Origin of the sequence: Pelagimonas varians (genome assembly GCF_003208435.1) — a bacterium.
GTDB classification, from domain to species: Bacteria; Pseudomonadota; Alphaproteobacteria; order Rhodobacterales; family Rhodobacteraceae; genus Pelagimonas; species Pelagimonas varians.
This window is the reverse complement of sequence record NZ_QKMF01000007.1, coordinates 55,943-113,613: the sequence shown is the minus strand read 5'-3', so window position 1 is coordinate 113,613 and position 57,671 is coordinate 55,943. Positions and strand designations below refer to the sequence as shown.

Below are 57,671 nucleotides of genomic sequence, written 5' to 3'. Positions count from 1 at the left end.
AGCAAAATGAAATACATCCAGACATGGGCATTGGCGACAAGCTTGGTTTTGGGCTGCACCCATTTGGCGCAGGCCAGCCATGCGAACCCATGGGCGACGGCTGATGATACTGTACTGTCCAAATACCACGACGAGAATCAGGCCCGCAGCGTTGACACTCCCGGAGAAGATGAAATGCGCGGGGGCATGGAACGTGCGGCCAATGGCAAGACCAGCGGCGTCGCCAGCGACAACAGCGGCGGCAAATCAGAAGGCGGCAAAGGCAGAAAAGGCCGGTCGAGATAACTCTCAAATCTTGAATATCGGCAGGGGTTGATTCGCGCCTGCCACTCATCGAATCCGCTGCCGGAACGTGCCGGGTTCGATACCCCCTAAGGAGACATGGCAAAACGGAGCTTTTTGGCGGATCTGGATCAAGGTATCAGATGGTGCCAAAAAATTTCTAAAAATATTTTTTTCCGAGGCTGCAGCGTCAAACCGCTCGGCAAGAAATCGGCCTGCACCCGATTAAGGCGACATTCACCGGAAATGCTTCGTTCACATTTGATAAACAGAATGTCTTATTTTCCAAGGTGATGTACCCGCGGTGCATCTTTGCCCTTGCTCTGTTGTAACCATGCGAATGAGAGATGATCGTCCCTGTTTTTGAAGAGGAAGAACGATGTTTTTCAGCTCGTTTTTCCCGTTTCAAAAGCTCATTTGTGGTCGATGATCGTTCAAACGCGGATACGGATTGATGTAGATCAATAACATTCTGCAAGTCGAATGTTTAGATGCACTCATTGTAGGGGCACCTTACCAATCACAGGGGCATCGAACTGATATCCTGTTGATTGTTTGTGCCTTTCTGGGTTCTAACTGGGGAGAAAACCACATGGCCACTTTGATTGATCCCGCATCCGCACAAGATGTAGACCAACCACTCAACACCAATCCCGACTACTCGGTAACGCATGTTTTCAGCACAAGCGATGTGACGGGGACCTATGACGGGCTGACGCAAGGTGATGTATTGCCGGGTGAGATGCCCGTTGTTGATTTTTCGGCCGATCCATCGATTACCAAAGAAGGCGTCGCTCTTTATCCGGTAAACAGCGAGTTCGGCTTTATCTCCACAGATTTTGTCGGAGCTGTCGAAAAGGAATTTGAAGACGGCATTTACGGTGAAGGTTGGGTTGGTGATCTGACCGGCCCCGCTGGCGAGCAGCTTGGTATTGTCGTGTCCAACGTAGAGACCGATACGTTCAAAACGCCGGCGTTGCTTGGAACATGGTTGTCAGGTCTGGGGGGGAACACTGTCAAAGCCTCGACCGAGCATTACAACGTAATGCAAGAAATTTTGTCAGATCAGGCATTTCCTGATGATCCGGATGCTGTCTACCCGCTGGACAACAACCTGATCGTTATTGGTGGCGATTATGACGGGCAATCGATTTCGGAACTGTTGGCGGGAACTGCCGTTGATGGCGATGGAAACCCGATCACCATCACGGATGGAAACTTGGACGGTGTCGTCGATATTAAAGACATCCTAAATCCAAACGAAAGCTCGATTGAATACGATATTGCGGCCTCATCCGATTATTCGGTGACCGTGAAAGACGATGGCAAACTGCTGTACCGTTGGGGCAATACCATCAAGCGGCCAAACGACATTCGCCTTGAGGGCGAATTGGAACTGCCTGACGAATGGAGCGAAGTTGCGGCAGAAGGGGACCTGCAGCCCTTGTTCAAGATCACTGCGGCAGAGCTTGTGGTGCATCACACGATCACCAACAACCCCAATGACCAAATCCGTCCCGAAGATCTGGAAAACGAAGCTGCGATCGGCACGCTACCGACGTATCAAGTGATTTCTGACTATAACGAAGACGGCCAAGGGGCGCGTGAGGTCTGGGTTACAACCGACGCATATTATTCAGGCAACGGCACGCTCTACGAAGCCGGTACCATTTTGAAAGACGCCTTGCTTGCGGCCAGTTGGGCGGCAAGTGATCTTGCGGCCATGGGGGCTGCGGACGGTGCCGAGGGCTTTACCAATGCATGGTACACAACCATGGATCGCGAACCGTTCGAACCTGTGTTGAATGAAGATGGCACGGAATATGTCGGGTCCGGCCCACGCTGGCGTCTTCAGCCTGACAAATACGGTCAGGACTTGCCCAGCGTTGATATTCCCACCGATCCCAGCTTGGCACCACCGCCAACCAAAGACGAGCTGAAGTACGAAACTGGTGCTGAAACCCAGACCGTAATCAACTTGCTCGATTGGGAAACCGACTATTCGCCGATGTCTGTAAGCTCGGGCTGGCAGAACCAGGCAGGTACGGTGTCTGAAAATGGCGTCAACATGTCCGAAAACTTTGATTTCGCGGTCTATATCAAAGGCGATATCAAACCGGCAACAGTCTACAGCGCCGAACTGGTCATGAGCTACGAAGAGATCGAAATCTTTGACGCAGGTGTGGCCATCACTGGCGGTGAAGATGATGACATCCTTGCGGGGCAGGGCAACAACCGCTTTGTCGGCGGTGCGGGCAGCGACATGTTCATCGTGTCCTACGGTGCCAGAAGCGCCGCGCAAATTGTTGCTGGTTCTGTTATCGCAGACTTCACCGCTGGCGAAGATGTGCTGAGCTTGATTGGAATGGGGGCTGACGTCGTTACTCTGGACACAGCCATGGCAACAACCAACATCACACAAACTGTGATTGGAGGAGACCTGTCCGTATCCGTTGATGGCGTCGAAGTTGCATTGCTTGAAGGCGTGACTGAAGAACTGGGAGCTGAAAGTTTCTATACTTCAACTCAAAGCTCAAAAGTTGCTGAATCTACCACCATCACCGGAACCCCTGGTCCCGACAATATCGTGGGGGATGACGACAACAACATCATTTACGCTTTGGCGGGTGACGATACCGTCGAGGGCGGCCTTGGCGATGATCGTGCCTTCCTTTCCGATGGTGACGATATCTATCGATCCACTGCCGACGATGCGTCGGATGGCGATGACATGATCGCTGGCGAGCTTGGCGATGACATTGTCTACGGCGGCGGCGGCGACGATTCCATCTGGGGTGGTGACGGCAATGACTTGCTGTACGGCTCGGCTGGCAATGACAAGATGGGCGGCGACGCTGGCAACGACACCATTTTCGGCGGAGCTGACAATGACACTGTCTGGGGGGGCACAGGTCTTGACCGGATCTACCTCGAAGACGGCAACGATGTTTTCTACGACGACGTGGAAACTGGCGTAAATGCCAGTGACATGGTCGCAGGCGGTGCCGGCAACGACAGCATCTATGGTGCCGGAGGCGATGACCGCCTTTGGGGTGAGAGCGGCTCTGACTACATCGAAGGCGGTGAAGGCAACGACCTTATCGGCGGCGGTACTTGGGCCGACACCTTGGACGGCGGAACCGGGAATGACACGATCATTGGCGGTGCGGGCAATGACCGGACGCTTGGTGGAACCGGAAATGATCGATACGAGTTCTCTTTTGGCGCTGACGGACGTGATGTTATCTCGGAAGTCGGTGGTAGCGGGACGGACACCCTTGCCATTCTCGACAGTGACTTGTCTGAACTTGGAATACGACGTTCAGGAACGTCCGTGGTGATCGAGGATGTTGAGGGAGTGAACCGCGTTGTTGTCGAGGGTCATTTCTCCGGGATCGCAACCAACCGACTTGACATGATCGATGCAAACGACGGTCTTCGCTACTTCAAGACGGATTTGGTTGGAACAGCGTCGTCCGATCTTGTGGTCGGAACATCTGCGGCGGAGATCATCTCTGGCGGCGGCGGCAACGATATTGTTGTCGGTGGCGGGTCAAAGGACAGCTTGGATGGCGGGGCAGGCGCGGATGTTTTCATCTACTCCCAACTTTCCGACAGTGCCGCAACCGCACCCGGTCGCGACACTATTTATGACTTCAATCAGGCTGAAGGCGACAAAATCGGGCTGGCAGCGCTGGATGCCAATACCGGACTTGCGGGCGACGATAGTTTCACATTTACGGGCTTTGGTCCCACCTCTGGTGCCGGCACATTGTCCTACACCTATGGCGTTCAAAATACGATCATCTGGGCGGATGTCGATGGTGGTGGAGCTGACTTCTCGATCCTCTTGGCGGGAACGCACACCTTGGTCGCGGATGACTTCATACTGTAATTGAAACCAAGACGGGGCGAGAAATCGCCCCGTCTGTTTTTGATCAGGTTGATTTGGACGGGCGCGCCATGCGCTCGTTCATTTTTTTCAACTGCCTTCGCATCATATTCATATAGATCCCAAACGGCAGGTATCGCTTTTGAAGCCAGCTGCGGCGCGCTGTGTCATGGGTCAAAATTAGCGGTTTGTCGGCCGCCAGTCCTGCAAGGATCGCTGTCGCGATCTGGTCTGCGCCCAGCCTCGATCGTTCCACCAATCGTTTTGTCACGCGTTCGGTTTCCGGATCAGTAGACCTCATGTTGCGCGCCAGATCAGTGCGGAAAAAAGCGGGGCAGGCGACGTGGATGGATATTCCTTTTGGTTCCCATTCCAACATCAAGGTTTCGGAAATTGCCAAAACTGCCGATTTGGCGGCATTGTAGGCTGCTGAATTTGGCAGATACAGCATAGCCGCCATCGATGCGATATTGAGCACCCGTGCGCCGGGTTCCATGATAGGTGACAATGCCTGACACCCGCGGACAATCCCGAAGACATTGATATCCATAATCCATTGCCAATCAGAAATGGGCGTTTTGACCAAGGGGCCCATTTGCGCAACACCGGCATTGTTGATCAAAAGATCGACACCGCCCCAAGTGTCGCGCAGCCATTTCGCTGCGGCATGAAAATCCTCTTCGCTTCGCACATCGCATTTGATTGCATAAGCTCCGATCTGCGCTGCGGTGTCTTCGGCCGCTGCAACATCGACGTCGCCGATCAAAACCAGTGCACCCTCATCCGCAAGTTGCCGGGCCAATTCGCGGCCCAGACCTGCTCCGCCGCCGGTGATAAAGACCCGGCGTTTTCCGGTGTGCGAAATACCTTGCATGATTTTTCCTTAGCTTGGCCTCAGGCCTCTTGTTGACGCGCGGCACGCAGCAGTGCTTTTTTTGTGGCCGAAACAGTACCATCCGAAAAAGAACTACGGTTCAGCGCTAGAAAAACATCTTCGATGCCATTCTTGGGGCGGGCATTTTGAACGCCGCCAATTGCCAATAGGCTGCGGGTTTCGGGATTAAGGCCCGCCAGATCGAAAACCACCGTTGCCGGGCCCTCTGGCGCGGATTTGCTGTCTTCCAAAGCGGCCGAATGCACCTTGCCGAACGACAAGGCCTGCTGGGTTTGCGTAACAATGCTTTGTAAGTCAGCCGCTTCGCTGAAAAGCGCGCTATGCGCCTTCAAATCCAGATCAATCCGCCGGCTGCGTAGATTTTGCCACCACAAACTGGCCAGCCAACTGTCGCGCTGTCTGGTCGACAACAAGATATCAAGCTCAATCATGCCTTCAAAAACGCCGGCCACCACCCGCTCGATTTCGGCCATGAGATCTGGCACCGCACCATAAGTTTTGACGCCGCCCCGACCGGGCATCAAACCGGAAAGATCCTCGGCAGAGATGACAATCGGTCGGGGGTCAGATTGGTCCATACCTTCAAAAAACAGATGGCAGTGTTTGCCAAAACTCTTCAAATCCGTCGCCGCCCTGCTTTGGCTGAATTGCCGTGCGTGGGGGATCAATTTACGGACATCGGATCGCAGAAAACAGCGAAGATAGGGGGCCAGAAGTGACGCGTTTTCTTCCAAAGCGAGTTGCACGCTTTTGGTGCCAGTCTTGTGAAACCCGGCATGCACGATGATTTTGGGCGTTCGGGTCATAGTGTCACTGTGCTTGTTGTGGGGGCCATGCATATGGCTGTCGAAGATATTTAGCCTCATCCAGAGCGGTTTGGCCATTCAAGAATTCGCCATGATGTCCTCTAAGGCGCATACCCGAACAGAGCGGTAATTTCCGGTGATACGGTAGCCAAAGACCGAATTTGAGGGAGCAAGAGCCACCATTTTGGCAGTGAAATTCTGGGCTTAGCTTGCGTTCTTTGTGGTTTTCCGGTCTAGTTCCTCAGACGGGATAGATTCCCGGGGGGAAAGTAATGAAGAGCGACCTCACCGTCAGGCTCGCCGACCGTCTGTCGCGGTTGCGCGCCGACAAGGGTTGGACCTTGGACCAGTTGGCTGGCGCAAGTGGCGTTAGCCGTGCCGCACTGTCGCGGTTGGAAAATGCCGAAGTCAGCCCATCTGCCGATGTGCTGGATAAACTGGCAGCCGCCCATTCCATGAGCCTGTCGCGCCTGCTGGCGATGACAGAACAAAGCTTTCCAGTGCATATCAGACGTGATGATCAGGCGATGTGGCGCGACGAGGACAGTGGATTTGCCCGTCGGATTGTCTCGCCGGGGGCGGCGGCCCTTGCCGGAGAGATCGAGGAATGCAGGCTGCCACCGGGCACTGAAATTATCCAAGAAGGTCAAGATCTTGAGGGGCTTGAGGTGCATGTGGTTGTTGTGTCTGGTTACATGCACGCAGAGCTGGGCTCTGCAGTGTATGAGGTCGGACCGGGGGATTCCTTGCGGTTTCGCCAGTCCGGAGCGTTGCGCCTGACCACTGCCAAGGGGCAGGGGTGTAAATTCATTATCTGCCGCTTGTCAGGGTGACCAAAAGGTTCGAGTGGTCAACAGTTTGGAACATTGACCGCCAACCCGCCCAGTGATGTTTCTTTGTATTTCTCATGCATATCCTGGCCGGTCTGGCGCATGGTTTCGATGACAGAATCCAAAGGCACCAAGTGCTGACCATCGCCGCGCATCGCCAAAGATGCGGCTGAAACAGCCTTGATCGCGCCCAGCCCGTTGCGTTCGATGCAAGGCACTTGAACCAGCCCCTTGACCGGATCGCAGGTCATGCCCAGATGGTGTTCAAGGGCGATTTCAGCGGCATTCTCGATTTGCTCTGCGGTGCCTCCCAACACAGCGCATAGCCCGGCCGCCGCCATCGCGCTGGCACTGCCGACTTCTGCCTGACACCCTGCCTCGGCCCCGCTGATCGAAGCGTTATACTTCACCAGCCCGCCAATGGCCGCAGCGGTCAGCAAAAAGTCCGGAATCTTTGAGGCTGTTGCACCGGGTACAAAATCCAGCCAGTAGCGGATAACAGCAGGCACAACACCGGCTGCACCATTGGTCGGCGCGGTGACCACTTGGCCGCCATTTGCGTTCTCTTCGTTGACCGCCATGGCAAACGTGCTCATCCAGTCGTTGATGGTATGAGGAGCGGCCCAGTTTAATCCGCGCTCGGCTTCTAATTGTTCGTGGATGTTTTTCGCCCTCCGCCGGACATTCAACCCTCCGGGCAAGATGCCGTCCTGTGCCAACCCGCGTTCGATACAGCTGTTCATCACATCCCAGATCCGGGCCAAACCGGTGTCCAGACTGTCTTTGCAGCCACGTGATATCTCATTGGCACGCTTCATGTCCGCAATGCTGAGGCCCGACGCCTGCGCCATGGTCAACATTTGTGCGGCGGTGTGAAACGGAAACGGGATGCTGGGCCCCTGATCAACATCTTCGCCCGAAGACAGCTCTGCCTCGGTGAGAACAAAACCGCCGCCTATCGAATAATAGACCTCCTGCAAAATCACATCACCCTGAGCGTCGGTCGCCATCAAAATCATGCCGTTGGCATGGCCCGCTAGGGCAGGGCCAAAGTCGAATTTCAAATCGGTCTTGGGATCAAATTGCAAAGGGCCCAAACCGTGCGGTGAAACTTGCTTGGTTGCATGAATTTCGGACAGGGTCGCTTCGGCTTGGTCATGGTCATACTCTGCGGGCATAAAGCCTGCCAATCCCAGAACCGTGGCACGGTCGGTTGCATGGCCGACGCCGGTAAAGGCCAATGACCCGTGCAACGACGCGCGCAAGCCGTGGGCTTGAAACGGGGCGGCGCGCAATGCGTCCAGAAACAATCCACCCGCCACCATGGGGCCCATGGTGTGTGAAGAAGACGGGCCAACGCCGATTTTGAACATATCAAAGACCGAAAGGAACATGGGAACCTCATGTGAGTGTTGTGTCACATCTATCGAAACCATCTGCTACAAACGCAACAAATGCGACACTTTACGGATGAAATTTCCGTTGGTCGGAAAAAGCGCCAGATCAGCAATTCTGCGGATGTCCATGGCGCATGACAGGGCCCTTCTGGGTTTGCTGCCCTGATCGGAGACGGTTGAGGCTTGGGAAATGCTCGCGCGAATGTGCTCAGGTGTTTCTTGCCACTGACTGACTGTGCCGCGCATGGTGTATCAAACGGAGGATTTGCAATGAAACGACGTACCTTTTTGACAAGCGCGATGGCAGCATTCACTTGCAGTCCGGCCTTTGCTGCGGGCTACGAGGTGACACGTAGTGACGCGCAATGGCGGGCTATGCTCAGCAAGCAAGAATACAATGTAATGCGCCAAGAGGGGACAGAGCGGGCGTTTACGTCGCCTTTGAATGACGAAAAACGCAATGGTGTTTTTGCCTGTCGCGGCTGCGATCTGCCGCTGTATGATGCGAAAGACAAGTTTGACAGCGGTACAGGCTGGCCGTCCTTTGTGCGGGCTATGCCCAATGCGATTGGAACCAAGAAAGACCGGAAACTGTTTTTGAGCCGCACGGAGTGCCACTGCAGCCGCTGCGGATCTCACCTTGGACATATTTTTGATGATGGACCGGCCCCGACAGGTAAGCGCCATTGCATCAATGGTGTCAGTCTCAAGTTCAATGCCGCTTAAACGGTAAACGGGTTCTTGTTCAATAAACAAGAACCCGTTTACCGTGAGTGTGGTGTCGTTTGGGAGGAGAAGGATATGTCCTGTCCTCAGTGTGACACAACCCTTGCGTGTAAGTCTATACTTGATTTCGCATTAAGTAGGGTCAGTCCGCCCATGGCTGGTGAAAAGCCCCATTCCCACGACCATCTGCACATAGAAAAGCCGGCTCTGAGACAGAGCCGGCAAAACTTTTTGGATTTGGCAGGAACAGCTATTTAAAACTGCGGCTGTCTTTGATTTGTTCCCAAGCCCAGACAACTTCTTGCAACTGGTCTTCTTGGCTGCGATCGCCGCCATTGATATCCGGGTGCAGGACTTTGATCAGCTTTTTATAGGCAGCACGGATTTCCGCCTTGGTCATGTTATCCTTGGCTTCCAGGATTTCAATCGCCTTGCGTTCTGTTGGAGGCAACTTGCGACCTGCACCGCCGCCCTTGCCGGGATTGCGCGTGGCATTGTCACCCAGAACCTGATGGGGATCTTCAATACCCAAACGTGCCCAAGCCTTTGCCTCCGGATCACGGAAATCCTTTGTCTTGCGCTCCCAGACTTTGTCAGAGCTTTCTTGCGCATTCATCTCGGCTTCGGTCTTGCCGTCGAAAAAGCTCCATTTGGCGTTATATTCACGCACATGGTCCTTACAGAACCAGAAAAAGTCATCCAAAACATCCGGCGCTTTGGGCGCGCGGAATTTGCCTGGCTCTTCGCAACCTTCATGTTCGCAAGCACGAGTAGACGTAACTTGTTCACCTGTCATGCCCTTACGCCCGCGCGGGTTCTTCTTCTTCGCGGACTTAATCGACATGTCGAAACCAAAAGGATCATTCCTGCTCATCGTGCACCTCTTCTCGACTCGGACGCCAGAGTTTAGACTAATCTCAGCAACATTACAGGGGGCGAATCGGGAAAATGTCGAAGTCGGCGGAAATTCACAAAAGGTTGAGCGATGCGCTAGCTCCTACAACCATAGATGTGCGCAATGACAGCAGCCGCCACAGCGGTCACTCGGGCGATGATGGCAGTGGCGAAAGCCATTTCCATGTCATGCTGCGCAGTCCGGCCTTTGAGGGCAAAACGCGCATTGCGCGTCACAGGATGGTACATCAAGCCATGGGTGCTGAACTGGTGACCTCGATCCACGCGTTGTCGCTGGATCTTGATGTCTAAGAAAAAGAGCGAGCCATAAATTGGCTCGCCCTCTACTTGATACAAAAACACATAATCCCAAATCGGGGTACTTGGTTAAAATTACTGGTCTTAACGTCCCCGCTGAATACCGGGTCAGCACCGGGATACAGGCTCCCGTTAACAGTTTTTTAACACTTTCCGGCTTTTTCCGTCAGTCAGGGATTCCTTACCTAAAGGAAACCTAGAATAAGTGGCACGGGAATTCGGGCCGTTTTTGCCGGTTATAATCGCAACAACCGGCGTTTCATCCGTTCGGCCATTCGCCGCAATCGTATCAAGCGGGGGTGAGGCAACAAAGGTAGAGCCTCTGGCGGCGCGAGCCGAAGCCCCAATTCTGCCTGAACCTTGTCCCGCATGGCCGAATATGCGCGAATGTCATTTGGTCTAAGGGCCGCGGCGCGGTATTTCTCACCGGGCAAGGCCATCAAGCGGGCGACCTGCTGTGGATCACGGTCGGCGTGACCGGTTGGAAAGTCCCGATTGTAAACCATGAGAGCCGAAACGGCCGGGCCGGATACAGCAGTGTTTGCGATCTGCTCGGTGCAGCCGATTTCGGTCAGCGTTGGTAGGTTGAAATGCCCGAGGAAAGTATCCGCCACCCCTTCGCGGATCAAATCTTCGAATCGCAAGAAGGTGCTGTTTTCTCGTCCGAAAACCTGCGCCACCTTGAGAGGAAAGTCACCCACACGCTTCAAGCCGGTCGCAAAGGAGGTTCCACGGGAGGACAGTCCTGCCTTAACCATTTGTTGCGTGTTGGACCCAAGCCAACTGTGCAGCTCGCGATAGACATACACTGCGTGAACCTGCCCATGCGGCGAAAGGAAGTCGCGCAGGGCGGTCATTTGTTCGGGCGGCAGCATGGCAAGATATTCGTTGGATAAGATGATTGTCTTGCCGCGATTGCGGTCCAAAGCTGCTGCAAGTTCGTTCATGGCTTTGCGATCCCGATCGCGGATTTGATCCACCGTTAAACCGGAAAGCCGGTTCCATGGAAAAATCATGGGATCCGTCAGGAACGCAGAATAGAGATGCGGGTAGGAATTGCCGGGGCCCAAAAAGACCACGTCCCGTGACCGCAAAGCCTGCCGTGCAGCGGCGAAGCTCTGCTGTAGGGTCGTGGTCCCTGTCTTATGGGTGCCCAAATGAAGCAAGATAGTGGTGTCTTGCACCACGTCTCAGTCCTTCAGTTTTTGTGCCACAATCTGGTTTACGGCTTTTGGATTGGCTTTACCGCCCGTCGCCTTCATGACTTGCCCTACAAACCAGCCTGCCAGCTTTGGATTTGCCTTGGCTTTTTCGACCTGCGCAGGGTTGGCTGCGATGATTTCATCCACAGCGGCTTCGATCGCGCCGGTATCGGTGACCTGCTTCATACCGCGCGCTTCGACGATGGCATCAGGGTCGCCACCTTCGGTATAGACGATTTCGAACAGGTCTTTAGCGATCTTGCCAGAAATGGTGTCGGATTTGATCAATTTGATGATGCCCGCCAGCTGAGCGGGCGATACCGGGCTATCTTCAATCGAATGGTCTTCTTTCTTGAGACGGCCAAACAATTCGTTGATCACCCAGTTGGCGGCCAGTTTGCCGTCGCCGGCCGTGCTTGCGACCTTTTCAAAGAAATCAGCGCTGATCACTTCGGCCGTCAGAACCGAGGCGTCATATTCTGACAATCCGTAGTCGCCCACAAACCGCGCCTTCTTCTCATCAGGCAGCTCTGGCAGGGTCTTGGCAATGTCATCGACCCATTCTTGTTCGATTTCCAACGGCAGCAGATCAGGGCATGGGAAATAGCGGTAGTCATGCGCTTCTTCTTTTGAGCGCATGGACCGTGTTTCGCCCTTGTCGGGATCATACAGGCGGGTTTCCTGATGCACTTCGCCGCCGGCTTCGACAATGGCGATCTGGCGGCGGGCTTCTACGTCAATGGCTTGCTGGATAAAGCGCATGGAGTTCATGTTCTTGATCTCGCAGCGCGTCCCGAGATGCGAGAAATCCTGCGTTTCCATGTATTTTTCATACTGGCCAGCCCGGCAGATCGAGACGTTCACATCTGCGCGCAGGTTGCCGTTTTGCATGTTGCCATCGCAGGTGCCCAAATAGCGCAGAATCTGGCGGATCTTGGCGATATAGGCCGCCGCTTCTTCGGGGCCGCGAATGTCAGGGCACGATACGATTTCCATGAGCGCGACGCCGGTCCGGTTCAGGTCCACAAAGGACATGTTCGGATCCATGTCGTGGATCGATTTACCAGCGTCTTGTTCAATGTGGATACGTTCAATACGGACGCGGCGGGCAATGCCGGGCTCCATGTCGACGATCACTTCGCCTTCGCCCACGATGGGGTGGTAAAGCTGGGAAATCTGGTAACCCTGAGGCAAATCAGGGTAGAAATAGTTCTTGCGGTCAAAGGCAGATTTCAGGTGAATTTCCGCCTTCAGGCCAAGGCCCGTACGGACCGCTTGTTCGACGCAAAATTCGTTGATGACGGGCAACATGCCGGGCATCGCTGCGTCCACAAAGGCCACGTTGGAATTTGGCTCTGCGCCGAATTTCGTCGATGCACCCGAGAACAGTTTTGCCTTGCTGGCAACCTGTGCATGCACCTCCATACCGATGACCAGTTCCCAGTCATACTTGGCCCCGGCGATTGTTTTGGGCGTTGGGGTGTCAAATGTCAGGTCCAGCATGGCGTTCCTCGGCTCTCATGGAATGGGCCACCAAATACGCCAGAGGCGGGCAGGGGGCAAGAGGCCAAGGTGGCCTTTCCCCTCCTCCGTCATGGCTAATCACCTTTTCGCAGCTGTAATCCGTCCGGGGTAAAGACCAAACGCCGTCCCGCATCCAAAGCGGGGGCAAAATGCTGTGCAATTGTACCGATGGCGCGGGTGCGGCCCAGTTCGGTAAGATAGGCGGTGTCCCCTTGTTCGATCTCCGGCTTGCCTGGGACAGGGGCTGCGGCCCAAATCAGCGGATGCAATTCACGCATGTGATCTTGCAAGATCCAGTTGAAACACTCCATCAATCGGGCGCGGGCGCTTCCGGCTTCGCAGGGCGCGGCAATGGTGAGGCCGGTAAACGCTGCCAGCCGGTTGGCCATGTCTTGGGACGGGTAACGGCCCAGAATGTCATGCAGCCCTTCGACAAATAATTCAGGATCAATACGGCGCAGCGCAGCGGGGTCGGACTGCAAGGCACCGATATAGACCCATGTATAGGCCCCTGTTCCCCATACATCGTTCAATTGCGAAACTTTGCGGCGGGCTTGGTCATCAAGGGTTTCCAACATCCCAAAGCGGCGCGGCAGCAAATCACGGCCCAAAGCCATCAGATGTGTCGGGTTTTGTGGATCAAGGTCGATCAAATCCTCATAATCATCGGAAACGCGCTGCGCCGGATGGGGGTCCCCGTCCAAAACTGCGCATCGGACCTGTGCCCATAACGGTGAGCTGAGTTCAAACGGGTCAAACTGGTCTGCCAGCGCCGTGGCCGCGCGCAACTGGCTGTCAAAAGCTTCGCGGCGCTGCGGCGCAAGGTCGCGTGCCTGTGAGGCTCCGCGCCATAATTGCGCGACATCTACGTGGGCCATCGCCATGATATATCCCATCGCGGGGCTATCGGGCATGTCTTCCAGATTGGCTGCGAAGGCAGACAAGGATGCATTCACGTTTTTGGGTTGGCCTTTGGCGATGGCAATGCGGGCGGCATGGGTCATGTCCGACCGCGCGCCTTTTGCCAAAATCTGCGCAACGGAGGCCAAACCAGGGGTCAATTCCCGCGCGGCTTCGGCCTTGTTCATCTCCTCGGTCAGCTCTTCCCAACAGTCCTGACGGGCAAGGAATTGCCCGCGACAAAAGGCTTTTTCGCGCGCCTGTGCATCCGGTGCCCGATCGCAGATCGGGATTTCCACCCGTGGCCGCAAGGGGGCAACCTCGGACGGGTCTTGTGGTGCGGCTTTCTTGCTATCCTCCGTTTTGGCCGGAGCAGCAAAGCCCTGACCGGCCCGGAAGGCGGCAAATCTATCGGTGAAATTACGCATGGTTGGCAGCATGTCGATCCTCGTGATAGCCTTCAATTTGCCAGTGATTTGCGGCCAAATATGGGCGTCAAAACGTTGTTTGGCAGGCTATCCGCCGCTGTTTCATAGGCACTAAGGCCAATTCGCGAACACAGTGTTGCCAAGTCGAGAACAACCACAAGTCTTGCGCGAATCTCTAACTTGCTGCACCTGTCTAGCCCATGTTGCGTGCTGCCATTTTCCTCATGTTTCTCTCGGCGCAAGCCTCTGCCAATTCCGGCCCTGCTCCATTGGGATCTGCCCCGATGAACAGTGCTGAGGCAGATACGCCGACCGAGCAAGCCGTCACTGCCTCTTTGCGCCCTGTGGCGCGGCGGGGTGCTTTGCCACGTGCCCGATGGGGTGCAAAAAATGGACGGTCCAGTTGGACACGCGCCATTTTAACGGGCCTGCGCAGCCATGCGTCAGAGCTGCCCGAAATTGTTCCCAAGGACATTGCTGCTTATTGCCCGGCCTATCCAACCGCCACACTTGCTCAGCGAGAGGCCTTTTGGGTCGGGTTGATATCATCGCTGGCATGGCATGAAAGCACCCATCGGCCGACGGCTGTGGGCGGCAGCGGGCGCTGGTATGGTTTGGTGCAGATTTATCCCCCCACAGCGAAGCATTATAAATGCAAGGCACGCTCGGGCGCGGCACTTAAGGATCCAGAGGACAATCTGTCTTGCGCCTTGCGGATCATGGCGGTGACAGTGCCGCGTGACCAAGTGGTCAGCAAAGGCATGCGCGGTGTTGCAGCTGATTGGGGTCCGTTTCATTCGTCGCGCAAGCGCAATGACATCATGGAGTGGACCCGCAGCCAGCCGTATTGCCACGGTTTGACACGGTCCTTGCGCCCTGTGGCGCGCCCTGACGGGTTGGGGCCAGAGTTTATCGGACCCATGAGCCCGATACACGACCCGAACCTAGAGGCTGTGATTGACCAGCCTGAGGCTATCAGCGAAGGCTGACACCGGCTTTTAACGCCAACTGGGTCGCCGGGTGGTATCCCACATAGAGACAGACGGGGCGGCGCGGCCGCCAAGCTCCAACGTCGCCTTACGCAAAAGGGCGATGCTGTCTTCGGATTTGGCGGGCAGGGCAGCTGCGGAAATCGGCTCTCCGACACTGATTTGAAACGGTTGACCCGCTTTGTTCAATGTCTCGTGAAACAACGTAATGTCGCGAAGGGTCGGGTGGATGCGGTCAAACAGATAGAAGAGCGCCGAATTGCGGGCCCGAATGTTCACCGGAATTACAGGCAAATCAAACTTGCGCGCGATCATCGCGGCCGAGGCCATCCACGGTCTCTCATGCAGGCGCAAACCCCGCCGTTTTGCCAAACGGCCCGAGGGAAAGATCACCCCAAGCCGGCCGTCCGACACCGCTTGGCGGGTATAGGCCATCGTCGCACGGGTTTTGCTGTGGCTGCGCTGCTCCATGCGCCATTCCACAGGGGCTATCATGTCGGCCATTTGCGGCAACACCCGTAAGATATCGTGGTTGGCAAAATAGAACACATCCGGGCGCACTTGGCGCAACACGTGATGCAATATGATGCCGTCGGCAATGCCGGTCGGATGATTGGCGACAATCAAGGCCGGGCCATATCCGGGAAGGTGGCGCAGGCCCGATGTTTCGACCTTGCGCGCCAGCAGTGAGCCCATTTCCACCATGATCTGATCGGCGGGCATGTCGCGCATCGCTTCGGCAATGGCGACAGTGCGGTCATAGCCCAACATCTGGTTCAAAAGGCGTCGAATGTTTTGCGTGCCGGGGCGGTCTTGAAACAGCCAGGGGGCACGGGTTTGGATGAGCGGATCAATACGGTGTTTCATACCTGCCAAAAAACAGGATTCGGTGACAGGGATATGACAGAAGTGCCCTAGCCAATCGTGAAGTGATGCCGCGATGTTGAGACCCCAAGCGCCTGTAGTGCGGTTTCAAGCTCCTGATGCGGCGGCACGCAATCATGGGGTAGGACAATCCGCTTGCCCGGCACCAGAATTTTCACCCGCACCGACCAATCAAGCCGCGTTTCCAAACGCACGGATGTTATCTTGGCCACTGCGATTTCTCCTTCGGAACGGCCTGATTGCCACGTCAAAGTGGTTGGGGTCAGACAAAAGCTGGCCTGTTTGGCTGTCATGAATTCCCAAGCCGCTGGCAGGGTGGCCAGCAGCAAAAGTGCGACGATCCAAGGGGCCGCCGACAAAAACACCCACATGCAGATCAACCCACCCCAAAGAGCGATCAAAATGATTGCGGCCTTGGTGGAACGGCCATTGCTTGAATGGGTCAGAATAACCGGCCCATCTTGGGCGTTCTGATCCGGCTTGGCGGGGTTATCGTCCACCAGTCACGTCCAAGATGGTGCGCGTGACATAGCTGGCGCGCTCTGACAGCAGCCACAGGATGGCCTCGGCCACCTCATCTGTGGTGCCGGGGCGGCCCATGGGCGGCGTATGTCCGATTTTGGCCAAACGATCCGGTGCCTGACCTTTGGCGTGAATGCCGGTTTCAATCAATCCCGGGCGGACGCCGTTGACGCGAATGCCCTCTTTGGCAACCTCATCCGCGAGGCCCAGCGTCATTGTTTCAATCGCCCCCTTTGAAGCAGCATAATCCACATACATATGCGGCGATCCCAGCCGTGCCGAGGCCGAAGAGACATTGACCATCGCGCCGCCTTTGCCCCAGTTGCGCATTAACACCAAGGTTTGTCTGGCCACTTCGATGGCCCCAAAGACATTGACGGAAAACACCTGCGCCACACGATCCGGTGTCAGGTCTTCAAAGCTGGCGGTGGGGGCGGTGATGCCTGCATTATTGACCAACCCGATCCGGCCTGGTTTCAGACCGGCGATTTTGCCGAACATCTTTTCAATGGCTTTGGGCTTGCTGACATCAGCCTGAAGCAAATAGGCCTGTGCCCCCATGCTTTCGACCATGGCTGCGGTTTCTTCGGCTCCGGCTTGATCGCTGCCATAATGTACGACAACGCGGCTCCAGCCGTTAAAGCCCGCCATTCGGGCCGTGGCTGCGCCTATTCCGGCGCTTGCTCCGGTGACAATCAACAAATCACTCATGAGACGTGCCCCTTTTATTGGGTGAAAATAGCGCCTGTGCCCATGTTGCCGCCACATTGGCGCAGCGGCAACACAGCGACACGCTGTTAGCTGGCCAAGATCCGGCTGACCATTTCATTGGTATCAGGGCTTAGGTTTGGCTTGGCCATGATGCGCTGCAATTGGGCCTCGATCAAGGTTTGGCGGTCGGCATCATAGCGCCGCCATGTCTGAAACGCGCTGCACATGCGGGCCGTGGTTTGCGGGTTCTTGTCATCGAGCTTGATCAACCAGTCGGTCAGTAGGGCATAAGCCCGTCCGGACACATGGTGGAACGCGGCATGATGCATCGACAAAGCCCCAAAAACCGCCCTGAACCGGTTCGGGTTTTGCCAATCAAAGGCTTCGTGCTGAACCAGGGCTTCGGCCCGGTCAATGGCGTCTTTGGGGGCTGAGGCGCTGACCTGCAAGCCGAACCACTTGTCCATGACCAGACGGTCGTCTTTCCATTGGCCATAGAACGCAGAAAGGGCCGCGTCGCCAACACCAGCGCGCAACAAATTGCCCAAGGCGACCAATTGCAAAGTCATATTGTCGGCGGTTTCAAATTGCGCTAGCGCCGCCGCGCCGCCATCCAAACGCCGTGTCAGGGCCAGAACCGCGCCGCCGAGAAACCGTTTTCCGGCTTGTTCCGCGTCAGGTTTATACGCTGCGGTGACTTTGGTCTGCTCTGCCAGTTCAGGCAAAAAACCGGCCCAGCGATCAGCCATGGCCTGAGCCAAAGTATCCATTGCGTCCCAAATGGCCTGCGGATCAGGGATCACTCCGTTTTCATGCAGCACTTGCGCCATTTCTGCTGCGCTAGGCGCTTCGAGCATCAATGCACGATACGCCGGATCAAGCGTGTCATCGCGCAGCACTTTTTCCAATCCGTCCAGCCAAGCTGCATCGGGTGCAGCCCCGTCCCGGATCATCGCGAGCAGGCAGTCGCGCGCCAATCCGCGCGATGCTTCCCAACGGTTAAACGGATCGCTGTCATGGGCCAACAAAAAGGCGCGGTCGACATCATGGGTTAACACAACCGGCGCAGAGAAACCGCGCAAGACAGAGGCCACAGGTCGCGCCGCCAAACCGGAAAAATCAAAGCTTTGCTCGGCGTCAGCCAGCTCAAGGATCTGCGTTTCCAGAACCTCATTGCCATTCGGGCCGATCAAGCCAACCGCAACAGGGATCACATAGGGCTTTTTGACGTCCTGCCCGGGGGATGGCGGAGTATGCTGGCGCAGCGTCAGGGTAAAGGTTCCGTCTTCCCAAGCCTCTTCAACGGTCACAAAGGGCGTGCCAGCCTGCGCATACCAGCGCTTGAACTGCGTCAAATCGCGGCCCGTGCTGTCTTCGAAAACCTTAAGCCAGTCTTCAATCGTCGCCGCATCTCCGTCGTGCCGATCAAAATACAGGTCAACCGCCTTGGCATAGGCGTCATCCCCGACCAGCGTCTTAAGCATGCCGATCACCTCGGCCCCTTTTTCATAGATGGTTGCGGTGTAAAAGTTGTTGATTTCCTGAAAGCTTTCGGGCCGTACCGGATGGGCCAGCGGTCCTTGATCCTCGGGGAACTGGCGGGCACGCAGCTGGATCACATCCTCGATCCGTTTGACCGGAGCCGAGCGTACATCAGATGTGAACTGGCCATCGCGGAAGACCGTTAGCCCCTCTTTCAAACACAGCTGAAACCAGTCGCGGCAGGTGATGCGGTTGCCGGTCCAATTGTGGAAATACTCATGTGCGATGATCGCTTCGATGCGCTCGAAATTACTGTCGGTCGAAGTCTCGGGCGAAGCCAGAACGCAAGAGGAGTTAAAGACGTTCAGCCCTTTGTTTTCCATCGCGCCCATGTTGAAATCATCCACCGCGACGATGTTGAATATCTCAAGATCATATTCGCGGCCATAAACCTCTTCGTCCCATTTCATCGAGGCAATCAGCGCCTCCATCCCAAAGGCGCATTTGCCTTCGTCGCCGGGCCGCACCCAGATGTTAAGCGCCACATCCTTGCCTGACATGGTTTTGAACGCACCGGGAAAATTGACCAAATCGCCTGCGACCAATGCAAACAGATAGGCCGGTTTTGGCCATGGATCGTGCCACTCGGCCCAGCCATCGCCATTGCCTTTCAGGTTGCCGTTGGACAGCAATACCGGCATGTCGCCCTCGACCCGAACGGTGAATACGGCCATCACATCCGGGCGGTCAGGATAATAGGTGATTTTGCGAAACCCTTCGGCCTCACATTGAGTGCAATACATGCCGCCGGACATATACAGCCCCTCAAGGGCTGTGTTGGAATCCGGTGCGATTTCCACTTCGGATTCCCACAAAAACGGCCCGCTAGGCACGTCGCAGGTCAGGCCTTGTTCGCTTAACTCAGGCGAAACAGCGTTTCCGTCAATAGAGGCACGGATCAGCTTTAGCTGTTCACCATGTAAGAAAAAGGCTTGCTCGGGCGCATCGGGGTTCGGGGCGAAATGGATGCGCGACACAACACGAGTGGCACCGCCGGACAAATGAAACGTCAGATGCACATCTTCTATCCGCCATCCAAAGGCTGCGTAATCTTTCAGAAAAATTGTCTGGGGGCTTGCGTCTTTCATGACATCCTCACGGGCAAAACATTTCCTCGGACGTTAGGCCCCCAGCCCGGTGACCGCAACCGTAGGGCAGGCGGCAAATCCCTTCTTCTGTCTAAAAGTATCCCGGGGAGTCCGAGGGGCTGGCCCCTCGGTCCCAACAATCAACAAAGGCAAAAGCCGGACTTATTCCGCGGCTCTCAAAGTAATCGGATCTGCGGGCTCTGGATCATCGCCCCATTGGATCTCTGGCAGCTTGGCCCGTTTCGCCTGACGTGCCAGCGCCCAATCGCGCGCCGCGCGGCTGCCACGGCCAGACCCGAGACGCGCCAGAAGCCGAGCAAACCAATTGATGTAGGTCCAGAACCAGACCCGGATCGCCAACATGGATGGGGTAAAGACCAGCGTTAGAACGGTCGACACCCCAAGGCCAAAGACCACCGCCGTGGCAAGGTTGATCCACCATAGCGCGGTGGGGGAATTCACCGAATACCCGCCGCCAAAAAAGTCGAGCGATAGGCCAAACATCATTGGCGCAAGGCCCGCCATCGTGGTGATGGTGGTCAATAGAACCGGCCGGATACGATCCTCGGCGGTGCGAATGATCGCTTCGATCCGTGGCATCACGCGCGAATATTCTTGATAGGTATCGATCAGAACAATGTTGTTGTTCACCACAATTCCGGCCAAGGCGACGATCCCGGTGCCCGTCATAATAACGCTGAAATACTGCCCCATCACGATCATCCCGATCAGCACACCAGTGGTCGACAAGACCACTGCCAGCAAAACCAGAGATGCATTGTAGAAAGAGTTGAACTGCGCCAGCAAGATGATGAACATCAACCCTAAGGCCGCCCCAAAGGCCGACCCAAGGAAGGCCTGACTTTCAGCTTGGTCTTCTTGATCGCCAGTCCATTCGAAGGTGATCCCATTGGGCAGGGGGTTGTTTTCCAGCCAGCTGGTCAGATGCGCAATCCGCTCGTTGGCTGTGATCGGAACGATGGAAGCCCCTTGATCAAGGCGTTTGGCCAGATCATCCACCTGCGATGACAAAATAGAAAAATTTGCACCGGTTGGCCCCGTGACATCAAACGCGCCATCCGGAGTTGAGAGCTTCAAAGTGCCCAGCGTCTCTCCGTTTGATAAAACCTTGTATAAGCCGGGTTCAACATCGGCCTTGATGTCGAAATAGCGTTGCTGGTCAATCCGGTTAATCTCGGCCAGCTTTTCAACCGGTTTGCGGGTGATGAAGTTGGACAGCGGAATCAACCCGTCGACAGTGCGCACCTTGAGGGTATCAAGGGTGCTCAGTACACGGTCCTCTTCGGGCAGACGTACGCGAATCTCGATCTCTTCGTCCGACCCGATGGGGGTATAGGTGTCGAGCAAGATACCGCGTGTCACCAGTTGCACCATTGCACCGACGATGGCGACGTCGCCGCCATAACGGCCAGCTTTTTCAACATCCACATCGATCTGCCAGTCAATGCCGGGCAAAGGGCGGGTGTCTTCGATCAAAGTCAGGCCGGGGGTGGCATCATACTGCGCGCGTGCGGTCTCAGTCGCATTCAGCAAGTTTTGCCAATCGTCGCCCTTGATCCGCAGATGCACAGGCTTGCCCGATGCAGGCCCGCGCGCTTGTGCCAGAATTTCAATCTGGATTCCGGGGATCTGGCTGAGTTTTGCCGTCAGATCCTCGATGATGACATCCCCGTCGAGCCGCGCCAAATCAACGCCGAACTCTTCGGCATAGGCAGGGCGGTCTTCCCACGGATAGGTTTCCAGCTGGACCTGACCGATGGTGTCTTTGGGGGCTATTGCCCCGCCGGTGTTGTTGTCCAACCCGCCATCACCGGCAAACGCAAAGGCGTTCAGGATGCCGGGGTGTTCAAGGACCATGACCTCGGCCCGTTTGACCAAAGCGTCTTTCTCGGCCAGCGACAGGTTTCCGCGGGCCCGAACATAGACAATCGCCTGTTCCGGTTCGCTTTCGACAAAAAATTCAACACCGTTGTTGTTCTCACCAAAGTAGCCAAAAACGCTGATCACAAAAAAGATCACCGCCGCCACCGACACCAAAGGCATAATCGGATTGCCGGTGATGAATTTGATAAACAGGCCGAAGGGCGTTCGGCGGTAGGCACTGTCAATCCGGGTCCGCTTGCGGCGGTATTCAGCGGCATCCATCAATACAGACGCGACAACAGCTGAGACAATCAAAACCACTGCGCCGGGAAGGCGGGCCATGAAGCCGGTGCTTTGGGAGTCAAACAGATAATCCGGGTTCAGCACCATCATCGCGCCAACAAAGACGCCAAACAGACCAACAGGCACCAAAGCCACCCGAACGTACCATGGCAGGCGTGCGCGCAGGGCATTGCCCGCAACGTGGATCTGACGCGAAAAGCGCCCTGACACGCCGCCCATGACAGGCAGGTAAATCAGCGCCACAATAAGCGAGGCCGACAATACAAAAATCAAGGTCACCGGCAACATGCCCATGAATTGCCCCGGAACCCCCGGCCAAAACAACATCGGCAAAAAGGCACAAAGCGTCGTGGCGGTTGATGAGACAACAGGCCAGAACATCCGGTGCGCCGCTTCGACATAAGCGTGCATTGGGCCTGTGCCTTCGGCAATACGCTTGTCGGCATATTCAACCACAACAATCGCGCCGTCCACCAACATGCCCACGGCCAAGATCAATCCGAACATCACGATGTTCGAAATGGTTACGCCCATAATCGCCAGCGTCAAAAAGCACAGCAAGAACGATGTCGGGATCGCAAATCCAACCAAAAGGGCAGGGCGCAAACCCAGCGACGCCAGAACCACAATCATCACCAGCGCAATCGCCGTCAGAACAGAGCCTTCGAGCTGGCTGACCATACTGTCGACCTGACGGCTTTGATCATTCGATGTCCCGACCTCAAGCACTGCCTTCAACTCATCGGGCCAATCCTGGCGGGCCTGTTCCAGAACGGCGCGCACCTCGTTTGAGGTATCGATGATGTTAAAGCCTTTGCGCTTGACCACTTGCAGCGCCACAGTGTTTTCACCGTTATAACGCGCGGTTCCCTCGCGATCTTCGAAGGTCAGGTTGATCGTCGCCAAATCGCCCAGCGTCACAGACCGGTTGCCATTGGTCTTCACCGGAAGATTATAGACATCTTGCGCTTCGTTGAAATTGGACGGAATCTTGACGGCAAAACTGCCCTGATCGGTGCGTACTTCGCCAGCTGCAATCAACTGGTTGTTATTGCGAACAACATTGATCAACTCGACTGCGGTTACATTATAACTTTCAAGGCGCAGCGGGTCGATCACCACTTCCAGCATCTCGTCGCGATCACCGGCGATTCCGGCTTCTAGGACTGCGTCCAGTGCCTCGATCCTGTCTTGCAGGTCTTTGGCGATCTTGTTCATCGTCCGTTCGGGAATCGGGCCTGTGAGGTTGACGATCAGGATCGGAAATTCGGAAAAGTTGATCTCGTTGATGGAATACTGCTCAGCGCCTTCGGGAAATTCGCCCTGAACATTGGACATGCCATCGCGGACATCGGCCATGATCTTGGTTTTGTTCCAGCCAAATTCGAATTCCAATGCCAGACCGGCATAGCCTTCGGAGGCTGTGGCCGACATGGATTTCAACCCGTCAAGGTCAGCCAATTCGGTTTCCATCGGCTTGACCAGCAAGATTTCGGCGTCTGCAGCGCTGATCCCCGGAAATGGCACGGAAACAAACAAGGCCGGAATTTCGATGTCCGGTTCGCCTTCTTTGGGCAGTGAAACATATGCAAAACCGCCGATCACCAATGATAAAACGATAAAGGCGATGACCATTCGGGCCCGTTCAGCGGCCCAATCGATGATCTTGGTCATTGGATCACATCCTCAAAACTGGGGGCCACTGGCACACCATCGGTTACATACTCTTGACCAACAGTGATGATATCCACTGTGTCCGGCAGACCTGCGACCCAAACGCCATCGATCGTGTCGCGCAGCAGGCGGACCGGTAAAAACTTGGCAGTGGTTTCTGCGCTTACCGTACGAATCCCCATCTTACCGTCGTTGTCCAAAGTTAGTGAACTTTGGGGAATCAAATGCGCCAGATCCCCCTCGGCCTCGATGGCAATATCGGCGGTTTGGCCGTCGCGAATACTCATGTCCGGGTTCGGCAGGGTGATTTCGACGCGGAAGGTGCGGGTCAGTTGATCGGCACTGCGCGACACAAAGGAGACAGTGCCAACCACTTCGCGGCCGTCTACCAACCGGGCCCCAGCAGGAGCCCCCAGATTGACGCGGGTCACTTGAGTTTCGGGGACGAACCCGATGATCTTGATCGGATCAAGCTGGATGACGGTGGCACAGGCCGCACCGGGCTGCATCAAAGCCCCCAGCTCGGCTGTGTCGGTTTCCAGAAGGCCAGCAAAGGGCGCATGGATGCCCAGTCGGGTGATGTCCATTTCTGCGCCGGCGATACCCGCTTGGGCTGCTTGGATCAAAGTGCGCGCGGTCTCTTCGCCTGTGCGGGCGGATTGGACACCAGCAAGCGCCCCTTCGAGCTGCGATTCAGCCAAGATGACGGCGGCCTTGGCCCCTTCGACAGCGCTGATGGCGGATTCGACAGCGGCGCGTGATCCTTCGATTTGGCTGGTCGCCGTCTGGATTCCGGCCTTGGCGTTCTGGATCTGGCTTTGAGCGGATTGAATTCCGGCCTTGGCGTTGATGATCTGACTGGTTGCGGCCTGAACACCGGCGCGGGCTGATTCGACTTGGCTTTTTGCGGTTTGGACACCGGCCATGGCACCAGACAGACGGCTGCGGGCGCTTTCGATGCCGCTGTCAGCGGCTTTGAGACCGGCCAGTGCGCTTTGAACACCGGCTTTGGCCGCTTCAAACGCGGCTTCTGAACTGGCCAGACGGGTTTTGGCGGCAAACCCACCCTTTTCGAGCTTCTGGGCTGCGTTCAGGTTGATTTCAGCTTCTTTGACGCGAGATTCCGCTTCGGCCAATCGAGCCTCGGCTTCCGGCACCCGTGTGAGCGCTTCGGCAAGCGAGGCCTTTGCAGCAGGTACAGCGGCTTCGGCTTCCAGCTCTCTGGCTTCGGCTTCGGGGACACGCGCTTGTGCTTCGGCCAGACGGGCTTCTGTTTCGGGAATGCGTGACTGGGCTTCGACAAGGCGGGCTTCGGCCTCTGGCACGCGGGCCATTGCCTCGGCCAAACGGGCTTCGGCGGCGGGAATACCTGCGCGTGCCTCCAGCAAGCTGGCCTCGGCGGCGGGCACGGCTGCTTTGGCTTCGGCGATCCGTGCCTGAGAGGCGGGGACTTGCGCTTGCGCTTCGGCCAAACGCGCGGCCGCTTCGGGCAGGCGCGCTTTGGCTTCGGCCAGACGGGCCAGTGTTTCGCGCAGGCTGATATCGCTGGTGCCGGGATCAATGTCACACATCAGCTGGCCTTCTTCGACCATCACACCTTTGCGCAACGGAGCAGATACGATTTTTCCGCTGGTTTCCGAACGCACTTCGACCTGCCGCATGGCCTCGGTCTCACCGCGCAAGAAAACTGCGCTGTCGATCTCTTGGGCTATGGAGTGCTGGGCGATAACCCGCACTGTACCCGCAGGGAGAACAGAGGAGGCATCCACATCAAGGTCACCGGTGTCGGGATCAATCAACTGACCGGAATCAGTATCGCCAGCATTGGCGTCCACTTCCGCTTTGACACCTGAAAACTCAAGCAAACGGTCCCGTTCAAACACAATGCCATATAACGCCGCTGCAACGACCAAGGCGGTAATCAAAGAGATAAGGCGCATCGGGTACCCACTGTCCATTTATAATTATGCGCAACACGCGCGGATCTTTTGTCGTGGCCACTGCGCCAAAGCGCAGGGCCCATTATTTCTAAACCAACTGGTTCAGTTTTAGGGTCCAGCATAGTCACCTTCAACCTCTCCACTGTCATTTCTTGTCATTAAATACGCCACAAAGGCATTTTTTCGACATGACGGTGCCAAAAATGAGCAGTCTTGATGCCTTGGCAGCGCTCATGTGGCGGGGTAAGAGGGGCAAAAGCCAAATGTGGCCAAGGGGGCAGGCGTGAGCAATTCCGAAAGTTTCATCGAAGAAGTCACAGAAGAGGTCCGCCGCGACCGCTTGTTTAATTTTATGAAGCGTTGGGGCTGGGTGCCCGTACTCGGTGTGGTGCTGATCGTTGGCGGCACAGCGTGGCGCGAGTATCAAAACGCAGCTGAAACATCAGCGGCACAAGCGTTTGGCGATGGTATCCTGACCGCGTTGGAAAACGAAGACAGTGCGGCGCGCGTTACTGCGTTGGACGATTTGGCTGCACCGGGCGCGGATGCGCAGGCTGTTTTGCAGATGTTGATTGCCGCCGAAGAGGGCAGCAATGGGGATGATGCAGCAGCTGTAGAACGTCTGCAAGCGGTCGCAAACAATACCGACGTGCCGCAGATTTACCGCCAGATTGCCAGCTACAAGGCCATGGCCCGCGGCGCTGACGTTCTGCCTGTGGATGAACGCCGCAGCGGATTCGAAGCACTGGCGGTTCCCGGTCAGCCCTTGCGGCTTTTGGCCGAGGAGCAATTGGCATTGATCGAAATAGAAACCGGCGACAAAGACGCGGCTTTGACCCGTCTGCAAGCGCTCGTGGTTGATTCCGAAGTCACGTCAGGCTTGCGCAGGCGCGCAAGTCAGTTGATTGTTGCACTGGGCGGTTCGATCGAACAAAGCTAAGCCAGATGACTGGTAGGAAGGGGCAAAACATGTCGCGCAGGACAAAAATGCTTGGATTCGTTGGTGTTGTTGTTGGGGCTTTGGCCCTGTCAGGGTGCAACACCAAGCAAGAAGTTTTGGCCGGTGAACGTGTAAACGTCCGCGATGTTTTGCAAGAGCAAGGGACTGACGGTGCGGCATTGACCGAAACCGGTTCCCGCGCAATTTCGCTTCCTGCAGCACAGTCAAATACATCTTGGAGCCAAAGCCCGGTATCCCCCCATGTTCGGACCTCCCATGCGGCTTTGGCCAGCACGCTTTCACCGCTTTGGTCCGTTGATATTGGGGCCGGTGACAGCCGCCGCAAACGGTTGAACGCCACTCCAGTTATGGGTGATGGCCGGATTTATGTGATGGATGCCGAACATGTGGTCCGGGCTGTTTCGACCTCGGGCACCGTGCTGTGGAGCCGGGATTTGACGCCACTTCGTGAAAAATCACACGAAGGACAGGGCGGCGGTTTGGCCTTTGCCGAAGGCAAATTGTTCGTAACTTCTGGCTTTGGTGTGATGGTTGCGCTTGATCCAGCGTCGGGGAATGAAATCTGGAACCAGCGTTTGGGCGGCACCGCATCCGGCGCGCCAACAATTCGCGACGGTGTTGCCTATGTTGTGGCAGGTGATCAGGTCGCTTGGGCAATCGAGGCGGATTCCGGCCGGATGCGCTGGCAGATCGAGGGCAACGGTGACGTCAACAATCTGGCTGGTCCCGGCGCGCCTGCAGTGGACGACAAATATGTCGTCTTTTCCTACGGCAATTCTTCTATTCAAGCAGCCTTTCGCAAGGGTGGCTTCCGCGTTTGGAACGCAGATATTTTGGGACGCCGAAACGGGATTTCCCTGACCACCGTGGATGGCATCACCGGTGTTCCGACGATCGTCGGGGACACTGTCTATGCGGCCAACCATTCTGGCCGTATGGTGGCTTTGTCCCTCTATGATGGTGCCCGGGTGTGGACCGCGCAACAAGGCGCGCTTGGTCCGGTTTGGGCGGCGGGTGGATCGCTGTTCTTTGTGTCAGACCAGAACAAACTTGTTCGGCTGGACGCGGCAACCGGCGAAGAAATCTGGCTAAAGGACCTTCCGGGCTGGGTGACACGGCGCAATCCCAACAAAAAGCGGGATCGTAGTTATGCCAATTTGGGGCCAATTCTGGCGGGTGGTCGCTTGATCGTTGCTGGAAGTGATGGCCAGATTCGCAGCTTTGCGCCGGAAGACGGCTCGCTGGTCTCCTCTGTTGAGATCAAAGGCGGTGCAACGACGAGACCGATTGTGGCGGGCAACACGCTGTATGTAGTATCTGGCGACGGGGTGCTGCACGCTTACCGATAGGCACGGCGCCGAAAACTCTTACAAGAGTTTTGAAAATTCCGTCTACGGAATTTGGCGTTGCGTTTGTGTCAAAGCCAATGCCAGATTATCTGGGGTTTCAAGTCGTCTGGAAATAGTCTAAGCGAACCACTTGATCCCGGAGACCCCTGCATGAGTTTTACGCTTGCCATTGTCGGCCGCCCCAATGTGGGTAAGTCGACGCTGTTTAATCGCCTAGTCGGAAAACGCCTCGCGTTGGTCGATGACCAACCGGGTGTAACGCGTGATTTACGTGAAGGGGATGCCAGAGTTGGCGATATCCGCTTTACGGTGATCGACACCGCGGGCCTTGAAAACGCCAATGACGAATCGCTGCCTGCCCGCATGCGCCGCCTGACAGAGCGCGCTGTGGATATGGCCGACGTCTGCCTGTTTCTTGTCGACGCCCGCGCCGGTATTCTGGCCGATGATATTGTGTTTGCGGAAATCTTGCGCAGGCGGGCCGGAAAGGTGATTTTGGCCGCCAACAAGGCAGAGGGTGCCGCTGCCGACGCCGGCGTGATCGAGGCCTACAGCCTTGGCCTTGGTGAACCGATCCGCCTTTCTGCCGAACATGGCGAAGGGTTGAATGATCTGTATTCCTTTTTGTTGCCGATAGAAGAAGAATTCAAAGCCCGCGCTGACGCGAACGCCCCAGATATCGAAGTCGAAGTCGGAGATGATGATCCGGACGCGCCGCGTCCGATCACGGCGGACAGGCCTTTGCAAATTGCCGTTGTTGGCCGTCCGAATGCCGGCAAGTCGACACTGATCAACCAGATCATCGGCGAAGAACGCCTTCTGACCGGCCCCGAAGCCGGGATCACCCGAGATGCCATTTCCGTTCAAAAGGAATGGGATGGGGTGCACATGCGGATCTTTGACACTGCCGGTATGCGCAAGCGCGCCAAAGTGCAAAAGAAGTTGGAAAAACTATCGGTTTCCGATGGCATCCGCGCGATCAAATTTGCCGAAGTTGTCGTGGTCTTGCTAGACGCCGAAATCCCTTTCGAGGTCCAAGACCTGAAAATCGCCGATTTGGCTGAACGTGAAGGCCGCGCCGTGGTTATCGCGGTCAACAAATGGGACATTGAAGACGAAAAGCAAGAAAAGCTGCGCAATATGCGAGAGGCCTTTGAACGTCTCCTGCCGCAGCTGCGCGGCGCGCCTTTGGTTACCGTCTCTGCCCGTACCGGCAAGGGACTTGATCGCCTACAGGCGGCCATTATGAAGGCGCATACCGTTTGGAACCGCCGCGTTTCCACCGGAGAATTGAACCGCTGGCTGTCCGATATGATCGAACGGCACCCGCCGCCCGCACCGCAGGGCAAGCGGATCAAGTTGCGGTATATTACACAGGCCAAAACCCGTCCGCCGGGCTTTGTTGTCATGTGTTCGCACCCTGACAAGCTGCCAACAAGCTATTCGCGCTATTTGGTCAACGGCATGCGCGAAGATTTTGACATGCCAGGCACGCCGATCCGCTTGGTTATGCGCGGCCAAAGCGATCAGAACCCGTTCAAGGGACGGCGTAAAAAGAACGCTGGCGCGCTTAAAAAGCACTTGGGCAGCTTGCCAAAAGCTAAAGACTAGCGCCCCTCATCGGCAGATCAGCTGGATGTAATCAGGTACAATAAAAAAGGCGCGCCCAGAATTGGACGCGCCTTTTTGTATTGTAACGGGCGTGGTTTAGGCCAGCACGCCATCCGCTGTCAGCGTGGTTTTGCCGCGCAAATAGGGAACCAGTGCAGCGGGCAGCGTGACTGAGCCATCCGCCTGCTGACCGTTTTCCAAAACCGCAATCAAACACCGCCCAACCGCAAGACCCGACCCGTTCAGCGTGTGCAAAAACTCGGGCTTGCCACCGTCGGCGGGGCGGAACCGTGCATTCATCCGGCGTGCCTGAAAATCACCTGTGGTCGAAACCGAACTGATCTCGCGGTAGGTGTTCTGACCGGGCAACCAGGCTTCGATGTCAAAGGTGCGGCGTGCGCCAAATCCGGTGTCCCCGGTGCATAATTCAACTGTGCGATATGGAATGTCGAGCCGTTCCAGGATCCCCTGTGCACAGCCCAACATCCGTTGCTGCTCAGCGTCCGATTGCGACGGATGGGTGATCGAAACCATCTCGACTTTTTCAAACTGGTGCTGACGCAACATGCCAGACGTGTCTTTGCCAGCACTGCCCGCTTCGGAGCGGAAACACAGCGTGTGCGCAGCCATGCGGATCGGCAGGGTGCTTTCGTCCAGAATGTCGCCTGCAACGGTATAGGTCAGAGGCACTTCGGAGGTCGGAACCAGCCACCAGCCGTTTGTTGTCTGGTAGCTGTCTTCGCCGAATTTCGGCAGCTTGTCGGTGCCATACATCGCTTCGTCGCGCACCAGCACCGGCGAATTCATCTCGGTCAGACCGTTTTCATCAACATGCGTGTCGATCATGAATTGCGCCAGCGCACGGTGGATGCGGGCAACAGCGCCCTTTAGCATGACAAATCGCGCGCCGGAAATCTTGGCGGCCAGCTCGAAGTCCATGCTTGCGGCAACGCCCGCCAATTCAAAATGCTCTTTGGCCTCAAAATCGAGCGTTGCCGGTGTGCCCCATGTGCGAACTTCGACGTTGTCGTCTTCGTCTGCACCGTCCGGTACATCGTCATAGGGCAGGTTCGGAATCACCGACAGTTCATACTGCAGTTTTTCGTCCAGCTCCTTGGCGCGGGTCTGCATATCGGCCACTTCGGCCTTTTTCTCGGACACAAGCGCACGCAGCCGTTCGAATTCGGCGTCATCGCCCTTGGCTTTGGCGGCACCGACTTCCTTGGCGGCTTTCTTTTGATCGCTTTGCGCGGTTTCGGCAGCCAAGATCGCAGCACGGCGTTCCGCGTCCAGTTTCAGCAGCGGAGATGATGCATTTTCGATCCCACGGCGCGAAAGAGCCGCATCAAAGGCAGCGGGGTTGTCACGGATGGCGCGGATGTCATGCATCGGTCTCTCCTAAAGGCATATTGAGTCGTGACGGGCTTATGCCTCAGAATATGCGACGAGGGTAGGGGGAGCCTGTTATTCGGGAATGTCGATGTCTATTGTCATTGTCCATTTGCGCCACTGGACTTCGAAGTCGCCAAAACTTAGTTCTTCCTGCGGCCAATGGTTTAGCTTTGAAACACCGTTTGGAAGTCGTGTAGTGTCGTCTCCAAATACAGTGTCCAAGTGATCCGCAATATGTTGGAGCTGGCCAAAGTCCGATCCTTTAACGGCTGAACCTTGCAAGTTGGCCATCGTTAGGTCGGCATCTTCGCAAATGACAATACCTCTCAAGTGAACCATTCTTATATCTGCGGCTGCGAAACTAGTTGATTTCATGATTGCCCCTGTGAGGTGGGCTTGTGTCAGATCACATCCTTGGAGCTTTGCTCTGTTGAGCTTTGCCCCTGTAAAATCTGCTTTGGTGAAGGTTGAAAAGTCAAGAACCGCGCTTTGCATTATCGTTCCGGTAAAAAAAGCAAAGGAAGCACTTATTTTGTACAAGACGGCATTTTTCATATCTGCATGGCAAAAGCTGGCGTTTTCTAAGGATGAATGACTTAGCAAGGCACCCTGCATCTGTGCGTGATCGAAATTTGCACTTGGATAGCTGAGGCGCTTGAGATCCATTGCTTGCAAGTTTGCCCTGCGCAAATCGATTTCTAGATTTTGCGAATAAACCCCGTTGATATCTGCCAACCGACCAAGCATTTGAACGGCGTTTTCTATGTCTGAGCGGGCAATCTTCAAGGCCTTTGCCCAGTCTTTGAGCTTTTTGATATCGTCGGTGTCCGGGGTCTTTTGTGCTGGATATTCCTTGGACAACTCCCGCACATAAACACTCAACAAACGTGACACCCGGCCCGCCTCTGCCGGTTCTTCGCGCACCAACCCTTCGAGCCGATCAATGGCAGCGTTGCGCCTGACTATGTCGTCTTCCCAAACCGTTTCCCATTTGTTTTTACCAACTTTCTTTGACACTTGACGCGTGGCGTGTAGATCGGCGGCGGCTTCGGTGATTTTACTGTTGAACAGCGCTGCTTTGGCGGTGGCGGTTTGCTCCATGGTCAGGCGCACTTTGTTCAATGTAATCGGCAATGCAATGACGCCGCCAAGGACCGTGGTCAGCGCGGTGAGTTGCACCAACCGGAAACGCCAATCCCATACACCGTTAGAATCGGTGCGGTTAGGCAGTTCGTGCCACAGCACATCCCAAATCAAACCAAACAAGCCACAAACCAAAATTGCGAACAATCCGAGCCATAGCAGAGCCAGCAGCAAGAAAAGACCGGGGTTCATACCATCCAGACCATAGATTTTCAGCTGCCGTTCAATCGGGGCGGGCCCTGTTCGGTCCATCGCGGACAATGCCCCAAAGACTACAAGGATCGCTATTGCGATGCCACCTAGGCCAAGCAGCCCCCCAAAACAATTGCGCGGAGATCGGGAGCGTCACTGATTCAGTCATCTTATGCCTCTGAATTCGAATGTGGTTCATCTTATTGGGGTGCAGGAAATAGATCTACCCGTTGGTTTTCCGTCGATGCGGATCGGTTGGGTCAGCCACATTCTTTGTACGGCCCGAGATCAGGAAAGTTTTAGACTTTTAATTCCGTATTTTGAGACAGCATTAAACTTATTGGGAAATGAAAGAGGGTGACGGTCAGAACGGGCCGCTTTGATGAAATTCAAAAAGGAGTGACGGTGCTCAAAGAGGCACCCAACAGTCATATGTCCAGCATTCTAACGAACAACGGTGCCATGGTGGCACTGCAAACACTCAAAACGGTCAATGCCAGCATGGCAGAAACCCAGTCCCAAATTTCGACCGGCAAATCCGTGGCCAACGCCAAGGACAATTCGGCGATCTGGGCGATCTCGGCTGTCATGACCTCGGACGTGGCCAGCTTTAAAGGGATTTCCGACAGTCTCAACCTTGCGCAATCCACTGTTGCGGTTGCCCGGCAAGCTTCGGAAACTGTCACCGATCTGTTGACGGATATCAAAGGCAAGATCGTCGCCTCGCAAGAGGAAAACGTTGACCGCGCGAAAATCCAGACAGACATCGTGGCCCTGCGTGAACAAATCGGGGCCGTGGTTGGCGCGGCGCAGTTTAATGGCCTCAACCTGTTGCAAAACAATACCATTGACGCTGAGAGTGTGAACGTATTGGCATCGCTTGACCGCACTGGCACTGGGGTCGCAGCATCCAAGATTTCTGTCGCACGGCAGGACCTTAATTCGAACGAAGCGACCGCGGGCACGATGGGGACGAACATTGGTAGCACCAACGCAATTGCGGATGGAGCAACCACTGACGCCTTTACGCTCACCGGTACGCCAGAGCCGGGGATGTCATATGAGATGACGGCAGGCGGCGGCGTGGCCTTTACATCTGATGTGGCCTACGTGGCGCGGGATGGCGATACATTGCAAGATGTGACCGACGCCTTGATCGCCAAACTGAACTTTCAGGCGACCGTTGACGGGCTTGACGTCACCTTTGAGGAAAACGCCACAACTGCCGGTCAGGTCGATATGACCAACAACTCGGGCGCATCAATCACAGTTGCGGCAGCAGATGTCGCCCAGTCTACGGATAACACTGAAAACGACGGCACGATTGGCGGCAGTCTGGAAATGGTCGATGACTTTGACGTGACCACAGGGGCCGGGGCGGATGCTGCGCTGGTCGCGATTGAATCCATGCTGCAAATTGCAATCGAATCCGCCGCCAACTTTGGTTCTGTTCAGGGCCGGATTGAAACCCAATCCAATTTCATTTCGGGGCTGACCGATGCGCTGAAATCCGGAATCGGATCACTGGTAGATGCCGATATGGAAGAGGCTTCGGCGCGATTGCAGGCCATTCAGGTGCAGCAACAATTGGGGGTTCAGGCGCTTTCGATCGCCAATCAGGCTCCGCAACAGCTGTTGTCGCTCTTCAAATAACCTGAGGCTGAAATCCACAGCCATACACCATGGCGCAAGGCGGGCTTTCGGGTCCGCCTTGGCAATTTGATGCTGTAGTTTTGACCCAGCTTGCGAAAAGACAGCCTTGAGAAGCTGGACTTGGCTTTCAGGCCCGGTTGTCATCTTGCATCCCCCCCATGCAAAGCATAGGTTCCGCCCGACGTTCGCGGGGGCATGCCCCCGCTTCTTGCATAGGAGTATCCCATGGATCAGCAGACCATATCTTCTTTTGTCATGATGGGTTTGATTTTCGCCATCATGTACTTTCTTCTTATTCGCCCTCAGCAGAAGAAGATGAAGGAACACAAAGCCATGGTCGAAGGCCTGCGCCGCGGTGACCAAGTGATCACCCAAGGTGGGCTGATCGGCAAAGTTGTGAAAGTCAAAGACAGCAACGAAGTCGAAGTTGAAATCGCCGACGGTGTCAAAGTACGTGTTGTACAATCGACCATCGCTCAGGTGACATCAAAAACCGAACCTGCCGAAGGCTAATCCAACATGCTACAGATTGATCTCTGGAAGCGGATTGTGATCTGGGGGACGGTTGTTATTGGGCTGGCGCTTGCGCTGCCCAATGCCTTCTACACCAAGGTCGAAACCGCAAATGACGCCGCCGCCGCGATTGAGCTGGGGGTGGACACCACGGAAAACCGTGAAATCGCGGGCACTTGGCCTTCGTTCCTGCCATCCGGTCTGGTCAATCTGGGGCTTGATTTGCGCGGTGGTGCGCATCTTTTGGCCGAGGTTAAGGTCAACGATGTGTACGAAGCACGTATGACCGCGCTTTGGCCGGATGTCCGTGATGCGCTGCGCGGCGAACGTGCCACCATTGGTACCATTCGCTGGAATTCCGAAGCCGTGAAAAACGGCGAACTTCGTGTGCAAATTTCCAAGCCCGAAGGTATGGCGCAAGCGCTGACCATCGTGCGCGGATTGGCGCGACCCGTTGTTTCGCTGACCGGCGCAGGGGCCACGGACCTTCAAGTCAGCGGCGATGGCAACGAGATTGTTGTCACCCTGTCCGAGGCTGAACAACAAGCCACCGATGAACGCACGCTGCGCCAGTCGTTGGAAATCATCCGCCGCCGGATCGACGAGGTTGGCACGCGCGAACCGACAATCCAGCGCCAAGGTGTTGACAGGATTTTGATTCAGGTGCCGGGCATTGGCTCCGCGCAAGAGCTTAAAGATCTGATTGGTACAACCGCACAGCTGACGTTTCAGCCTGTTGTTGGCCGTGCTGGTTCTGCGGATGGTCAAGCCGGTGTCGGCAACGAAATTTTGCCTTCGGTTGACGAAGAGGGTGTTTTCTACATCCTTGAAAAGACCGCGGTGGTGACGGGCGAAGAACTGACCAACGCCCAACCGACTTTTGATCAAGGCGGTCGCCCTGCGGTGAACTTTACCTTCAATCCAACCGGCGCGCGCAAATTTGGCAACTATACTGCCGAAAACATAGGCTCGCCTTTTGCGATTGTTTTGGACGGCGAGGTCATCAGTGCCCCCGTAATCCAAAGCCACATTCCGGGTGGATCAGGTATCATCACGGGCCGCTTCTCGGTCGAAGAAAGCACGAACCTCGCGGTTTTGCTGCGTGCAGGTGCGCTTCCGGCGCAGTTGGAATTCCTTGAAGAACGCACAATCGGGCCGGAACTGGGACAAGACAGCATTGACGCGGGCAAGATCGCCACAAGTGTCGCCTTTGCTGCGGTTTTGATCTTTATGGCGCTTAGTTATGGCCGTTTCGGGATCTATGCCAATATTGCACTGACCATCAACGTTGGTTTGATTTTTGGTGTCCTTAGCCTGATTGGAGCCACGTTGACGCTTCCCGGTATCGCCGGAATCGTTTTGACGGTTGGTATGGCTGTGGACGCAAATGTGCTGGTGTTTGAACGTATCCGAGAGGAACTGAAAACAGCCAAAGGCCCGGCGCGTGCGATCGAACTGGGCTATGAAAAAGCGCTTTCAGCGATTATCGATGCCAATATCACCACCTTTATCACGGCGGTTATCTTGTATGTCATGGGCTCAGGTCCGGTGCGCGGCTTTGCCATCACCCTTGGCCTTGGTATTTTGACATCCGTCTTCACCGCGATTTTCGTCACACGGCTTTTGATTGTCATGTGGTTCGAAAAACGCCGTCCCAAAAAGATTGAGGTGTAACATGCGACTAAGATTAGTTCCTGAAAACACGTCTTGGGATTTCTTCGCCCGTTCAACAGTCTGGCTCGGTATTTCCGGCCTGATGATGGTTGCGGCAATGGTCAGCTTCTTTTGGCAAGGTCTGAATTACGGCATCGATTTTCGCGGCGGTACCACTATCCGTACCGAAAGCAGTCAGGCAATTGACGTGGCCGCCTATCGGGCCGCTCTGGCCGAATTGAACTTTGGCGATGTTGTTATCTCCGAAGTCTTTGACGTGAACTTTGCAGAAGACCAGCATGTTGCCATGGTACGGATTCAAGCCCAAGACGGGCAGGAGTCGGTCAAAGGCGATGTGATCGACGGGGCCCGCACGGCCTTGAAGACGGTTGCCCCTGATATCCGGTTTGTATCCGTCGAATCTGTTGGCCCCAAGGTATCGGGTGAGCTGATCAAAACGGCGGCCACAGCGGTTGCTTTGGCGATCGCCGCTGTTTTGTTCTACATCTGGCTGCGGTTTGAATGGCAGTTTGCTTTGGGCGCGGTTGCGGCCCTTGTGCATGACGTCGTTCTGACAATCGGTGTCTTTTCCGAGCTGCAAATCCGGTTTGATCTGGCGATCATCGCGGCACTGCTGACCATTGTGGGCTATTCATTGAACGACACTGTAGTGGTGTTTGACCGGGTGCGTGAAAACCTGATCAAATTCAAATCCAAGGACCTCAAAGAGGTTTTGAACCTGTCGATCAATGAAACATTGAGCCGGACGTTTATGACATCTGTGACCACTTTGCTGGCATTGATTTCGCTCTATGTGCTTGGCGGTGACGTGATCCGAGGCTTTGTTTTTGCAATGATCTGGGGCGTGATTGTCGGGACTTATAGCTCGATTTTTGTGGCTTCGGCCATTTTGCTGCGCCTTGGCGTCAAGCGGGATTGGTCCAAGCCTACAGACACCACCGGCAACCAGTTCGGCGACGTGGATGCCTGATTTTATATCCAGCCTGGCTTCAACTTCGGGGCTGGGCTGGATTATCTTGGCCGCATTCATGAGCGGCCTGACACGCGGTTTTACCGGCTTTGGAACAGCGCTTGTGTTCTTGCCTGTGGCTGCCCAATATCTTCCCCCCATTGCAGCGATTTTAACGCTTACCTTCATGGATGTCCTCAGCCCGTTGCCCTTGTTGCGCCGGGCTTGGGGGGATGCTGCAAGGGTCGATCTGCGGCGGTTGCTGATTGGAACCGTGTTGCTGTTGCCTGTTGGACTTTGGATATTGGGGCAGGTGCCTCAGGACATTTTCCGGTTCGGTGTAAGCGGTCTGGCAATCGGTATGCTTGTGGTTTTGATCCTTGGGCTGCGCTATCGCGGCGAGGTGCGGGCAGGCATGGTCTACGCGATTGGTGCCGCCGCCGGTTTTTTGGGCGGGACAGCAGGATTGCCCGGTCCTCCAGTGATTTTGTTCTATATGGCCCGACCTTTGCCAACTCAGGTGATCCGCGCCAACACGCTGCTGTATCTGTTTGGTTATGACATTTTGCTGATGATCGGGATCGCCGGATTTGGCCGGATGGAGCTGAAATGGGCTGTGCTGGGCGTTTTTCTGGCGGTTCCGGGGATGCTTGGCAGCTGGATAGGCGGAAGGCTGTTTCGCCCCGGATATGAGCGTATATATAGAGCTGCAGCCTATGCGGTCATCGCCGCTTCTGCGCTGTCAGGCCTACCGATCTGGAGTTGAGGATACACTATGGAAGTCAATGAAATGTCATTCAACGATGCGGTGCCCGTCGATGGCTATGGTCCGGGGTTCTTTCGGGTCGCCAATCAGGTGTTCAATGGCCCGCTTTTGTTGACCTCGACCGGTGTGTTGCCATGGCGCGGGATGGATGATCCGGACGCCTTACTGGCGCTGGTTGGCCAGATCGACGTGTTGTTTGTCGGCACCGGTGCCGAAATTGCCCATATACCCGCCGATTTGCGCAGCACCCTTGAAGAAGCCGGTCTTGGGGTTGAGGCCATGAGTTCGCCTTCTGCCTGCCGTACGTTCAATGTCTTGCTGTCCGAAGGTCGCCGCGTCGCAGTGGCTGCGTTGCCTGTCTAGGACATTGGCAAGGCGCTTGATAAGGGTCAATGCGCTTTGCCGCTTTGCGCATTACGAACCCTTCGGGTAAGGGGAAGCCATGGAACTGCAAGTCAAAAATCTGGCCGTGGCGCGGGGCGGAGTTCCCGTTCTCGAAGGGCTGTCGTTTTCACTGACCGCCGGTCGGGCCTTGGTGCTGCGTGGGCCAAACGGGTCCGGTAAAACCACATTGCTGCGCACCATCGCCGGACTGCAACCGGCGCTTGAGGGCGACATCACCGGCGCGGGTGAACGTATCGCCTATGCGGCCCATGCGGATGGTTTGAAAACGGCGCTAACAGTGACCGAAAACCTAACGTTCTGGGCGCAGGTCTTTGGCAATACCGATATTTCACAGGCTTTGGCCGGATTTGACTTGCTAGGTTTGGCAGAGCGTCCAGCCGGATCTCTGTCGGCGGGACAAAAACGCCGCCTTGGCTTGGCACGGCTTATGGTCACTGGCCGCCCTGTTTGGGTGCTGGACGAGCCAACCGTGTCACTGGACGCAGCGTCTGTGGCCCTGTTCGCCGAAGCTGTACGCGGGCATTTGGCGACGGGCGGGTCGGCTTTGATGGCCACCCATATCGATTTGGGGCTGGACGAGGCGGATGTTTTTGATGTCGCGCCCTACCGCGCCGTTCCAAGGGTTTCAGCCGTCGATGAGGCCTTTCTATGATTGCGCTGTTAACACGGGATTTGCGCCTTGCTGTGCGGGCGGGCGGCGGTTTCGGCCTTGGGTTGGCTTTCTTTTTGATCGTTACGGTTCTGGTTCCGTTGGGCGTTGGCCCCGAAACCGCGTTGCTATCAAAAATTGCCCCCGGCATTTTGTGGATCGGTGCCTTGCTGGCCTGTCTGTTGTCGCTAGACCGGATTTTTGCGTTGGATTTTGAAGATGGCAGCATCGATTTGCTTGCCACAGCCCCCTTGCCGATGGAGGGGATCGTCACCGTCAAAGCCCTTGCGCACTGGTTAACCACTGGTTTGCCGTTGGTTTTAGCCGCGCCCGCTTTGGGTGTGCTGCTCAGTCTTCCGCAGGGTGGTTACTTCTGGGTTGTGGTGTCGCTTGCGGTGGGGACACCGGCGCTGTCGGTGATTGGAACATTTGGGGCGGCGCTGACCGTCGGTTTGAAACGGGGCGGTCTGTTGATGTCGCTGCTGGTGCTACCGCTCTACGTGCCGACTTTGGTCTTCGGGGCCGAGGTTGCGCGGCGCGGCGGCGAAGGGCTGACCGTGCAAACACCGCTTTTGATGCTGGCTGGAATCAGCTTTGGGGCTGTGGCATTGCTGCCCTTTGCCAGCGCCGCTGTTTTGCGTATTAACCTGCGTTAAATCAAGGACCACCCGCAGCCTGATATTGCACAAAGACCTCAACTCTCGCAGGGCAGGGCCCATAGAGAAAAAGTGATCACGGGCCAGCTTGCACCTTTGCGGAATATGAGGTGTAAATTGTGCCGCGCAACAAGGAAACAGCACACCCATGTCGATCTGGGAATACGCCAATCCGGTGAAATTCATCCGTACCACAGACCGTTTGATGCCCTATTTGGCCGTCGGTGCTGTGATTTGTCTGGTCTCTGGCTTGGTCTGGGGCTTCTTCTTCACCCCTGACGATTATCGGCAAGGCTCGACCGTTAAAATCATTTACCTGCACGTGCCGGCGGCACTGATGGCGATCAACGCATGGATCATGATGCTGGTCGCATCTTTGGTCTGGATCGTGCGACGTCACCATGTCTCGGCGCTTGCGGCGCGGGCAGCGGCCCCTGTGGGCGCGGTTATGACTGTGATCGCACTGGCCACCGGTGCGATCTGGGGCCAACCGATGTGGGGCACATGGTGGGTCTGGGATCCGCGGCTGACGTCCTTTTTGATCCTGTTTCTGTTCTATTTGGGCTACATCGCGCTTTGGGAAGCGATCGAGGATGACGACACCGCAGCTGACCTGACCTCGATTTTGTGTCTTGTCGGATCGGTCTTTGCGATTTTGTCACGGTATGCAGTGCTATTTTGGAATCAAGGATTGCACCAAGGTGCGTCTTTGTCGCTCGATAAAGAAGAGCATGTCGCGGACGTCTATTCCAATCCGCTCTATGTGAGCATCGCCGGTTTTGTGTTGTTGTTCATTGCGTTGGTATTCTTGCGCACGCAAACCGAAATCCGGGCCCGCCGCGCGCGCGCCCTTATCGCACGGGAGCGTTTGACATGATGCCTGAGCTGGGAAAATACGCGGATGCGGTGCTGTCGTCTTACGCAGTGTCGATTGCGCTGATCGTGGTCTTGGTCGCGCTGTCGATCCGCCGGTCGCGCAAATTAAAAGTCGAACTGGCTGCCATTGAGGAGCGCGTCAAACATGGCTGAGCAAAAGAAAAGCGGCCTGTCGCCGTTGATGATGCTACCGCCGATCATTTTCATGGGTTTTGCCGTGATGGTCTATTTCGGCATGCAGCGCGGCAATACGCGTGAATTGCCGTCGACCTTTATCGGTCAACCTGCGCCCGAGATCACAAATGTTGCCCTTGACGGCTATGACGGTATCACCCGCGAGATGCTGACATCTGGTGACGTCACCATGGTCAACTTTTGGGCCAGCTGGTGCCCGCCTTGCCGCGTAGAACATCCGAACCTGATGAAGATGCAGGCCGATGGGTTGCGTATTGTTGGTGTGAATTTCAAGGATAAAACTGGACAGGCGCAGCAGTTTTTGAACAGCGGCGGCAATCCGTTTATGGCCGTCGGCTTTGATGCTCCGGGCCGGACTGCAATTGATTGGGGGGTCACTGCGCCGCCCGAAACTTTCATTCTGGACGGGAAGGGGACGGTTTTGTTTCGCTACACTGGACCGCTGATCGGATCAGACTACGAACAGCGCTTTTTGCCGGAACTGAACAGGGCATTGGATCAGGCGGGCAGCTAAAGCCGGGTTCCCAAAGTTCGGCCTCTATAGTTCGCAATAGGCGGCGTGTTCAACATCTGCGCATCCGCCCTTTGCCACCACATCGGCATTGGCATGACCGGCCGTATAGGCCCCCATCAGCGCAAGGATCAGCAGGGCCGCAGCTTGGATCAATGTGATGGTTTTCATGGGGATCGCCTTTTGTTGTCTTCCTAGCAACATGGGGCATGTGGGTGAAAATGGTAGGGGGGAATTCCTGACCCTTTGATGCAAACCTATTGTTATGACGCCGAAATACGCGGTTTCTTGCGTGATCAATCAGTTTTTGTGCAGTTTGTTGCCGATTGAGTCAGCGCCCGCGCCACATCAAGAACAAGCCTGACGCAACAACAACCGCGCAGCCGATCAACGTCTGCCCATCCAATTGTTCGCCAAACAGAGTGACACCCAGACCAAGCCCGAACAAGAGCCGCGTGTAACGGAACGGAGTGACTGTGGCGACTTCTCCGGTGCGCATGGCCTGCATCAAGGCGCTATAGCCCATCACACCGGCCCCGACAGCCAAAGCCATCAAACCGCATTGCCGCAAGTCCATAGCGACAAAATTTGGACCATCCCAAATTGTGAAAGCACCGCCCGCAAAAACAATTGCAGCGAAGCCAAAGACGCCAAGCGCTGCGGTGCTCAGGGATTTTGGTGCGGCGCGGCTGGCCAGATCCCGCCCGGCAAATCCGAGCATGCCCAAGACGGCAAAAATCGACAACGGTGAGAAACTGCTGGGGGTGGGTTTCAGGATCAGCAAAACCCCGAGCAGACCAATCACAACCGCACTCCAACGGCGCCAACCAACATTTTCACCAAAGAAAATCGCGGCCCCGAGAACGACAACAATCGGCGTGGCCTGCATGATGGCTGTGGCGGAACTGAGCGGAGTGAGGGTCAGCGCCAGGACGTAGAACAGGCGAGCGCAAATTTCGAACACCGCGCGGATACGCATGGGTTTTGACAGGACATCGCGCGTAAAGACCGGCTGTGCGCGATAGGCGGCCCATGCGCCGAAAACGGCCATTCCGCCAAAGCCAAAGATCAACAAAACCTGCGCCACGGGCATCGCCTGCGCAGCCCCTTTGATGGACGCATCCTCAAGGGCAAATCCCGCCATAGCAAGGATCATCCACAGGCTGCCGATCAGATTATCGCGCGAATGGGGCATTGGGGGGCACCTGCATGGGGTTTCTTTGCCCCCGTGTATCGGCGACACCAGCAAAGAAAAAGGCCCCGCAGTTACCTGCGAGGCCGCTTTGGTCACATTCGTGATCCCTTATGACTTGGCGAGGTTGCGAAGCACGTAATGCAGCACGCCGCCATGTTCGATATATTCGATTTCAATCGCTGTATCGATCCGGCATTTGATCATGATATTGTGCACGGTCCCGTCCGCCATGGTTATCGTGCAAGGTACCTCTTGCAGGGGCTGGATCGTGTCCAGGCCTGCAATCGACACGGTTTCATGGCCGGTCAGGCCCAGTTTTTTGCGACTGTCCCCATTGGTGAATTCGAACGGGATAACCCCCATGCCGACCAGATTTGAACGGTGAATGCGCTCAAAGCTCTCGGCGATCACAGCCTTGACGCCAAGCAAGCTGGTGCCCTTCGCGGCCCAGTCGCGCGATGATCCGGCCCCGTATTGTTCGCCGCCAAAGATCACCAGCGGTGTACCGGCCTCTTGATAGGCCATCGATGCCTCATAAACCGACGTCTGTTTGCCATCTGGCCCAAGAGTATAGCCGCCCTCTACACCATCCAGCATTTCGTTCTTGATGCGGATGTTGGCAAAGGTGCCCCGCATCATGATCTCGTGGTTGCCGCGGCGGGATCCGTAGGAGTTGAACTCACGCGGTGCTACCTGCCGCTCCATCAAGTATTGTCCTGCGGGGCTGGATTGCGCAAAAGACCCTGCGGGCGAGATGTGGTCCGTGGTGATCATATCGCCGAGCACCATCAGCACCTTGGCGTCATTGATATTGGTAATAACCCCCGGCTCTGATCCCATCCCGCGAAAGTATGGCGGGTTTTGAATGTAGGTGGAAACCGCAGGCCAGTCATAGGTTTCCGCATCGGTGGTTTCCACGGACCGCCATTTTTCGTCGCCCTTAAAGACGTCGGCGTATTTCGACAAAAACGCCTCGCGCGTTACAGTTTGTTCAACCAATTCTGCGATTTCTTGGGTCGAGGGCCAGATGTCTTTCAAGAAGACGTCATTGCCGTCTTTGTCTTGTCCGATCACATCCTTCGCTAGGTTGATGTCCAGCGTTCCGGCGATGGCATAGGCCACAACAAGCGGCGGCGACGCCAGATAGTTGGCGCGCACATCGGGTGAAATACGGCCCTCAAAGTTGCGATTACCGGACAGAACCGATGTCGCAACCAAATCACCCTCGGCGATGGCATCGCTAATTTCTTGCTGGATCGGGCCAGAGTTGCCGATGCAGGTTGTGCAGCCATAGCCAACAAGGTTGAAGCCAAGCGCATCAAGGTCTTTTTGCAGATCGGCGGCCTCAAGATAAGCCGAAACCACCTGCGATCCCGGTGCAAGCGATGTCTTGACCCATGGTTTGCGGTTCAAACCCAGCGCGGCCGCTTTACGCGCCACAAGGCCCGCGCCGATCATCACATAGGGGTTGGAGGTGTTGGTGCACGACGTGATCGAAGCGATAACAACCTTGCCCGATTCCATCGTGTAGTCTTCGCCTTTGACGGCGATCTGCTTGCCCATGGGACGTTTGAATGTGGTTTCCATTTCCTTGGCAAAGGCTTGGTCAGCACCGTCCAGTGCGACATAGTCTTGCGGGCGTTTGGGCCCTGAAATTGCGGGAACAATGGTGCCCATATCAAGCGAAAGGGTGGCGGTGTAGATCGGGCTGTAATCCGCATCACGCCAGAACCCGTTTTCCTTGGCATAGGCTTCGACCAGTTGCACACGGGCCTCATCGCGGCCAGTGTTGCGTAGGTAGCGTAGGGTTTCGCCATCGATTGGAAAGAAGCCGCAGGTCGCGCCATATTCGGGGGCCATGTTGGCAATTGTTGCACGGTCAGCCAGTGGCAGGCTGTCGAGCCCGCTGCCGTAGAATTCGACGAATTTGCCAACCACACCCATTTCGCGCAGCATTTCCACAACTTTCAACACAAGGTCCGTGCCAGTGGTGCCTTCGACCATCGCGCCGGTCAGCTCAAATCCGACAACCTCGGGAATGAGCATCGAGATCGGCTGGCCCAGCATTGCGGCTTCGGCTTCTATCCCGCCGACACCCCAGCCCAAAACGGCCACGCCGTTGACCATGGTGGTGTGGCTGTCGGTGCCGACCAAAGTGTCAGGATAGGCCACTTGGTCACCATTTTGGTCCGTGTCCGTCCAAACCGTTTGGGCCAGATATTCCAAATTCACCTGATGGCAGATGCCGGTTCCGGGGGGCACAACACGGAAATTGTCAAACGCGGACTGGCCCCATTTGAGAAATGTGTAGCGTTCCATATTGCGTTCGTATTCGCGGTCTACGTTCATCTGGAACGCCCGCGGGTTGCCGAATTCGTCAATCATAACCGAATGGTCGATGACCAGATCCACAGGCACCAACGGGTTGATTTTGGCGGCAGAGCCCTTGAGGCTTACAATTCCGTCGCGCATCGCCGCAAGGTCAACAACCGCCGGAACACCGGTAAAATCCTGCATCAGCACCCGTGCCGGGCGATAGGCGATTTCGCGCGGGTTCTTGCCGCCATTGGCCCCCCATTCGGCAAAGGCTTTGATATCATCGACGGAAACGGTCTTGCCGTCCTCAAATCGCAGCATGTTTTCCAACACTACTTTTAGTGCGGCGGGCAGTTTGGAAAAATCGCCAAGGCCGGCTTTTTGGGCGGCGGGGATCGAGTAATAGGAAACGGACTGATCACCAACTGTGATCGTCTTGCGCGCCTTTGCGCTGTCTTGGCCTACGGTGATGGGCATGATGGATACCTCCGATGGGAATACGACAAGTATGGAAACCTGCCTTTGTAGTGCCTCAAGTGGGGAATTCGATCAAGGCGGGTGACCACTTGTATGCCAAGGTATGCCGTCAACTTCGTTTTTGAAGGCCAGCTTGGCAAACTTTTGTTACAGGCGGGTCACGGTTCAGTCGCAAATGAGTGATTGGCATGACCGGCCGCAGTCTTTTAAACCAGTGAGGCAAGATCGGAGACAATAACAGACATGCGCAAGCTCATCCCCCAACTTTCCGCGATGTCGATTGTCGCTTGGACAGCCTTTTCCGGCGCACTTTGGGCCCAAGAAAATCAAGTTGTGGTCGAGCTATATACCTCTCAAGGATGCTCCTCTTGTCCGCCTGCCGACGCATTGCTGCATGAACTGGCGGGGCGCGATGACGTGATTCCTCTGGCCTTGCATGTCGATTATTGGGACTACATTGGCTGGAAAGACAGCTTTGCGCAGGCAAAGTTTACCAAGCGCCAAAAGGGCTATGCCCGTGCCGGAGGGTGGCGAACCATCTACACCCCTCAAATGGTGATCAATGGGGCAGAAGACGTTGTTGGCTCGCGGCCAATGAAAGTGACGGACTTGATCCGCAAACACGCGAAACGCGCGCCGCGTGTGGATCTGGATGTATCGCGTTCTGGCAATACCCTGCGGATCAATGCCAAATCCCTGGCGGGTTCTGAGCCCTGTGATATTCACATCGTGCGCTATGAACCGACCGAAGAGGTCAAGATCACCCGCGGTGAAAACTCGGGCCGCTCTTTGACGTATAGCCATATTGTTAAGGATTGGCAGCGGGTTGAACAGTGGAACGGCCAAGGAACCTACTCAGCGAAGTTCTCGTTGAAAGGGCTGGGCCCCGTTGTTGTCATCCTGCAAGAGCCCAATCACGGTGCCATTGTTGCGGCTGCGCGTTTGCGCTGAAGTCGCTTTTGGCGTTCGGGTTTCCAACGCCGGTGCAACCACAGCCACTGACCCGGGTCCTTGCGGATCTGCTCTTCAAGACGGTGCGTGGCTTCGCGCATCATCTCTATCGGCGTGCTGTGTTCAATCGGTTCTTGAAAAACCGCTTCAAACCCATATCGGTCGGCGTGCCGGATGCCAAAATAGGGTATCATCAGGGCATTGGTGCGCAGCGCAATATCCGCAGTTGATGTCAGAGTTGGAGCAGGTTTCCCAAGAAAATCAATCGGTTCTCCGGCGCTGTCAAAAACGTCAAACAAGAGTATCGCCATACCGCCTTGCTTCACATGTTTGATCAAGCCCATTGTGCCACGGCGGCCTTGCTCAAAGACGGGCTCACAAATGTCGCGCATATTCTTGACGTAATGGGCGTTGAAAAAGGGGTTCGACATGGGGCGGATCAGCCCGCCAACTTGATACCCGCGTGCAACCAATGCGCAACGGGCACATTCCCCGCTGCCGTAGTGACCGGATACAAGTAGCACCGGCCGCCCTTCGGCGCGGGCGCGTTCGATATGAGCCAATCCGGGGCCTGAAATGTTGAATTTCGCGCCGCGGGCCAACATTTCCGGTACGTCGTAGTTTTCGATAAAGGCACGGCCAACATTGTCGAGAACCTCTTCAATGATCCTCGTGCGATCGGCCTCCGGCAGATCTGGCCAGACATAGTCCAGATTGCTGCCAATTCGTTTTTTCCAGCCAGCCAGCGGGCCAACACAACACCGCACCAACCAACTGATTAATTTCAATCGGGTTCTGACCGGGAATATCAATGCAATCCAGATCAGCCCGCGAATCGCAATATCGGCCAGCCGGTCTTCCCATCCGCCATGGCTGCGGGCTTTCTTTTTAGATTTTGCCACAGCAGTCCCCAATCCAAGATCAGGTCTTTTTACGCCCAGCTGCGGCGGTCGGCAAGATGTGAGCTTAGTCGTCGTCGTCCGGGTTCAGCAGTTCAATTTCACCGACATTCACCAGATCGCGGATGGCGCTGACCACTTCGTTCATGGCTTTTTCACCGATCTTGGGTTTGACGGTGCCCTTGGCCTCAGCTTCTTCACGGATGTTGTCGGCCATGCGTTTTGACATGTTATCCAATAAGAAATTGGCTCCATTTTGTTCCTCTTCGGTACCGCCGGTGGCCGCGGCAATTGCGGTCGCCAAAGTGTCCGGCTTCACATCTCGGGTGATTTTCGGCACATCGATCGCATTCAGACGCTCGGGAATATTCGCGAAGGTAAAGATTGCCCTACGAACGGCATCGGCAAAGACCTGATCCTCCTTTTCGAGATCGCCCAAAAGCTCATCGCGGATTGCGGAATTCGAATAATTCAGGATGGAGCCAAGGCGTTCTTCGGGTTTGGCGGTAAAGGCCCGCAGGGGTTCAGCATCCAATTGGGCAGCCAGCGCCAGACCAATGCGGTCAACCGCGTCAGGGGTGACCCCGGTGGTCATCGAAACGGCATAGGAAATACGCCTTGCCTTGTCGCCCGGTAGCTTTGACAAAACCTGTGCGGCCTTGCTGACATCAATCTTTGACATCATCACAGCGGCAATTTCGGTGGCTTCTGACAAAACAAGACGTTCAATGCGGTCAATATCGAGTGCGTTGATGCGTTGCCAAGGATCGCCGGTCTGGCGGACCCCTGCCTCCTTGCGTAACCGCATCGCGGTCCGCGGGCTGATCTTGCCGTCAAGCGCGCTGAGCGCTCCGGCCATGTCGCCGGGAAAGGATAGACCGATCTGCTCCAACTCGTTGGAGAATTCATCAATTACAGTGTTTAGTGTATCGCGGTCCACATAGCGCATATTGCCCATCAGCATGGTCAGTTCGGCCTGCTGATCCTCTGGCAGGTCGGCCAAGGGGATATCGGTTTTTTCGTTCAGCAAGAACTGCACGACAATGGCGGCCTTGGTCTTACGCGATAGTATCGCAGGGCCGACAGATGTCGGGCCGGGCAGGGCAAGGGCGGTCATGGCAGCAGGTCTCCGCTAAGGGTCGGTCTGCATCCAGAACTAAAGCGCCAAGGTTTCCCGTCCGTTAAGCTTGCCGTGAAAATTCATCAGAAAGCCAAAAGAAAAAGCGCCCCCAAGGGGACGCTTTTACAAGTGCATTGAAACGCGAAATTAATCTTCGCCGAAAACGCGGGCAAAAATCGTATCGACATGTTTGGTGTGATATCCAAGGTCGAATTTTTCGTTGATCTCGTCTTCGGAAAGCGCCGCGCGGACTTCTTCATCAGCGAGCAGCTCTTCGCGGAAATCGGTGCGGTGATCCCAGACTTTCATCGCGTTGCGTTGTACCAGACGGTAGGCGTCTTCGCGGGACACTCCGGCTTGGGTCAGGGCCAGCAAAACGCGCTGGGACATCACCAAACCCGGAAATTTATTCATGTTGTCCAACATGTTCTGCGGATACACCAGCAGCTTGTCGATCACGCTTGTCAGGCGCGACAAGGCAAAATCAAGCGTGATGGTGGTGTCGGGGCCGATATTGCGTTCAACCGAGCTGTGCGAGATGTCACGCTCGTGCCATAGGGCGACGTTTTCCATCGCTGGAACCACGGCCATACGCACCAAACGTGCCAAGCCGGTCAGGTTTTCGGTCAGAACCGGATTTTTCTTATGCGGCATCGCCGATGAGCCCTTTTGACCCATCGAGAAGAATTCAGCGGCCTCAAGAACTTCGGTGCGCTGCATGTGGCGAATCTCTGTCGAGATGTTTTCGATCGAAGAACCGATGACGCCCAGTGTCGCAAAGAAAGCGGCGTGGCGGTCGCGCGGAATAACCTGTGTGCTGATCGGTTCGGGCACCAGACCCATTTGATCGCAGACATGCTCTTCGACTGCAGGATCGATATTGGCGAATGTCCCCACCGCACCGGACACGGCACCAGTGGCGATTTCGGCACGCGCATCGCGCATCCGCGACAGGTTGCGGTCCATTTCGGCGTAGAAACGGGCAAAAGTCAGGCCCATTGTTGTGGGTTCGGCATGGATACCGTGGCTGCGGCCAATGCGAATAGTGTCTTTATGTTCGATTGCGCGGCGCTTGAGCGCGGCCAACAGACCTTCGATACCGGTGATCAACAGATCAGAGGCGCCGACCAGTTGAACGTTGAAACAGGTGTCCAAGACGTCAGAAGAGGTCATGCCCTGATGCACAAAACGGGCCTCATCGTTGCCGATGATTTCGGCCAGATGGGTCAGGAACGCGATAACGTCATGCTTGGTAACGGCTTCGATTTCGTCAATCCGTGCGACATCAAAATCAACGTCTTTTGCTTTCCAAACCGCATCGGCGTTGGCCTGCGGGATCACACCCAGTTTGGCTTGCGCGTCACAGGCATGTGCCTCGATCTCGTACCAGATGCGGAATTTGGTTTCGGGGGACCAGATGGCAACCATATCGGGGCGGGAATAACGCGGGATCATCGGCAAACCTTTATGTGAGTTGTGAGCAGAGGGCGAGGGCGTCATAAACCGACGCTGCAAATGTCACAAGGGCAAGCGGCGGTGACCGATTGCCCTGATGACACTTTGCGCGTCTTTTCAGTCTTTCCTGAACCTGTTTGTCCCAATCCATTTGGATATTGGCGGGGGGCCTGCCTCGCGCGAGGTAATTGAAGGGATGGGTCGACAGTTAGAGAGAGGCGGCGAAATGCATTGGTTCCAATATCCAATTGGCTTGGGCCTGAGCTTCGGGGCCCAAAGGCGTTTCTGGCACCTGCGGGTGGTTGGATGCGGTCAACATCCAGATCGACATGAAAAACAGACTGCGGCAAATGAGGGAGAACATTGGGTTTTACCTTCTAAAATGAACACATTTGGATTGCACCGATTCAGTGCATAATTGCTTGGGCTGCCCGGGTTATTGCGTAGCACGGGGGCGTAAATGTGATTTTTTTGGGGTCATTGTGGCAAAACTGTAAACAAATCTTTAAGAGGTTTTTGATGCCTTTGATGAGCGGAGCCCCTTTCATTCTATGACCTCGTGCCAACAAAAAAAATCCTTGCAGGACTTTATCGGTGATTGGCTGATTGAACGGGATATACGGCCTGTTGACGGACCTCAGGCGCATTTCACTGGCCGTGCGACATGGCAGCCCGAGGTGGGGGGCGCGCTTTATACTGAAATCGGTCAGTTGCATATGCCGGGGCAGGGCACGTTTGAGGCTGAGAGAAAATACCGCTGGGACAATGACCTACGGGTGTTTTTTCAAGACGGACGTTTCTTCCATGTCGTGCCTTCACGGGGCGGTGATAGTGCCCATTGGTGTGATCCCGATCAATACGATGCGTCGTATGACTTTGAGAATTGGCCGCTGTGGTCGTGCAGGTGGCGGGTCAAGGGACCGCGCAAGAATTACGAGATGATCAGCCGTTATCGTCCGGCAGTGCAGGCATAAGACGGGCTGCTTTGAACGGTGATGTGCAAGGTTCGGTATACAATTGTATTCTTGTAAGATGTTGAAATGAAACGAATTACATCTTTACAAAGATGTGTGCTCTGCGCATGTTCGCCCGAACCCAGAGGATGTCCCCATGCCCCCGATCCAAGATCATCCATTACGCTACAAACTGGCTAACGAGCTGCATGCCCGACCTTTTCCATCGCTGACGGCCCCATGCCGCGCGATCTATTTGGCGCTGAAACAACCTAGCGAAGCGGCGTCTCGGGACCGCGGGCAAGACCTTGTGCACCTGATGGCCTTGCTGGATCGCTATGGCGCGGCCCACCCGCAGCCGGGGGCCACACATTATTCGGGGCAGATCGGTCAGCATACGCTGAAGTGGGAGCAACACACTGAATTTGTGACCTATACTGTGTTTTTGCCGGGCTTGGGTGACAAGCCGTTTGACCCAACTGATTTTGACGTCTTCCCCAGCGATTGGTTAGAAGAAGCACCGGGCGTGCGGGTGACATCGGCGATGCTTCGGATCATGCAGCGACCCGAAGACGGGGTGGTGGACACCGCCCTGACCGACTGGTTTGTGCCTGAAAGCCTGGCGGTGAGCACTGTGCTTGACGATGACGCCGTTGTTGCAGGGGATTTTCGCATTGATCCATCGGGGCATCAACGCTTTGCCGTGTTTGTGCGGGAGCATGTAGGAGAGCGCCGTGCCGGGCGCATTGCGCAGCGTTTGTGCGAGATCGAGACTTACAAAGCCATGTCGATGCTTGGCTTTACCCGTGTGCACCAAGTTGGCCCGCGTTTGGGCGAGATCGACAGCGAGCTGACCGGCTTGATGGATCTTATGGTGACGCAAAACGGTCAAGAGGAAACAATACTGCGGGCATTGTTGCGGGTCTCGACGGAGTTAGAGAGCCTGTCAGCGCGAATGTCGTTTCGAATGGGGGCCACAGGGGCCTATGAGGCGATTGTGAACCAGAGGGTCGAAGTTCTCCGCGAAGAGCGGTATCAGGGACGGCAGATTTTTGCAGAGTTTATGATGCGGCGCTACGATCCGGCGATGCGGACCGTTAAAAGCGCGCAAATCCGGTTGGACAGTATGGTTCAGCGGGCCACACGGGCAGCAGATTTACTGCGCACGCAAGTAGAAGTGGGGCGTTCTGCGCAAAACCAGCAGCTGCTCCATAGCATGAACCAGCGGGCTGAGTTGCAGTTGCGGTTGCAAGAAACGGTCGAGGGGCTGTCAGTGGTGGCGATCAGTTACTACGCCGTGTCCTTGGTTGGGTACCTTTTGTATCCGCTTGCCGGAACGGTCGGCTTGTCCAAAGGGATGATGACAGCACTGATCGTTTTGCCGGTCGTCGCTGTTGTCTGGTGGTTGATACGGCGGATCAAGCACAAGGTCGAGCAAGGCGGGCTGGATTTATAACGCGCCCCTGAGGGCACTTGCCTAAAGGGCGTGTTTTCCGGAAGCGGGTAGGGGGCTGTCTGCCCCCTCGCCAGCCTTTCGGCTGGCTCACCCCCGTGGATATTTTCGGACAGAAGAAATTTGCGGGATCATTCCGCCGGGCTAAGGGCGCGGGCTGCCGCCGGACGCATTAGGATATTGGTTGTTAGGGCGGATAGGGTGATGACCAACAGCGTTAGCAAAGCTGCAACGGACAAGGTCGGGATGCCCGATAGACCCGCACCGATGGTACAGCCGCCAGCTAGAACGCCGCCGATGCCCATCATCACCGCGCCCGAAATGTAGCGTAGGGTCTCAGGGGCGGATGTGAAGCTTTGCCATTGCAGGCGGCGGGCAGCGGCGGCTGAGACAAAGCTGCCCAGAAGAGTGCCACCAATCAAACCCAGACCGAAGTTGGCGGGGATTGACGAGGCCGCCACGGTCCAGAACAAGGTGTCCGTCCAAGGCGAGGTGAAGGCGAGGCTTTCCATCGCGACCGGATCAAAATCATCATACAGAATAAAGCCGGTGCCGACCCATCCCAAGGGGACCAAGGCCCCGATCAATGCCGCTGCTAGCAACATGGACGGGCGGTTGCCCGAACGTAGGCCAACGGCCAAGGCGGCGATGGCCAGCACGCCGGTCCAAAACAATGCGCCGCCCGGCAGGGACGCTAGGCTGATTGCGTCACCCATTGGTAGGGTGATTGCACCCAAGCTGCTGCGCAATGGGGCCAGCGCGCCTTTGAGGATCGCATGGGCCGAGATGGCAAAGACAAGTAAAACAGTGACAGCCCGCAGGTTGCCGGTGGCGGACAAGATCGTCAGGCGGGACGCACAGCCACGTGTTAGAACCATGCCCGCTCCAAACAAGGTACCGCCCACCAAAATAGCTGCGATCGGCAAGTCAGATGTCAAAAAGCGGTGGTCATCAAAACTGATGAGCTCATAGCCAACGGCAAGTTGGGTGCCAATCACCGCCACGGCCAATGCAGTGAGCCAGACGCCCAGTGCCTGACGACGATCTTCCCCGACCAAACCACGGCGAAAGCAAAATTTCGTACGTTCAGCCAGCGCGCCAAACAGCGCGCCAAGGATCAATGCGAAGTAGACTGCGACTTGGGGCGCGGTCAGGTCTTCAAAGCCTAGCGATTCGAACATGGATGCCTCCGGTTTTGGAACAGTGTTCCGTTTGGAGTGTGAAAACCTGTCTGGCAAGGGTTTTGCATGCACAAATTCGCATGAGTAATGGGACGCTGTTCCAAAACCGGCGTGTGGATAGTTGCTTTGTCCCCGAAGGCGACCAATTGCGGAACTTTGGCTTTGGCCATGGGGTGCTGCGCGTGACGATGTTCTTAGTTTTCTATGTTTGGCAGAACCGGATTCATTGCCGGAAAATGCACAAAAGGCGGCCCGATGGACCGCCTTTTGAAAACTTTTTGCCAAATTTGGATTAACGGCCGCGGATACGGGGGTCCAAAGCGTCGCGAAGCCCATCGCCCAGATAGTTCACCGACAAAACCGTCAATGAAATGGCGATACCGGGTAACAAGACGCGTTCGGGATATTCTTCCATCCGGACCACCGCATCAGCCAACATTTTGCCCCATGTCGGGAAGTCGGACGGGAAGCCGACTCCAAGAAAGCTGAGCGCGCTTTCGGTGATGATCGCCGTAGCAAGGCCCAAAGCGGCAGACACTAGAATGGGGGACAGCACGTTTGGCAGCAAGTGGCGGCCAATGATCTTGCCGGGCAGGGTGCCGATCGACCGCGCCGCCAGCACAAACTCGCGCTCTTTGATGGCGAGCACATCGCCGCGCACAATCCGCGCTGTTGGCATCCATGACGTCACCGAGATGATGGACACAATCAGAATGAACATGCCCCCCTCGGGTCCAAAGGCAGTGGTAAGCGGTTGCCTGAACAAGGTCACCGCCAACAGCAATAGCGGCAGCACCGGCAGAGCCAGAAACAGATCGGTTGTCCGCATCAGCAATCCATCGAGCTTTTTGTAGTAACCGGCGGCAACTCCAATCGCTGTCCCGATCAACAGGCTAAGCACCATCGCCGCCCAACCCACGGCCATGGAGGCGCGGCCGCCAGACAGGATTTGCGCCAGCTGATCGCGGCCCAGTTGGTCAGAGCCAAGAGGTTTTTCCCAGCCAACTTTGGCATCGGCATCCCAAATGGCCGTATAGATCGGGCGCATGTTCTTGTTCCGGATGTCGATCTTTTGCGGCTCAACGCTCCACAGCAGCGGACCGATCAGAACAGCAAGGGTGATAAAAATCAAAAACCCGAGGCCGAACATAGCGCCTTTGTGTTTGGTGAACTGATCCCATACGTCTTTCCAGCGTGACCGTGGTGGTTTGTCCGGACCTTTGTCCTTGAGGGCTTCGATGGGGGCAATGGTCTCAGTCATAGCGAATCCTCGGGTCGAGCAGGCCGTAGAGGATATCTGCAATCAAGTTGAACATCACGATAAGCACCGCAAAGATAAAGGTCAGGGTCATGACACCGGGGAGGTCGTTGGCAAACAGCCATGTCAGCAAAAGCTGGCCAATGCCGTTCACTTTGAACACGTTCTCGGTGATGATTGCGCCGCCAAAGATTGACGGAATCCCCAGCGCAATAACTGTGACCACGGGGATCATTGAATTGCGCAGGACATGGACAAGAACCACAACGCTTTCGCTGAGTCCTTTGGCACGGGCGGTGCGTACATAATCCTGACCGAGGTTATCGAGCATGGAGGCGCGCATGTAGCGGCTGAGCATCGCCGTGATCTGAAGCGCCAGCACCATGACCGGCATAATCATTTGCTGTAATTGCTCTTTTAAGCTTGCCCAGTCGTTGACCACATGTGTGGTGTCATAAATCGACGGGAACCAACCCAACCACACCGAAAACACAACAATCAGCAGCGGTCCAGTAAAGAACGGCGGGATCGAAAAACCGATCATAGTGACAAAAGTTCCGGCCTGATCAAAGACTGAATACTGGCGATAGGCGGAATAGATGCCGATGGGCAGGGCGATCAAGATGCCGACAACGTAAGCCACACCAACAACCCACAGGGTCTGGGGAATGCGCTGGATGACGATATCCATCACCGGTGATCGGGTTTGCCAGCTGATCACGCGTTGTTTGCCTTCGGAAAAACTGGTTCCGAACATGGCGTCGATCGCCACCTGCGGTTCGATCCAAAAGACTTGGACCAGCCATTTCCAATATTGCACCAGTGCAGGTTCACCTACACCCAGCGCTTCACGCATCTTTTGTTTAACTTCAGGTGGGACAGTCAAAGGCACTTGGGCCATTGGGTCGCCCGGTGCCAGCTGAAGCAACATGAAGATGACGAAACTGATGAACAGAAGCGTCGGAATCGAAAGAAGCAGTCGCCTGATTGCATATGTTAGCATGCGGCGCCTCGGTTCATTAGGTTCATGGGGTTTTAAGTCCTTTTGAGAAGGGCCGGATTTACGCGCCCATCACAATAAATAAAAACGGGTGCAGCACATCAATGCTGCACCCGAAGTCGCATTACTTCATGCGGTACCAGTCGGCAACGTTCCAAAGTTCGCTATCCCAAACGTTCAGGATAACACCACCAAGGGTGTTGGAATGTGCGGACAGGCGGCCACGGTGAACCAGCGGGATCATCGCACCTTCTTCGAAGGCCATCAGGCTCAGCTGTTTACCGATGCGCGAACGCTCGGCCATATCGGCGGTTGCCGACAGTTCAGCATGCAGTGCGTCAAACTCTTCGGAGCAGAAGCGCGAGATGTTTTCACCCTGCCACTGTGTTTCCGGACGCGGAGCTTTGTCGCACAGACCGTTACCCAGATACGCCTGAGGATCGGTGCCGTTGAAGGTGTTGGCGTACATTTCTACGTCTGCGTAGAACTTCTGGAAGGTGTCAGGCGAACCTGCGTCACCACCAAAGAAGACAGAGCCGTCAACATTGCGCAGTTCGACTTCCATGCCGATCTGTTCCCACCAGTCTTTGATCAGCGCTTGGAAATCCTGACGGACAGCGTTGGTCGAGGTCTGATAGAGAATGGAGAGAGGCACACCGTCTTTTTCGCGAACGCCGTCGCCGTCGGTGTCAACGATGCCAGCATCGTCGAGCATCTTCTTGGCACCGTCCAGATCCTGAACATCACAGCCTTCTACGTCGACTGCAAATGCGTCAGGGGCCGGAACCCAAGAGCAAGACACACGGCCAGCTTGACCATAGCCAACTTCAACCAGCAGTGGGCGGTCGATGGCCATGGACATGGCTTTGTAGACCGCAGGATCGCTCAGGAACGGGTGAGGACGGATAACCGAACGCTCTTCCGGACCCAGTTCGGCGCTGGGGTTGGTGTTGTTCAGCATGATGCGCTCTAGCAGCGGGCCAAAGCCTGCGACTGGTTTGCCTTTGCCGGCTTTTTCCATTTTGGCAATCACGTCGGGTGCCAACTGAAGGTTCCAACCGTAGTCGAATTCGCCTGTTTCCATCACAGCTGTGCCGGATGCTGCCGCGCTGCCGCCACCTTTGAAGGTTACTTTGGCAAATGCGGGTTTGGCCGGATCGCGGTAGTTGTCATTTGCAGACATGACGATCACGTCGTTCGGCTTAAATTCGTCAACCACAAAGGGGCCGGTGCCGATCGGGTTAAAGTTTTGCTCGGTGCAGGTGGATGCAGCAGCGCCAAGGCAGCTTGAGAACTGGGCCTTTTGCAGGATGGGGCTTTCACCGCCAACAAACGGGCCATAGGGGTTTGGCGTCGCGCTGGCAAACTTGATGATAACCGTGGTGTCGTCAGGTGTTTCGACTGCGGTGACACCTTCGAATTTGGTCAGCTGTGCACAACCGCCTTCGGGATGGGTGCAATACTCATAGGTGAAAGCAACATCTGCCGATGTCAGAGCAGATCCGTCGGACCATTTCAGGCCGGGTGTCAGTTTCCACGTGATCGACATCAGGTCTTCGCTGACGCCGCCATTGGCGACTGTGGGCACTTCGTTGACCAGCCAAGGCACCAGTTCGCCTTTTTCGTTATAGCGGGCTAGCGGCTCGATGATCATCGAAGCTGATTCGACGTCCTTGGTGCCACCGGACAGGAACGGGTTCAGGATCGAAGGGGCCTGCCAATAAATGATTTTGACTTCGCCGTCGCTGCCGCGATCAGCAAAAGCAGCGGGGGCCAGCGCGAAAGACGCCGCGGCCCCAAGCATCAAAGACTTGAGTTTCATGTCACTCTCCATGTTGGTTGGGCAGGGGTCTTTGCCCCCGTCCATTATTGATCTGAGTGGCATCGAGATTGGGACAATCAAAGGCCAACTGGAAGAGCTGCCCCGAGACAATACACAAAACCGAAAACCACACTGCAGGTATCGAAGACTTTCGCACAACAAATTGCAAGGGCTGCGTTCCTTAATTTTCGCGCTGACCCAGAGTTAACTTTCGCGCAAGGGGTTTACACTGCGCAGAGGCTGGCACTAGCCTTGGCGCTGAAAATGGATTTGGAGCGCTAACAATGCTTGATGCGGCCCCGACAGAGAAAAACACTGGTCCTGTAGCCAAAATTGAAAAGCTGCGGGTAGAATTTCAGACAAAAGATGGCCCGGTGATCGGTGTCGAGGACGTCTCGTTCGAAGTTGGCGCTGGTGAAACCGTCTGTGTTGTCGGAGAATCAGGGTCCGGGAAATCGGTCTCT

At 55.8% G+C, this 57,671-nt stretch carries 50 protein-coding genes (1 of these 50 cut by a window edge); 24 read left to right on the top strand and 26 right to left on the bottom strand.

The annotated features are described in order from the left end of the window. Nucleotides 1-6 precede the first annotated feature (6 nt). Together C8N36_RS11375 and C8N36_RS11370 are read left to right on the top strand one after the other, a co-directional pair. Nucleotides 7-285 carry a hypothetical protein gene (locus C8N36_RS11375; RefSeq protein WP_097804586.1) on the top strand — a complete coding sequence of 93 codons (279 nt, stop codon included), beginning with the start codon at nt 7-9 and terminating at the stop codon, nt 283-285. Nucleotides 286-874: 589 nt separating this feature from the next. Continuing rightward, a complete protein-coding gene (locus tag C8N36_RS11370; RefSeq protein ID WP_097804587.1) occupies nt 875-4,177 on the top strand; it encodes a calcium-binding protein in 3,303 nt (1,100 codons plus the stop codon). Between the two features lie 43 nt (nt 4,178-4,220). Here C8N36_RS11370 and C8N36_RS11365 read toward each other — a convergent pair whose 3' ends face one another. Continuing rightward, nucleotides 4,221-5,048 carry an SDR family NAD(P)-dependent oxidoreductase gene (locus tag C8N36_RS11365; protein WP_097804588.1) on the bottom strand — a complete coding sequence of 276 codons (828 nt, stop codon included), beginning with the start codon at nt 5,046-5,048 and terminating at the stop codon, nt 4,221-4,223. Nucleotides 5,049-5,068: 20 nt separating this feature from the next. Continuing rightward, on the bottom strand, nt 5,069-5,953 hold the full coding sequence (locus tag C8N36_RS11360) for a hypothetical protein (protein WP_097804589.1): 885 nt from the start codon (nt 5,951-5,953) through the stop codon (nt 5,069-5,071). 194 nt (nt 5,954-6,147) lie between these two features. Between C8N36_RS11360 and C8N36_RS11355 the strand changes: the two genes are divergently transcribed. Next, the gene (locus C8N36_RS11355) at nt 6,148-6,708 is read left to right on the top strand and encodes an XRE family transcriptional regulator (RefSeq protein ID WP_097804590.1); all 561 of its coding nucleotides are present in this window, start codon (nt 6,148-6,150) and stop codon (nt 6,706-6,708) included. A gap of 17 nt (nt 6,709-6,725) precedes the next feature. On the opposite strand, the gene C8N36_RS11350 is transcribed toward C8N36_RS11355, so the two are convergent. After that, a complete protein-coding gene (locus tag C8N36_RS11350; protein WP_097804591.1) occupies nt 6,726-8,099 on the bottom strand; it encodes an L-serine ammonia-lyase in 1,374 nt (457 codons plus the stop codon). A 273-nt stretch (nt 8,100-8,372) separates the two neighbouring features. Here C8N36_RS11350 and msrB point away from each other — a divergent pair, with 273 nt between their 5' ends. Next, nucleotides 8,373-8,828 (top strand): peptide-methionine (R)-S-oxide reductase MsrB, encoded by a 456-nt coding sequence (gene msrB / locus C8N36_RS11340; RefSeq protein WP_097804593.1) that lies wholly within the window; start codon nt 8,373-8,375, stop codon nt 8,826-8,828. Nucleotides 8,829-9,078: 250 nt separating this feature from the next. On the opposite strand, the gene C8N36_RS11335 is transcribed toward msrB, so the two are convergent. Continuing rightward, a complete protein-coding gene (locus tag C8N36_RS11335; protein ID WP_097804594.1) occupies nt 9,079-9,702 on the bottom strand; it encodes a J domain-containing protein in 624 nt (207 codons plus the stop codon). A 74-nt stretch (nt 9,703-9,776) separates the two neighbouring features. Between C8N36_RS11335 and C8N36_RS11330 the strand changes: the two genes are divergently transcribed. Next, nucleotides 9,777-10,034, top strand: a complete 258-nt coding sequence (locus C8N36_RS11330) for a BolA family protein (RefSeq protein ID WP_097804595.1) — start codon at nt 9,777-9,779, stop codon at nt 10,032-10,034. A gap of 242 nt (nt 10,035-10,276) precedes the next feature. Here C8N36_RS11330 and C8N36_RS11325 read toward each other — a convergent pair whose 3' ends face one another. The 3 genes from C8N36_RS11325 to C8N36_RS11315 all read right to left on the bottom strand — a co-directional run bounded on the left by C8N36_RS11325 (nt 10,277) and on the right by C8N36_RS11315 (nt 14,106). Next, entirely contained in the window at nt 10,277-11,224 is a 948-nt protein-coding gene (locus tag C8N36_RS11325) for a hypothetical protein (RefSeq protein WP_141468054.1), read from the bottom strand. Between the two features lie 6 nt (nt 11,225-11,230). After that, on the bottom strand, nt 11,231-12,745 hold the full coding sequence (gene gatB, locus C8N36_RS11320) for an Asp-tRNA(Asn)/Glu-tRNA(Gln) amidotransferase subunit GatB (RefSeq protein WP_097804597.1): 1,515 nt from the start codon (nt 12,743-12,745) through the stop codon (nt 11,231-11,233). A 95-nt stretch (nt 12,746-12,840) separates the two neighbouring features. Next, nucleotides 12,841-14,106: a hypothetical protein gene (locus C8N36_RS11315; RefSeq protein WP_097804598.1), complete on the bottom strand. Its 1,266-nt coding sequence runs from the start codon at nt 14,104-14,106 to the stop codon at nt 12,841-12,843. A 188-nt stretch (nt 14,107-14,294) separates the two neighbouring features. Here C8N36_RS11315 and C8N36_RS11310 point away from each other — a divergent pair, with 188 nt between their 5' ends. Next, entirely contained in the window at nt 14,295-15,083 is a 789-nt protein-coding gene (locus tag C8N36_RS11310) for a transglycosylase SLT domain-containing protein (RefSeq protein ID WP_245910793.1), read from the top strand. Nucleotides 15,084-15,092: 9 nt separating this feature from the next. On the opposite strand, the gene C8N36_RS11305 is transcribed toward C8N36_RS11310, so the two are convergent. The 6 genes from C8N36_RS11305 to C8N36_RS11280 all read right to left on the bottom strand — a co-directional run bounded on the left by C8N36_RS11305 (nt 15,093) and on the right by C8N36_RS11280 (nt 25,632). Beyond that, the gene (locus tag C8N36_RS11305; RefSeq protein ID WP_097804599.1) at nt 15,093-15,950 is read right to left on the bottom strand and encodes a lysophospholipid acyltransferase family protein; all 858 of its coding nucleotides are present in this window, start codon (nt 15,948-15,950) and stop codon (nt 15,093-15,095) included. 47 nt (nt 15,951-15,997) lie between these two features. After that, nucleotides 15,998-16,468 carry a hypothetical protein gene (locus C8N36_RS11300; RefSeq protein ID WP_097804600.1) on the bottom strand — a complete coding sequence of 157 codons (471 nt, stop codon included), beginning with the start codon at nt 16,466-16,468 and terminating at the stop codon, nt 15,998-16,000. After that, nucleotides 16,458-17,201 (bottom strand): SDR family oxidoreductase, encoded by a 744-nt coding sequence (locus tag C8N36_RS11295; RefSeq protein WP_097804601.1) that lies wholly within the window; start codon nt 17,199-17,201, stop codon nt 16,458-16,460. The genes C8N36_RS11300 and C8N36_RS11295 overlap by 11 nt, the downstream gene beginning before the upstream one ends. An 86-nt stretch (nt 17,202-17,287) precedes the next feature. Beyond that, entirely contained in the window at nt 17,288-19,831 is a 2,544-nt protein-coding gene (gene pepN, locus C8N36_RS11290; RefSeq protein ID WP_097804602.1) for an aminopeptidase N, read from the bottom strand. 162 nt (nt 19,832-19,993) lie between these two features. Continuing rightward, on the bottom strand, nt 19,994-23,692 hold the full coding sequence (locus C8N36_RS11285) for an efflux RND transporter permease subunit (protein WP_097804603.1): 3,699 nt from the start codon (nt 23,690-23,692) through the stop codon (nt 19,994-19,996). After that, nucleotides 23,689-25,632, bottom strand: coding sequence for an efflux RND transporter periplasmic adaptor subunit (locus C8N36_RS11280; RefSeq protein WP_245910792.1), 1,944 nt, complete (start codon nt 25,630-25,632; stop codon nt 23,689-23,691). Before C8N36_RS11280 ends, C8N36_RS11285 begins: the two co-directional genes overlap by 4 nt. Nucleotides 25,633-25,915: 283 nt before the next feature. Between C8N36_RS11280 and C8N36_RS11275 the strand changes: the two genes are divergently transcribed. From C8N36_RS11275 to der, 3 genes are all read left to right on the top strand, one after another. Then, nucleotides 25,916-26,572 (top strand): tetratricopeptide repeat protein, encoded by a 657-nt coding sequence (locus C8N36_RS11275; RefSeq protein ID WP_097804692.1) that lies wholly within the window; start codon nt 25,916-25,918, stop codon nt 26,570-26,572. A gap of 29 nt (nt 26,573-26,601) precedes the next feature. After that, nucleotides 26,602-27,942: a PQQ-like beta-propeller repeat protein gene (locus C8N36_RS11270; RefSeq protein ID WP_245910791.1), complete on the top strand. Its 1,341-nt coding sequence runs from the start codon at nt 26,602-26,604 to the stop codon at nt 27,940-27,942. Nucleotides 27,943-28,092: 150 nt separating this feature from the next. After that, the gene (gene der / locus C8N36_RS11265) at nt 28,093-29,553 is read left to right on the top strand and encodes a ribosome biogenesis GTPase Der (RefSeq protein WP_097804605.1); all 1,461 of its coding nucleotides are present in this window, start codon (nt 28,093-28,095) and stop codon (nt 29,551-29,553) included. Nucleotides 29,554-29,649: 96 nt separating this feature from the next. Here the strand turns inward: der and serS are convergent, their stop codons facing one another. Both serS and C8N36_RS11255 read right to left on the bottom strand, forming a co-directional pair. Next, complete coding sequence (gene serS / locus C8N36_RS11260; RefSeq protein ID WP_097804606.1) at nt 29,650-30,942, bottom strand: serine--tRNA ligase; 1,293 nt, start codon at nt 30,940-30,942, stop codon at nt 29,650-29,652. Between the two features lie 75 nt (nt 30,943-31,017). Next, nucleotides 31,018-32,046 carry a pentapeptide repeat-containing protein gene (locus C8N36_RS11255; protein ID WP_170125857.1) on the bottom strand — a complete coding sequence of 343 codons (1,029 nt, stop codon included), beginning with the start codon at nt 32,044-32,046 and terminating at the stop codon, nt 31,018-31,020. A gap of 666 nt (nt 32,047-32,712) precedes the next feature. On the opposite strand from C8N36_RS11255, the gene C8N36_RS11250 reads away from it, so the two are divergent. From C8N36_RS11250 to C8N36_RS11200, 11 genes are all read left to right on the top strand, one after another. Further along, nucleotides 32,713-33,933 carry a flagellin N-terminal helical domain-containing protein gene (locus C8N36_RS11250; protein ID WP_097804693.1) on the top strand — a complete coding sequence of 407 codons (1,221 nt, stop codon included), beginning with the start codon at nt 32,713-32,715 and terminating at the stop codon, nt 33,931-33,933. Between the two features lie 225 nt (nt 33,934-34,158). Next, nucleotides 34,159-34,446, top strand: coding sequence for a preprotein translocase subunit YajC (gene yajC / locus C8N36_RS11245; protein WP_097804608.1), 288 nt, complete (start codon nt 34,159-34,161; stop codon nt 34,444-34,446). Between the two features lie 6 nt (nt 34,447-34,452). Further along, nucleotides 34,453-36,120 (top strand): protein translocase subunit SecD, encoded by a 1,668-nt coding sequence (gene secD, locus C8N36_RS11240; protein ID WP_097804609.1) that lies wholly within the window; start codon nt 34,453-34,455, stop codon nt 36,118-36,120. Nucleotide 36,121: 1 nt separating this feature from the next. After that, nucleotides 36,122-37,090: a protein translocase subunit SecF gene (gene secF, locus C8N36_RS11235; protein ID WP_097804610.1), complete on the top strand. Its 969-nt coding sequence runs from the start codon at nt 36,122-36,124 to the stop codon at nt 37,088-37,090. Further along, entirely contained in the window at nt 37,083-37,835 is a 753-nt protein-coding gene (locus C8N36_RS11230) for a sulfite exporter TauE/SafE family protein (RefSeq protein WP_097804611.1), read from the top strand. Before secF ends, C8N36_RS11230 begins: the two co-directional genes overlap by 8 nt. Nucleotides 37,836-37,844: 9 nt before the next feature. After that, nucleotides 37,845-38,198 (top strand): Mth938-like domain-containing protein, encoded by a 354-nt coding sequence (locus C8N36_RS11225; RefSeq protein ID WP_097804612.1) that lies wholly within the window; start codon nt 37,845-37,847, stop codon nt 38,196-38,198. Between the two features lie 79 nt (nt 38,199-38,277). Continuing rightward, on the top strand, nt 38,278-38,892 hold the full coding sequence (gene ccmA, locus C8N36_RS11220) for a heme ABC exporter ATP-binding protein CcmA (RefSeq protein ID WP_097804613.1): 615 nt from the start codon (nt 38,278-38,280) through the stop codon (nt 38,890-38,892). Then, nucleotides 38,889-39,545 carry a heme exporter protein CcmB gene (gene ccmB, locus C8N36_RS11215; protein ID WP_097804614.1) on the top strand — a complete coding sequence of 219 codons (657 nt, stop codon included), beginning with the start codon at nt 38,889-38,891 and terminating at the stop codon, nt 39,543-39,545. Before ccmA ends, ccmB begins: the two co-directional genes overlap by 4 nt. A 148-nt stretch (nt 39,546-39,693) precedes the next feature. Further along, the gene (locus tag C8N36_RS11210) at nt 39,694-40,422 is read left to right on the top strand and encodes a heme ABC transporter permease (RefSeq protein WP_097804615.1); all 729 of its coding nucleotides are present in this window, start codon (nt 39,694-39,696) and stop codon (nt 40,420-40,422) included. Beyond that, the gene (ccmD, locus tag C8N36_RS11205) at nt 40,419-40,574 is read left to right on the top strand and encodes a heme exporter protein CcmD (RefSeq protein WP_097804616.1); all 156 of its coding nucleotides are present in this window, start codon (nt 40,419-40,421) and stop codon (nt 40,572-40,574) included. Before C8N36_RS11210 ends, ccmD begins: the two co-directional genes overlap by 4 nt. Further along, nucleotides 40,567-41,130 carry a DsbE family thiol:disulfide interchange protein gene (locus C8N36_RS11200; RefSeq protein ID WP_245910790.1) on the top strand — a complete coding sequence of 188 codons (564 nt, stop codon included), beginning with the start codon at nt 40,567-40,569 and terminating at the stop codon, nt 41,128-41,130. The genes ccmD and C8N36_RS11200 overlap by 8 nt, the downstream gene beginning before the upstream one ends. Before the next feature lie 24 nt (nt 41,131-41,154). Here the strand turns inward: C8N36_RS11200 and C8N36_RS24155 are convergent, their stop codons facing one another. From C8N36_RS24155 to acnA, 3 genes are all read right to left on the bottom strand, one after another. Next, nucleotides 41,155-41,298, bottom strand: a complete 144-nt coding sequence (locus C8N36_RS24155; RefSeq protein ID WP_170125856.1) for a hypothetical protein — start codon at nt 41,296-41,298, stop codon at nt 41,155-41,157. Nucleotides 41,299-41,458: 160 nt separating this feature from the next. Beyond that, entirely contained in the window at nt 41,459-42,322 is an 864-nt protein-coding gene (locus tag C8N36_RS11195; protein ID WP_097804617.1) for a DMT family transporter, read from the bottom strand. Between the two features lie 108 nt (nt 42,323-42,430). After that, nucleotides 42,431-45,115 carry an aconitate hydratase AcnA gene (gene acnA, locus C8N36_RS11190; protein WP_097804618.1) on the bottom strand — a complete coding sequence of 895 codons (2,685 nt, stop codon included), beginning with the start codon at nt 45,113-45,115 and terminating at the stop codon, nt 42,431-42,433. A gap of 243 nt (nt 45,116-45,358) precedes the next feature. Here acnA and C8N36_RS11185 point away from each other — a divergent pair, with 243 nt between their 5' ends. Beyond that, nucleotides 45,359-46,066, top strand: coding sequence for a DUF1223 domain-containing protein (locus C8N36_RS11185; protein WP_097804619.1), 708 nt, complete (start codon nt 45,359-45,361; stop codon nt 46,064-46,066). Here the strand turns inward: C8N36_RS11185 and C8N36_RS11180 are convergent. The 4 genes from C8N36_RS11180 to C8N36_RS24150 form a co-directional block, all read right to left on the bottom strand. Continuing rightward, nucleotides 46,030-46,968: a lysophospholipid acyltransferase family protein gene (locus C8N36_RS11180; RefSeq protein ID WP_097804620.1), complete on the bottom strand. Its 939-nt coding sequence runs from the start codon at nt 46,966-46,968 to the stop codon at nt 46,030-46,032. The two genes, C8N36_RS11185 and C8N36_RS11180, sit on opposite strands and share 37 nt — an antisense overlap. A gap of 64 nt (nt 46,969-47,032) precedes the next feature. Beyond that, the gene (locus tag C8N36_RS11175) at nt 47,033-48,082 is read right to left on the bottom strand and encodes a FliG C-terminal domain-containing protein (RefSeq protein ID WP_097804621.1); all 1,050 of its coding nucleotides are present in this window, start codon (nt 48,080-48,082) and stop codon (nt 47,033-47,035) included. Nucleotides 48,083-48,232: 150 nt separating this feature from the next. Further along, on the bottom strand, nt 48,233-49,540 hold the full coding sequence (gene purB / locus C8N36_RS11170) for an adenylosuccinate lyase (RefSeq protein WP_097804622.1): 1,308 nt from the start codon (nt 49,538-49,540) through the stop codon (nt 48,233-48,235). Between the two features lie 208 nt (nt 49,541-49,748). Continuing rightward, nucleotides 49,749-49,904, bottom strand: coding sequence for a hypothetical protein (locus tag C8N36_RS24150; RefSeq protein WP_170125855.1), 156 nt, complete (start codon nt 49,902-49,904; stop codon nt 49,749-49,751). A 214-nt stretch (nt 49,905-50,118) separates the two neighbouring features. Here C8N36_RS24150 and C8N36_RS11165 point away from each other — a divergent pair, with 214 nt between their 5' ends. Both C8N36_RS11165 and C8N36_RS11160 read left to right on the top strand, forming a co-directional pair. Then, nucleotides 50,119-50,514: a DUF6314 family protein gene (locus C8N36_RS11165; protein ID WP_245910789.1), complete on the top strand. Its 396-nt coding sequence runs from the start codon at nt 50,119-50,121 to the stop codon at nt 50,512-50,514. 136 nt (nt 50,515-50,650) lie between these two features. Next, the gene (locus C8N36_RS11160; RefSeq protein WP_097804624.1) at nt 50,651-51,949 is read left to right on the top strand and encodes a DUF3422 family protein; all 1,299 of its coding nucleotides are present in this window, start codon (nt 50,651-50,653) and stop codon (nt 51,947-51,949) included. A 128-nt stretch (nt 51,950-52,077) separates the two neighbouring features. Here the strand turns inward: C8N36_RS11160 and C8N36_RS11155 are convergent, their stop codons facing one another. From C8N36_RS11155 to C8N36_RS11135, 4 genes are all read right to left on the bottom strand, one after another. Continuing rightward, on the bottom strand, nt 52,078-53,127 hold the full coding sequence (locus tag C8N36_RS11155; RefSeq protein WP_097804695.1) for a YeeE/YedE family protein: 1,050 nt from the start codon (nt 53,125-53,127) through the stop codon (nt 52,078-52,080). A 292-nt stretch (nt 53,128-53,419) separates the two neighbouring features. After that, the gene (locus tag C8N36_RS11145; protein ID WP_097804626.1) at nt 53,420-54,388 is read right to left on the bottom strand and encodes an ABC transporter permease; all 969 of its coding nucleotides are present in this window, start codon (nt 54,386-54,388) and stop codon (nt 53,420-53,422) included. Further along, entirely contained in the window at nt 54,381-55,388 is a 1,008-nt protein-coding gene (locus C8N36_RS11140) for an ABC transporter permease (protein ID WP_097804627.1), read from the bottom strand. Before C8N36_RS11140 ends, C8N36_RS11145 begins: the two co-directional genes overlap by 8 nt. A gap of 121 nt (nt 55,389-55,509) precedes the next feature. Continuing rightward, nucleotides 55,510-57,207, bottom strand: coding sequence for a peptide ABC transporter substrate-binding protein (locus C8N36_RS11135; protein WP_097804696.1), 1,698 nt, complete (start codon nt 57,205-57,207; stop codon nt 55,510-55,512). 284 nt (nt 57,208-57,491) lie between these two features. Between C8N36_RS11135 and C8N36_RS11130 the strand changes: the two genes are divergently transcribed. Beyond that, a protein-coding gene (locus C8N36_RS11130) for an ABC transporter ATP-binding protein (RefSeq protein ID WP_097804628.1) crosses the window boundary here: on the top strand, nt 57,492-57,671 show its start. It continues 1,665 nt past the right edge of the window; the window shows 180 of its 1,845 coding nt (coding positions 1-180); it begins with the start codon at nt 57,492-57,494; the stop codon falls past the right edge of the window.

Bases quoted from the DNA above. Each gene is read 5' to 3' on its own strand.
- msrB (WP_097804593.1), top strand. From the start codon at position 8,373: ATGAAACGACGTACCTTTTTGACAAGCGCGATGGCAGCATTCACTTGC.
- C8N36_RS11365 (WP_097804588.1), bottom strand. From the start codon at position 5,048: ATGCAAGGTATTTCGCACACCGGAAAACGCCGGGTCTTTATCACCGGC.
- secF (WP_097804610.1), top strand. From the start codon at position 36,122: ATGCGACTAAGATTAGTTCCTGAAAACACGTCTTGGGATTTCTTCGCC.
- C8N36_RS11310 (WP_245910793.1), top strand. From the start codon at position 14,295: ATGTTGCGTGCTGCCATTTTCCTCATGTTTCTCTCGGCGCAAGCCTCT.
- C8N36_RS11175 (WP_097804621.1), bottom strand. From the start codon at position 48,082: ATGACCGCCCTTGCCCTGCCCGGCCCGACATCTGTCGGCCCTGCGATA.
- pepN (WP_097804602.1), bottom strand. From the start codon at position 19,831: ATGAAAGACGCAAGCCCCCAGACAATTTTTCTGAAAGATTACGCAGCC.
- C8N36_RS11225 (WP_097804612.1), top strand. From the start codon at position 37,845: ATGGAAGTCAATGAAATGTCATTCAACGATGCGGTGCCCGTCGATGGC.
- C8N36_RS11230 (WP_097804611.1), top strand. From the start codon at position 37,083: ATGCCTGATTTTATATCCAGCCTGGCTTCAACTTCGGGGCTGGGCTGG.
- C8N36_RS11305 (WP_097804599.1), bottom strand. From the start codon at position 15,950: ATGAAACACCGTATTGATCCGCTCATCCAAACCCGTGCCCCCTGGCTG.
- acnA (WP_097804618.1), bottom strand. From the start codon at position 45,115: ATGCCCATCACCGTAGGCCAAGACAGCGCAAAGGCGCGCAAGACGATC.
- ccmA (WP_097804613.1), top strand. From the start codon at position 38,278: ATGGAACTGCAAGTCAAAAATCTGGCCGTGGCGCGGGGCGGAGTTCCC.
- C8N36_RS11360 (WP_097804589.1), bottom strand. From the start codon at position 5,953: ATGGCCAAACCGCTCTGGATGAGGCTAAATATCTTCGACAGCCATATG.
- C8N36_RS24155 (WP_170125856.1), bottom strand. From the start codon at position 41,298: ATGAAAACCATCACATTGATCCAAGCTGCGGCCCTGCTGATCCTTGCG.
- secD (WP_097804609.1), top strand. From the start codon at position 34,453: ATGCTACAGATTGATCTCTGGAAGCGGATTGTGATCTGGGGGACGGTT.
- C8N36_RS11210 (WP_097804615.1), top strand. From the start codon at position 39,694: ATGTCGATCTGGGAATACGCCAATCCGGTGAAATTCATCCGTACCACA.
- C8N36_RS11375 (WP_097804586.1), top strand. From the start codon at position 7: ATGAAATACATCCAGACATGGGCATTGGCGACAAGCTTGGTTTTGGGC.
- purB (WP_097804622.1), bottom strand. From the start codon at position 49,540: ATGATCCCGCGTTATTCCCGCCCCGATATGGTTGCCATCTGGTCCCCC.
- C8N36_RS11285 (WP_097804603.1), bottom strand. From the start codon at position 23,692: ATGACCAAGATCATCGATTGGGCCGCTGAACGGGCCCGAATGGTCATC.
- C8N36_RS11140 (WP_097804627.1), bottom strand. From the start codon at position 55,388: ATGCTAACATATGCAATCAGGCGACTGCTTCTTTCGATTCCGACGCTT.
- ccmB (WP_097804614.1), top strand. From the start codon at position 38,889: ATGATTGCGCTGTTAACACGGGATTTGCGCCTTGCTGTGCGGGCGGGC.
- serS (WP_097804606.1), bottom strand. From the start codon at position 30,942: ATGCATGACATCCGCGCCATCCGTGACAACCCCGCTGCCTTTGATGCG.
- C8N36_RS11350 (WP_097804591.1), bottom strand. From the start codon at position 8,099: ATGTTCCTTTCGGTCTTTGATATGTTCAAAATCGGCGTTGGCCCGTCT.
- C8N36_RS11145 (WP_097804626.1), bottom strand. From the start codon at position 54,388: ATGACTGAGACCATTGCCCCCATCGAAGCCCTCAAGGACAAAGGTCCG.
- der (WP_097804605.1), top strand. From the start codon at position 28,093: ATGAGTTTTACGCTTGCCATTGTCGGCCGCCCCAATGTGGGTAAGTCG.
- C8N36_RS11315 (WP_097804598.1), bottom strand. From the start codon at position 14,106: ATGCTGCCAACCATGCGTAATTTCACCGATAGATTTGCCGCCTTCCGG.
- C8N36_RS11185 (WP_097804619.1), top strand. From the start codon at position 45,359: ATGCGCAAGCTCATCCCCCAACTTTCCGCGATGTCGATTGTCGCTTGG.
- C8N36_RS11270 (WP_245910791.1), top strand. From the start codon at position 26,602: ATGTCGCGCAGGACAAAAATGCTTGGATTCGTTGGTGTTGTTGTTGGG.
- C8N36_RS11330 (WP_097804595.1), top strand. From the start codon at position 9,777: ATGTCGAAGTCGGCGGAAATTCACAAAAGGTTGAGCGATGCGCTAGCT.
- C8N36_RS11355 (WP_097804590.1), top strand. From the start codon at position 6,148: ATGAAGAGCGACCTCACCGTCAGGCTCGCCGACCGTCTGTCGCGGTTG.
- C8N36_RS11255 (WP_170125857.1), bottom strand. From the start codon at position 32,046: ATGGAGCAAACCGCCACCGCCAAAGCAGCGCTGTTCAACAGTAAAATC.
- C8N36_RS11335 (WP_097804594.1), bottom strand. From the start codon at position 9,702: ATGAGCAGGAATGATCCTTTTGGTTTCGACATGTCGATTAAGTCCGCG.
- C8N36_RS11155 (WP_097804695.1), bottom strand. From the start codon at position 53,127: ATGTTCGAATCGCTAGGCTTTGAAGACCTGACCGCGCCCCAAGTCGCA.
- ccmD (WP_097804616.1), top strand. From the start codon at position 40,419: ATGATGCCTGAGCTGGGAAAATACGCGGATGCGGTGCTGTCGTCTTAC.
- C8N36_RS11250 (WP_097804693.1), top strand. From the start codon at position 32,713: ATGTCCAGCATTCTAACGAACAACGGTGCCATGGTGGCACTGCAAACA.
- yajC (WP_097804608.1), top strand. From the start codon at position 34,159: ATGGATCAGCAGACCATATCTTCTTTTGTCATGATGGGTTTGATTTTC.
- gatB (WP_097804597.1), bottom strand. From the start codon at position 12,745: ATGCTGGACCTGACATTTGACACCCCAACGCCCAAAACAATCGCCGGG.
- C8N36_RS11200 (WP_245910790.1), top strand. From the start codon at position 40,567: ATGGCTGAGCAAAAGAAAAGCGGCCTGTCGCCGTTGATGATGCTACCG.
- C8N36_RS11160 (WP_097804624.1), top strand. From the start codon at position 50,651: ATGCCCCCGATCCAAGATCATCCATTACGCTACAAACTGGCTAACGAG.
- C8N36_RS11195 (WP_097804617.1), bottom strand. From the start codon at position 42,322: ATGCCCCATTCGCGCGATAATCTGATCGGCAGCCTGTGGATGATCCTT.
- C8N36_RS24150 (WP_170125855.1), bottom strand. From the start codon at position 49,904: ATGTTCTCCCTCATTTGCCGCAGTCTGTTTTTCATGTCGATCTGGATG.
- C8N36_RS11135 (WP_097804696.1), bottom strand. From the start codon at position 57,207: ATGAAACTCAAGTCTTTGATGCTTGGGGCCGCGGCGTCTTTCGCGCTG.
- C8N36_RS11295 (WP_097804601.1), bottom strand. From the start codon at position 17,201: ATGAGTGATTTGTTGATTGTCACCGGAGCAAGCGCCGGAATAGGCGCA.
- C8N36_RS11280 (WP_245910792.1), bottom strand. From the start codon at position 25,632: ATGCGCCTTATCTCTTTGATTACCGCCTTGGTCGTTGCAGCGGCGTTA.
- C8N36_RS11370 (WP_097804587.1), top strand. From the start codon at position 875: ATGGCCACTTTGATTGATCCCGCATCCGCACAAGATGTAGACCAACCA.